At 39.1% G+C, this 46,829-nt stretch carries 41 protein-coding genes, 1 pseudogene and 1 other annotated feature; of the genes and pseudogenes, 37 read left to right on the top strand and 5 right to left on the bottom strand.

All coding sequences use genetic code 11. From position 1 onward, the window contains the following. The 4 genes and pseudogenes from rnpA to KQI94_RS09070 form a co-directional block, all read left to right on the top strand. Nucleotides 1-127: pseudogene (rnpA, locus tag KQI94_RS09085) on the top strand (ribonuclease P protein component); the annotation flags it as partial. Continuing rightward, nucleotides 127-954: a YidC/Oxa1 family membrane protein insertase gene (locus KQI94_RS09080; protein ID WP_002356010.1), complete on the top strand. Its 828-nt coding sequence runs from the start codon at nt 127-129 to the stop codon at nt 952-954. The pseudogene rnpA and the gene KQI94_RS09080, both read left to right, overlap by 1 nt. 14 nt (nt 955-968) lie before the next feature. Continuing rightward, nucleotides 969-1,745 carry an RNA-binding cell elongation regulator Jag/EloR gene (gene jag / locus KQI94_RS09075; protein WP_002368649.1) on the top strand — a complete coding sequence of 259 codons (777 nt, stop codon included), beginning with the start codon at nt 969-971 and terminating at the stop codon, nt 1,743-1,745. Between the two features lie 298 nt (nt 1,746-2,043). Next, nucleotides 2,044-2,766, top strand: a complete 723-nt coding sequence (locus KQI94_RS09070; protein WP_002368650.1) for a response regulator transcription factor — start codon at nt 2,044-2,046, stop codon at nt 2,764-2,766. 43 nt (nt 2,767-2,809) lie between these two features. Here the strand turns inward: KQI94_RS09070 and KQI94_RS09065 are convergent, their stop codons facing one another. Continuing rightward, nucleotides 2,810-3,505: a GntR family transcriptional regulator gene (locus KQI94_RS09065; protein WP_002356006.1), complete on the bottom strand. Its 696-nt coding sequence runs from the start codon at nt 3,503-3,505 to the stop codon at nt 2,810-2,812. 133 nt (nt 3,506-3,638) lie between these two features. Continuing rightward, nucleotides 3,639-5,036, bottom strand: a complete 1,398-nt coding sequence (locus KQI94_RS09060) for a citrate:proton symporter (RefSeq protein WP_002356005.1) — start codon at nt 5,034-5,036, stop codon at nt 3,639-3,641. 393 nt (nt 5,037-5,429) lie between these two features. Here KQI94_RS09060 and KQI94_RS09055 point away from each other — a divergent pair, with 393 nt between their 5' ends. The 33 genes from KQI94_RS09055 (at nt 5,430) to guaB (ending at nt 42,891) form a co-directional block, all read left to right on the top strand. Further along, nucleotides 5,430-5,792: a hypothetical protein gene (locus KQI94_RS09055; RefSeq protein ID WP_002356004.1), complete on the top strand. Its 363-nt coding sequence runs from the start codon at nt 5,430-5,432 to the stop codon at nt 5,790-5,792. Continuing rightward, nucleotides 5,776-6,177 carry an acetyl-CoA carboxylase biotin carboxyl carrier protein subunit gene (locus tag KQI94_RS09050; RefSeq protein ID WP_002368655.1) on the top strand — a complete coding sequence of 134 codons (402 nt, stop codon included), beginning with the start codon at nt 5,776-5,778 and terminating at the stop codon, nt 6,175-6,177. The genes KQI94_RS09055 and KQI94_RS09050 overlap by 17 nt, the downstream gene beginning before the upstream one ends. A gap of 29 nt (nt 6,178-6,206) precedes the next feature. After that, complete coding sequence (locus tag KQI94_RS09045; protein WP_002383526.1) at nt 6,207-7,322, top strand: sodium ion-translocating decarboxylase subunit beta; 1,116 nt, start codon at nt 6,207-6,209, stop codon at nt 7,320-7,322. Between the two features lie 21 nt (nt 7,323-7,343). Next, nucleotides 7,344-7,478 (top strand): OadG-related small transporter subunit, encoded by a 135-nt coding sequence (locus KQI94_RS16540; protein ID WP_002356001.1) that lies wholly within the window; start codon nt 7,344-7,346, stop codon nt 7,476-7,478. A gap of 32 nt (nt 7,479-7,510) precedes the next feature. Next, nucleotides 7,511-8,503, top strand: coding sequence for a [citrate (pro-3S)-lyase] ligase (citC, locus tag KQI94_RS09040; protein ID WP_002368656.1), 993 nt, complete (start codon nt 7,511-7,513; stop codon nt 8,501-8,503). Between the two features lie 5 nt (nt 8,504-8,508). Continuing rightward, complete coding sequence (citD, locus tag KQI94_RS09035) at nt 8,509-8,817, top strand: citrate lyase acyl carrier protein (RefSeq protein WP_002355999.1); 309 nt, start codon at nt 8,509-8,511, stop codon at nt 8,815-8,817. Then, on the top strand, nt 8,805-9,692 hold the full coding sequence (gene citE / locus KQI94_RS09030) for a citrate (pro-3S)-lyase subunit beta (RefSeq protein WP_002355998.1): 888 nt from the start codon (nt 8,805-8,807) through the stop codon (nt 9,690-9,692). Before citD ends, citE begins: the two co-directional genes overlap by 13 nt. A gap of 2 nt (nt 9,693-9,694) precedes the next feature. Continuing rightward, nucleotides 9,695-11,227, top strand: a complete 1,533-nt coding sequence (gene citF / locus KQI94_RS09025; protein WP_002355996.1) for a citrate lyase subunit alpha — start codon at nt 9,695-9,697, stop codon at nt 11,225-11,227. Beyond that, a complete protein-coding gene (gene citX, locus KQI94_RS09020) occupies nt 11,220-11,756 on the top strand; it encodes a citrate lyase holo-[acyl-carrier protein] synthase (RefSeq protein WP_002390266.1) in 537 nt (178 codons plus the stop codon). The genes citF and citX overlap by 8 nt, the downstream gene beginning before the upstream one ends. Further along, on the top strand, nt 11,749-13,146 hold the full coding sequence (locus KQI94_RS09015) for an oxaloacetate decarboxylase subunit alpha (RefSeq protein WP_002368659.1): 1,398 nt from the start codon (nt 11,749-11,751) through the stop codon (nt 13,144-13,146). The genes citX and KQI94_RS09015 overlap by 8 nt, the downstream gene beginning before the upstream one ends. Nucleotides 13,147-13,262: 116 nt before the next feature. Continuing rightward, nucleotides 13,263-14,435, top strand: a complete 1,173-nt coding sequence (locus tag KQI94_RS09010; RefSeq protein WP_025187629.1) for an NADP-dependent malic enzyme — start codon at nt 13,263-13,265, stop codon at nt 14,433-14,435. A 6-nt stretch (nt 14,436-14,441) separates the two neighbouring features. Beyond that, nucleotides 14,442-15,311, top strand: coding sequence for a triphosphoribosyl-dephospho-CoA synthase CitG (gene citG, locus KQI94_RS09005; RefSeq protein ID WP_002367539.1), 870 nt, complete (start codon nt 14,442-14,444; stop codon nt 15,309-15,311). A gap of 741 nt (nt 15,312-16,052) precedes the next feature. Then, nucleotides 16,053-20,477, top strand: coding sequence for an Ig-like domain-containing protein (locus KQI94_RS09000; RefSeq protein ID WP_002391085.1), 4,425 nt, complete (start codon nt 16,053-16,055; stop codon nt 20,475-20,477). A 232-nt stretch (nt 20,478-20,709) separates the two neighbouring features. Next, nucleotides 20,710-22,107: a tRNA uridine-5-carboxymethylaminomethyl(34) synthesis GTPase MnmE gene (gene mnmE, locus KQI94_RS08995; protein WP_002355989.1), complete on the top strand. Its 1,398-nt coding sequence runs from the start codon at nt 20,710-20,712 to the stop codon at nt 22,105-22,107. A gap of 19 nt (nt 22,108-22,126) precedes the next feature. After that, nucleotides 22,127-24,025: a tRNA uridine-5-carboxymethylaminomethyl(34) synthesis enzyme MnmG gene (gene mnmG / locus KQI94_RS08990; protein ID WP_002355988.1), complete on the top strand. Its 1,899-nt coding sequence runs from the start codon at nt 22,127-22,129 to the stop codon at nt 24,023-24,025. A 401-nt stretch (nt 24,026-24,426) separates the two neighbouring features. Next, nucleotides 24,427-25,071, top strand: a complete 645-nt coding sequence (locus tag KQI94_RS08985; RefSeq protein WP_002368738.1) for a hypothetical protein — start codon at nt 24,427-24,429, stop codon at nt 25,069-25,071. A gap of 253 nt (nt 25,072-25,324) precedes the next feature. Next, complete coding sequence (locus KQI94_RS08980; protein WP_002355987.1) at nt 25,325-26,125, top strand: SDR family oxidoreductase; 801 nt, start codon at nt 25,325-25,327, stop codon at nt 26,123-26,125. A gap of 15 nt (nt 26,126-26,140) precedes the next feature. Continuing rightward, nucleotides 26,141-28,003 carry an HTH domain-containing protein gene (locus KQI94_RS08975; protein WP_216454372.1) on the top strand — a complete coding sequence of 621 codons (1,863 nt, stop codon included), beginning with the start codon at nt 26,141-26,143 and terminating at the stop codon, nt 28,001-28,003. After that, on the top strand, nt 28,000-28,485 hold the full coding sequence (locus KQI94_RS08970) for a transcriptional regulator GutM (RefSeq protein ID WP_002368739.1): 486 nt from the start codon (nt 28,000-28,002) through the stop codon (nt 28,483-28,485). Before KQI94_RS08975 ends, KQI94_RS08970 begins: the two co-directional genes overlap by 4 nt. Continuing rightward, nucleotides 28,485-29,039: a PTS glucitol/sorbitol transporter subunit IIC gene (locus tag KQI94_RS08965; RefSeq protein WP_002355983.1), complete on the top strand. Its 555-nt coding sequence runs from the start codon at nt 28,485-28,487 to the stop codon at nt 29,037-29,039. Before KQI94_RS08970 ends, KQI94_RS08965 begins: the two co-directional genes overlap by 1 nt. Before the next feature lie 16 nt (nt 29,040-29,055). Beyond that, nucleotides 29,056-30,051 carry a PTS glucitol/sorbitol transporter subunit IIB gene (locus KQI94_RS08960; protein ID WP_002355982.1) on the top strand — a complete coding sequence of 332 codons (996 nt, stop codon included), beginning with the start codon at nt 29,056-29,058 and terminating at the stop codon, nt 30,049-30,051. 23 nt (nt 30,052-30,074) lie between these two features. After that, nucleotides 30,075-30,431 (top strand): PTS glucitol/sorbitol transporter subunit IIA, encoded by a 357-nt coding sequence (locus KQI94_RS08955; RefSeq protein WP_002355981.1) that lies wholly within the window; start codon nt 30,075-30,077, stop codon nt 30,429-30,431. Nucleotides 30,432-30,458: 27 nt separating this feature from the next. Continuing rightward, entirely contained in the window at nt 30,459-31,136 is a 678-nt protein-coding gene (locus KQI94_RS08950; protein WP_002368741.1) for a fructose-6-phosphate aldolase, read from the top strand. 200 nt (nt 31,137-31,336) lie between these two features. Then, a complete protein-coding gene (locus KQI94_RS08945; protein ID WP_002361446.1) occupies nt 31,337-33,109 on the top strand; it encodes an oleate hydratase in 1,773 nt (590 codons plus the stop codon). A gap of 410 nt (nt 33,110-33,519) precedes the next feature. Beyond that, the gene (locus KQI94_RS08940) at nt 33,520-34,506 is read left to right on the top strand and encodes a DUF3114 domain-containing protein (protein WP_002368742.1); all 987 of its coding nucleotides are present in this window, start codon (nt 33,520-33,522) and stop codon (nt 34,504-34,506) included. Between the two features lie 247 nt (nt 34,507-34,753). Next, the gene (gene rsmG, locus KQI94_RS08935; protein WP_002355977.1) at nt 34,754-35,470 is read left to right on the top strand and encodes a 16S rRNA (guanine(527)-N(7))-methyltransferase RsmG; all 717 of its coding nucleotides are present in this window, start codon (nt 34,754-34,756) and stop codon (nt 35,468-35,470) included. A gap of 15 nt (nt 35,471-35,485) precedes the next feature. Further along, complete coding sequence (locus KQI94_RS08930) at nt 35,486-36,247, top strand: AAA family ATPase (protein ID WP_002355976.1); 762 nt, start codon at nt 35,486-35,488, stop codon at nt 36,245-36,247. Then, a complete protein-coding gene (locus tag KQI94_RS08925; RefSeq protein WP_002355975.1) occupies nt 36,240-37,130 on the top strand; it encodes a ParB/RepB/Spo0J family partition protein in 891 nt (296 codons plus the stop codon). Before KQI94_RS08930 ends, KQI94_RS08925 begins: the two co-directional genes overlap by 8 nt. 117 nt (nt 37,131-37,247) lie before the next feature. Continuing rightward, complete coding sequence (locus tag KQI94_RS08920) at nt 37,248-37,433, top strand: DUF951 domain-containing protein (protein ID WP_002355974.1); 186 nt, start codon at nt 37,248-37,250, stop codon at nt 37,431-37,433. Between the two features lie 56 nt (nt 37,434-37,489). Then, entirely contained in the window at nt 37,490-38,605 is a 1,116-nt protein-coding gene (gene ychF, locus KQI94_RS08915) for a redox-regulated ATPase YchF (protein ID WP_002355971.1), read from the top strand. A 108-nt stretch (nt 38,606-38,713) separates the two neighbouring features. Beyond that, nucleotides 38,714-39,403 (top strand): DUF1129 domain-containing protein, encoded by a 690-nt coding sequence (locus KQI94_RS08910; RefSeq protein WP_002363563.1) that lies wholly within the window; start codon nt 38,714-38,716, stop codon nt 39,401-39,403. 166 nt (nt 39,404-39,569) lie between these two features. Next, nucleotides 39,570-41,252: a 6-pyruvoyl-tetrahydropterin synthase-related protein gene (locus KQI94_RS08905; protein ID WP_002368743.1), complete on the top strand. Its 1,683-nt coding sequence runs from the start codon at nt 39,570-39,572 to the stop codon at nt 41,250-41,252. A gap of 157 nt (nt 41,253-41,409) precedes the next feature. Next, nucleotides 41,410-42,891, top strand: coding sequence for an IMP dehydrogenase (gene guaB, locus KQI94_RS08900; RefSeq protein ID WP_002355966.1), 1,482 nt, complete (start codon nt 41,410-41,412; stop codon nt 42,889-42,891). 211 nt (nt 42,892-43,102) lie between these two features. Here guaB and serS read toward each other — a convergent pair whose 3' ends face one another. The 3 genes from serS to KQI94_RS08885 all read right to left on the bottom strand — a co-directional run bounded on the left by serS (nt 43,103) and on the right by KQI94_RS08885 (nt 46,569). Next, on the bottom strand, nt 43,103-44,374 hold the full coding sequence (serS, locus tag KQI94_RS08895; RefSeq protein ID WP_002355965.1) for a serine--tRNA ligase: 1,272 nt from the start codon (nt 44,372-44,374) through the stop codon (nt 43,103-43,105). Nucleotides 44,375-44,461: 87 nt separating this feature from the next. Then, nucleotides 44,462-44,670 (bottom strand) — a binding site (T-box leader). Nucleotides 44,671-44,708: 38 nt separating this feature from the next. After that, entirely contained in the window at nt 44,709-45,890 is a 1,182-nt protein-coding gene (locus KQI94_RS08890) for a HAMP domain-containing sensor histidine kinase (protein WP_002363566.1), read from the bottom strand. Continuing rightward, entirely contained in the window at nt 45,880-46,569 is a 690-nt protein-coding gene (locus KQI94_RS08885; protein ID WP_002355963.1) for a response regulator transcription factor, read from the bottom strand. The genes KQI94_RS08890 and KQI94_RS08885 overlap by 11 nt, the downstream gene beginning before the upstream one ends. Between the last annotated feature and the right edge of the window lie 260 nt (nt 46,570-46,829).

The raw sequence follows: 46,829 nt of genomic DNA, 5'->3' as shown, positions 1-46,829 counted from the left end.
AGAAATTGATTTTATCGTGATTGCACGTCCAGGATTGGAAAAATTATCGTCTGAAGAAGTGAAAGCTAATTTAACACATGTGTTAAATTTAGCTAAAATATTAGATGTAAGAGAGGGAATTGAGTAGTGAAGAAGTATAAGCGCTTATTATTAATGGCTGGGTTAGTGACCTTAGTCTTTGTTTTATCCGCCTGCGGAACCGCGCCCGTAAGTGAAAGTAGTACAGGAATTTGGGATCGATACATTGTTTATTATTTTGCCCAAGCGATTAAGTTCCTATCATTAGGCGGCAGTGTCGGAATTGGGATTATCCTATTTACGTTAGTCATCCGGATTATTTTATTGCCGTTGATGCATTTCCAAACGAAGAGTATGCGTAAAACACAAGAGTTGCAACCGCAATTAAAGGCCTTGCAACAAAAATATTCTTCAAAAGATCCTGAAACACAACGCTTATTCCGAGAAGAACAGCAACGTTTGTATGCAGAGAATAATGTGAATCCTTACATTGGCTGTTTACCACTGTTGGTTCAACTACCAATTATGATGGCTTTGTATCAAGCCATTTCACGCGTGCCTGAGTTAAAAGAAGGAACGTTCTTGTGGTTAAGCCTCGATAAGCCGGATCCGTATTTAATTTTACCGATTTTAGCGGCTGTCTTTACGTTTGCTAGTACGTATCTTTCAAGTATGAGCCAACTAGAAACAAATGCCTCACTGAAAATTATGAATTACGTTATGCCAGCGATGATCTTCTTTATGGGGATTTCATTAGCCAGCAGTTTATCTCTTTACTGGGTGGTCTCAAATGCCTTCCAAACAGGGCAAACATTGTTATTAAACAATCCATTCAAAATCCGTAAAGAGCGGGAGGAAGCAGCACGTCAAGCCAAAGCACGGGAGCGAGCGCTTGAACGAGCAAAAAGTCCTAAGAAAAAAGGGAAGAAAAAATAAAGGAGGTCGTTCAGATGCCGATTTATGAAGGAAATACAATCGAAGAAGCAACGCAGAAAGGCTTACAAGCACTTGGTTTAACCAAAGAGGATGTTACAATTGATGTGTTAGACGAAGGAAAAAAAGGATTTTTAGGTCTAGGAAAAAAACTTGCCCAAATTTCAATGGAACCAACGATTAGTGAGCAAGTCACAGAAGCGGTCGAAGAAACAGTGGAAGATATTGTTGTTGCCGATGAAGCAACAGCAGTGGAAGAAGCAGTTGAGGAATTAACCGAAGCAATTCCTAGTCTCTCAGAGGAATCAACACATTCTTTAGAAAATCTGGAAGACGAAGCTGCTATTACTGAATTAGCGATGTATTTAACGAATATTTCAAATGAACTGAACGCCCCTGCCATGGTTCGCATAGTGCGCGAGAATGGCAATATTATCTTCCATTTAGAAACAGAAAAACAAGGTATCTTAATTGGAAAACACGGAAAAGTGTTAAATGCGTTACAGTACTTAGCGCAAGTCTTTATTCACCGCATTGCAAGCAATAAGCTATCGATTGTTGTAAATGTCGGAAATTATCGTGAAAAACGTCATGAAATTTTGGAACGTTTAGCGAAACGCACCGCGGAAAAAGCCAAACGCACTGGGCGGCCAGTCTTCTTGGAACCAATGCCGGCTTTTGAAAGAAAACAAATTCATCACACGCTAAGTAAAGATGAGCAAATCAAAACCCATTCTGAAGGGGATGAACCTTATCGGTATTTAGTGGTTGAACCAGTTAAGAAGTATTTTTAAACAGAGGTCGGGACGGAACCGTTTAGCTCCGAGAAATAAGAAGGAATTTCCGAAAATTGCTTTTTAATTTTTGGAGAATTTCGGCTTATTTCCGAAGGAGTTGGTTCTGTTCCCGCCGTTTATCAGGTTTTGAGCATGGAACAAAAATCCAAAGTGATTTTTGTTCCATGCTCTTTCCCAGTTAAATGATTTTTTAGCCGTCTTCGTTTCTTTTTTTGTGTTATGATAATCAGTAATTACTCCAGTAGTAAATTCAAATGAAAAAGTTTTGTAAAGAGACGTAGGGGGAGCAACAGGTATGCGTACGGAGAAAATACTGGTTGTAGATGATGATGCAGCAGTTCGTCGTTTGATTTGGAAAGCGTTACAATCAACAGGTATTCTTATTTACCAAAGTGAATCAATTGAAAAAACAAAAGATATCGTGTCCAGAGTTACCTTTGATTTGTTCATTTTAGATGATAACTTGGAACATGACAGCGATGGTTATTACTTAGTCCAAATGATTAGAGAGAAATATCCACTGGTGCCAATTATCTTTTTTAGTAGCAAAAAAGAAGAAGAGGATATTATTGCAGCCTTGGAAATGGGCGTGGATAGTTATATAACGAAACCTTTTTCCTTGAATGTTTTTAAGGCTCAGGTGATTGCTTCGCTGAATCGAGCTCGAATGATTCGAAAACAATTGAATATTTATAAAAAAGAAGAACTACAGGTAGGCGATTTCCGTTTTGATTATGGTCGTTATCAACTATTTAAAAAGGATTTACCTATTTCATTGTCTTCGAAAGAAGTTCAATTAATTCAATTTTTTCTGGAGAATCCCGAGCAAGTATTCTCTAAAGAACAAATTTACAGCAGTGTTTGGGGTACTGGGGATGTCGATGCGAATACGATTATGGTTTTTATTAATCGTTTACGAAGTAAATTAGAAGAAAACCCGAAAGAACCTTGTTACCTTCGGACCGTTTGGGGCATTGGTTATACCTTTACGCCAGATGGTTGCGTACAAAAAAAATGAAAAAAGGCCCGCAGTTGAACGAGCGACTGCGGGTCTTTTTTGCTTATTCAATTTGTCGACGTTCCATTTCTTTCAAAATAAATTGAAGCGAACGATTTAGATGTTCATGGGTTAAAAGTGTGATCTGGTCAATATTCTTTGTTTTCATTCCGCGGAAAATTAACCAATGTTCTTCTAGGGCAATACTACGACGTTCTGAGGCACGAATCGCAATATCTCTGAAATAGATTAAGTAAGCATGGAGATCAGTCACAATTTTTTTTAAACGTAGCATCTGACTCTTAGTATAAATAAAGGAATTAAAATCTGAAAAGTTCTGTAGTAAGTCATCTACTTGGTTATTTTTATTGTATTGTTCTCCTTCGAGAAGTAAGGCTTCCAATTCATCAAAATCTTCTGGTGTCATGAGTTCCATGGCTTTAATGGTTGCTAAAGTGTCCAAAGATTTACGAATATCATAAATTTCATAAGCATCTTTCATACTAATCCCTTTAACCACGATACCCACCATAGGTATATGTTCCACCAATTGTTCTTTGACCAATTCTTGTAAAGCAAAGCGAATGGGCGTCCGACTAATGTTTAATTGCTCGGAAAATTCTTTTTCGTTAATCCGTTCACCTGCAGGAATATCCCCTAAAATAATGGTTTTTTTAAAGGCTTCATAGGTACAAATTTTTAGAGGTTTACTGCTGGTTAAATCTAAGTTCCGTTTTACTGCTTCAACCGTTGGATTCATATGAGGCACCTCCCTATAGGTTATTTTTATAGATAATAAATATAATATTAAAAATGAAAATATAACGCAAGAAAAGACAAAATGAAAAGAAAACCGAGGAGAAAAGGTACTCCTACGGTTTCAGCGACGACGTTTAATTTTGTGGAATAAATAAAGGCATGTGACCTAAAGCAACAATTGTTACAACGAAAATAACGAAAATTCCTAAGGCATATTTTGCCGATTCTTTTTGCCATTGACCCATATCTAAACCAGTTAAACGTAATAGCAAGTAAATAAATGCCACTAATGGACTTAATAAGTGGAACGCTTGCCCCATTAAGGAAGCTAAAGCCATAGACATATTGTCAAATCCATAAGAACGTCCAGCTTCTGCTAGGACTGGTAAGACACCGAAATAGAAACCATCGTTTGAAATAAAGAATGTTCCTGGTGCTGAAATGAACGCAATCACTAAGCCCCAAGCGCCGGCTAATTGTTTTGGAATAATATTAACAAAGCTATTTGCTAAGGCATTGGCCATACCAGAACCTTGGAATAAGCCCATGAAGACGCCAGCAGCAAAAACTAAGATAACTACTTGCACAGCATCACCAGCATTTGCACTGATACGGCTGCTTTGATCTTTTAATTTTGGATAGTTAATCATTAAAGCGATACAAGTACCAACTAGGAATAATAATAACGGTGGCATTTCAATCCACGAAGGCAAACCTAATTGACCAACGAATGAACTTAGGACTAACCAACCGATTAAGACAATCGTTAAAATACCATTGAACGCAAAATTCTTTGGACGACGAATTTCTAATAACTCAGGATCGTTAACAATAGTCATTTCTTCCAATTCTTTATCAGTAAGCGTTGTCACGCCTAAGCGAGCACGTTCTTTTTTCCCCATGCGATAAGCAACAAAGAAGATAACATACAATACAGATAAAATCATACCAGGTGCTAAATAAGAAAGAATGTCGGCATCAACTTCTAGTACGGCCATGGCACGAGCTGTTGGACCGCCCCAAGGTAATAAGTTCATAATGGTGTTTTGTAAGATAACAAGCACACCTAAATTCATCAATTTCATATTAAGTTTTTTGTAGATGGGAATAAACGCAGAACAGCAAATCAAGGTCGTAGTTGTTCCATCTCCGTTTAAGGAAACAGCAGCAGCAACTACCGCAGTAGCCATCAAGACTTTCATTGGATCGCCTTTAGCAAAGTAAATCATTTTTTTAGTGATTGGGTCAAACAAACCAGCATCCAACATAATAGAGAAGTAAAGAATGGCAAATAATAACATAATACCAGTTTTTGAAGTAGTTGAAATCCCATCTAAGACGAAATTCCCAATGTTGACTTCAGGGACAACACCGTCAGCACCAGGTGGTGGACTCGCTACTCCAGTTGCAATTGCAATCAAAGTAAAAATAAGAGGAATAATTACTAAAGATGTAAACGGTGACAATTTCTTTTTCATGATTACATACATAAAGATGATAATCATACCATAAGCTAAAATAGTGAGTAACATGTTTTTCTTCCTTTCTTTTTTTAGAACTTTTTTGTAAGCGTTAACAACCGGTGTTAATAAAAAAGAATAGCCATGAGAAATGTTTCACAGTATTCTGGTTTACAACAAAAAATATTTTTTGTGTTTGTCTATAGTGTGAGAATATACAAACTTTCGCAGAGAATAAATAGCCTAAAACAAAAAGAACATCAAAAAAACAATTCAACAATCAAATTCTTATTAATAACTTAATATAATATTAATAGAATCTTAACGGCTGATAAATGCTTATATACCAATGTTTACAGAGTTTTTTTCACAAAATAAACAATAAAAGAACAATCTGAGCTAGTGTTTTCACTAGGTTTTTTCTATAATGAACGTATACCAAGAATTAGTGAAAGGAGAGACAATATGGGCCTATTTAAGTCCTTATTCAAGAAAGAGCAACACACGCAGGATACCGAGATTAATGAAAGCGTTATCCAACGTGAAGCGGATAACTTGGAAAAGCGATGGATAGATATACCAGCATATATTCCTGCTGAGCCAAAAGAATATCAATTGGTAAGTATTGTGGCCACTGCCATCGCAGCAGGAGAGTTTCCAGAAAGTCGTTTTGTTATCAAAAAAATCGCAAAACGAAATCCAGAAGCAAAAGAAGTTGCCATTATTGCAGCCAGTATAGCTGCAGAGCTTTCAGAAGAGTCTCAGCTAGTTGTCAAAAGAATTTCAAAACAAAACCTTGAGGAGGATCATTATGTTACGCAAATTTAAAATTTCAATTGATGGGAAAGAATATTTAGTCGAGATGGAAGAAATCGGTGGCGTCCCACAACCAGCACCTGTTGCGCTACAACCAACAGCGCCAGTTGCTACGACAGAAACACCAGCCCCTGCTGTTGAAGAAGCCCCAGCCCCAGCAGCACAGCCAGCCGCCCCAGCAGGAGCAGATGCAATGCCTGCGCCAATGCCAGGAACTGTGTTAAAAGTATTAGTCAATGTTGGTGATACGGTGTCCGAGAACCAACCATTGTTAATTTTAGAAGCAATGAAGATGGAAAATGAAATCGTTGCAGGAAAAGCAGGTACGGTAACAGGAATTCATGTTACCCAAGGCCAAATTGTGAATCCAGGGGAACCATTAATAACAATTAACTAGAATTAATTTAAGAAGAGGAAGTGATTTGTGTGGAGACACTGATTCAAGGTGTTATAGGAATGGGCCAAGAACCAGGACGCATTGTGATGATGCTGATTGGTGGACTATTAATGTATTTAGGAATAAAAAAAGAGTATGAACCAACACTTTTAGTGCCGATGGGTTTAGGAACGATTTTAGTGAACTTTCCTAATTCCGGCGTATTGAGCGCTGGCGGCGAGCCTGGTCCGTTTAATGTTCTTTTTGATTTTGGAATAAAAACAGAGTTATTCCCGTTATTATTATTTATTGGGATTGGGGCAATGATTGATTTCGGTCCATTGTTACAAAATCCGTTTATGTTGATGTTTGGTGCCGCTGCACAGTTTGGGATTTTCTTTACAGTTATTATGGCTGTTTTATTAGGTTTTGATTTAAACGATGCTGCTTCGATCGGGATTATTGGTGCCGCTGATGGCCCAACGTCTATTTTCGTAGCAAATACCTTACATTCAAAATACATGGGAGCCATAATGGTTGCCGCTTACTCCTACATGGCGTTAGTTCCGATTATTCAACCAGTAGCGATTAAAGCAGTGACGACGAAAGCCGAACGTCGGATCCGTATGACTTATCGGGCCGGTGAAGTTTCTCAAACAGCGAAAATTCTTTTCCCGGTTGTTATTACGATTGTCGCAGGGTTAATTGCGCCGGTGTCATTACCATTAGTTGGTTTCTTAATGTTTGGGAACTTATTAAGAGAATGTGGCGTTTTGGATCGCTTATCCATTACAGCTCAAAATGAATTGGTGAATATTATTAGTATCTTGCTAGGACTATCTATTTCCGTTAGCATGAACTATGCAGAGTTCTTAAAAGTCGATACGTTGATGGTTATTGGCTTAGGGTTAGTCGCCTTTATTATGGACTCAGTCGGCGGCGTACTTTTTGCTAAATTCTTGAATTTATTTAGAAAAGAAAAAATTAATCCAATGATTGGTGCTGCGGGTATTTCCGCTTTCCCAATGTCTAGTCGGGTTATTCAAAAAATGGCTACGGATGAAGACCCACAAAACTTTATTTTAATGCATGCTGCTGGTGCCAACGTTTCAGGACAAATCGCTTCTGTAATTGCTGGTGGCTTACTATTAGCCTTTTTAACATAGGACGGAAAGGAGAACGAATACATGTCTGTTAACATGGAAGATTTAAAAATTGCTTTTGAACTGTTAGGTTTTGGTTGGGGCGGCGTTTTCGTTGTTTTATTTATCATTTATCTAGCATCTAAATTACTAACAAAATTATTTCCAATTAAAAAATAAAGGAGGTTATTGCTGTGAACAGCGTATATACAATGAAAAGAATCTGGTTGCAAAAAGATAAAAAAGCTTATCAAGCTTGGCGCGAATTAATGGAAAAAGCCGCATTGCAAACGACAGAAGCACTTGATTACACCGTTGGCATATATGATGACACAGCATTAATCGCCTCTGGCTCGCTTTCAGGCAAAACGATTAAGTGCGTGGCCGTTTGTAAAAAATATCAATCTGAAAATTTGTTAACCCAATTGGTAGTTCATCTACTTGAAAAACTGAGAGAAGAAAACCAATTACACAGTTTTTTGTATACAAAACCAAAAAATGAACAAATTTTTCAGTCGCTAGGCTTTCAAAAAGTGGTTGCGAATCAAGAGGTGCTATTTATGGAGCAAGGCAAACCAGATTTTGCCGATTATCTTGGTTACCTGACACAGCATAAAAAAGCAGGACCAGCCAGTAGCATTGTCATGAATGCAAATCCTTTTACGAAAGGCCATCAGTACTTAGTCGAAAAAGCAGCCAAAGAAAGTCCGCACGTTTATGTGTTTGTTTTATCTGAAGATAAATCGCTGTTTTCAAAAGAAGCACGTTTCGCAATGGTGCAAAAAGGGGTAGCCCATTTACCCAATGTGACAGTCCTATCTACAGAAGATTACTTAGTTTCGTCTGCGACTTTTCCTACCTATTTTTTGAAAGAAAAAGCGCCATTAGAGGTAGCTGCAATTCAAGCAACGCTTGATGCAACGTTATTTAAAGAAAGAATTGCGCCAATACTTGAAATTCAGCAACGTTATGTGGGAGAAGAGCCTTATTCAGAAGTGACCGATGTCTACAATCAAGCAATGCAACAAGTTTTCGGACAAACGATAACGCTAACCATTGTCCCACGATTAGCGATTGGTGGAGAGCTGATTAGTGCGACGAAAGTTCGCAAAGCGATGGCTGAAGGCGACAAAGAGACACTCAAGAAGTTTTTACCAGCAACAAGTTATCAATACTTAGTAGAACACAAGAAACTAATGAGGTGAAGAAAGTGAAGATTATCAAAAATGCTACTGCAGGAACAGTAGAATCAAGTGATATTATGATTACCGTCCAACCCATTGAATCAACAGAAAATACCATTGAATTAGAAAGTAGTGTCGAAAAACAATTTGGCAATCAAATTCGTCAGGTGATTACGACAACTTTGGAACATTTAGATGTCCAAGGCGTTGCGGTCAAGGCGATTGATAAAGGGGCATTAGATTGTACAATCAAAGCTCGGATGATTACAGTTTTACATCGAGGCGCTGAAAAAGAAACGTATGATTGGAAGGAGTTGGACTCATGGAACGTTTAAGAAGAACAATGATGTTTGTCCCTGGAGCGAACGCAGCAATGCTAAGAGATGCACCTTTGTATGGGGCAGATTCAATCATGTTTGATTTAGAAGATGCAGTTTCATTAAAAGAAAAAGACTCTGCCCGTGTTTTAGTCCATTCTGCTTTGAAAACTTTCGATTATGGCAATATTGAAATTGTTGTTCGGATCAATGCTTTAGATGCCGGTGGCGCAGAAGATATTGAAGCAATGGTCTTAGCTGGTGTCGATGTGATTCGTTTACCAAAAACAGAAACAGCCCAAGATATCATTGATGTCGAGGCAGTCATTACAGAAGTAGAACAGCAAAATGACATTCCCGTAGGAACAACGAAAATGATGGCTGCTATCGAATCGGCTGAAGGTGTTCTAAATGCGCCCGCGATTGCCAAAAGTTCAACTCGCTTGATTGGCATCGCGTTAGGCGCCGAAGACTATGTTACCAATATGAAAACACGGCGCCATCCAGATGGCCAAGAACTATTCTTTGCTCGTAGCATGATTTTACATGCCGCTCGAGCAGCTGGGATTGCAGCTATTGATACGGTCTATTCAGATGTAGACAATACGGAAGGCTTTGAAGCCGAAGTTCGTTTGATTAAACAGCTAGGTTTCGATGGGAAATCGGTGATTAACCCTCGTCAAATCCCATTAGTTAATACTATTTATGCGCCAACAGAAAAAGAAATCCAGAATGCTAAGGAAGTAATCTGGGGCATTCGGGAAGCCGAAGCTAAAGGTTCCGGTGTTATCTCCGTAAATGGAAAAATGGTTGATAAACCAATTGTTGAACGAGCTGAACGGGTCATTGCGTTAGCATTGGCGGCTAAATTAATTACCGAGGAGGAAATATAGACATGGTAGTAAATAAAGTAGGCAAAGACATTCCTCAATCTTATGCAGAGCAATACGGCATTTATGAAGGAGAATTAGCACACATTGATGCGTATCAAGAAGCGAGCCGAGCAATTAAACCAGTGAAACCTCGGGAGACAAAACTTTTAGGAAGTATTCGTGAAGCTATTGAAAAAACAGGTTTAAAAGATGGCATGACCATCTCTTTCCATCACCATTTCCGTGAAGGAGACTATGTGATGAACTTAGTTTTAGCCGAGATTGCCGCCATGGGGCTGAAAAATATTTCGATTGCACCTAGTTCAATTGCAAATGTTCATGAACCTTTGATCGAACACATTAAAAATGGAGTAGTCACCAACATTACTTCTTCAGGTTTGAGAGATAAAGTAGGCGCCGCTATTTCAGCAGGTATCATGGAAAATCCTGTGGTGATTCGTTCACATGGTGGCCGGGCACGGGCAGTAGCAGCAGGCGATATCCATATTGATGTAGCTTTCTTAGGTGCACCAAGTTCAGACGCTTATGGAAATGCGAATGGAACCAAAGGAAAAGCCACCTGTGGTTCTCTTGGATATGCGATGGTCGATGCAAAATATGCGGATCAAGTGGTCATCATTACTGACACATTAGTGCCATATCCTAATACCCCTATTAGTATTCCACAAACAGATGTTGATTATGTGGTAGAAATTGATGCAATTGGTGATCCAGATGGAATTGCCAAAGGCGCGACACGTTTTACAAAGAATCCTAAAGAATTATTGATTGCTGAATATGCCGCAAAAATAATTACACATTCTCCTTACTACAAAGAAGGCTTCTCATTCCAAACAGGAACAGGTGGCTCTTCACTAGCAGTTACGCGGTTCATGAGAGAACAAATGCTTAAAGATGGCATTAAAGCAAGTTTCGCTTTAGGCGGAATTACGAATGCAATGGTGGAACTTTTGGAAGAAGGTTTAGTAGAAAAAATTATTGACGTCCAAGACTTTGATCATCCATCAGCTATTTCTTTAGGAGAAAATGCCAATCATTATGAAATTGATGCCAATATGTATGCTTCACCGCTTAGCAAAGGGGCGGTTATTAATCAATTAGATACAGCTATTTTATCTGCTTTAGAAGTGGACACAGATTTTAATGTAAATGTCATTACTGGTTCAGATGGTGTCATCCGTGGTGCTTCTGGCGGACATTCCGATACAAGTATGGCTTGTAAAATGAGTCTAGTGATTGCACCACTTGTTCGTGGACGGATTCCAACAATCGTCGAGCAAGTAAATACAGTCGTTACACCAGGTACGAGTGTCGATGTCGTAGTAACAGAAGTCGGCATTGCAATCAATCCAAAAAGAACAGACTTAATTGATTGTTTTAAAACCTTAGATGTTCCTCAGTTTACGTTAGAAGAGTTGAAAGACAAAGCCTACAACATTGTTGGCACCCCGGAACCAATTAAATATGGAGACAAAGTTGTTGCGTTAATTGAATACCGAGATGGTAGTCTAATTGATGTGGTACGCAATGTTTAATGGGGAAAAAGTAACACTTTTAGAGATGTTGGATGCTCGCGAACAAAGAGCTGCCACACAGAAGGAGTTGTTAGAAACAGCACCAGAAGCTAGTCTCTTATCTGCCACAATGAATATTCCTGGAGAAGTAAAAAATTCGCCCACTTTAACGGCTGTTTTTTTAGAAGTAATTGACGAAGTCGAGCAACAATTGCTGGATCAAGTACCGATTGTTAATTTTTACCGGAATGAAAAAACAGGTCCTGAATATTATTTGGCGGTTTCGTTAGCCCCACAAGAATTAAAACAAAGAATGGTCAAAATTGAAGAAACACATCCTTATGGTCGTTTAGTGGACCTAGATGTTTTATGGGGAAATGAAGAACTAAAAAGCCTTCATCGAGGAGATTTAGGCTTGCCACCACGGCGCTGTTTTATTTGCCAAGAAGAGGCGAAAGTCTGTGGACGAAATCGACGTCACAGTCTTGAAGCAATGCAAGAAAAAATAACAGAAATAATTTTGACACGAAAGGAGCAGCCAAGTGAGTAAAAAAATTCGTTTTACAGAAACGGTGCTACGGGATGGACAACAAAGTTTAATTGCAACACGGATGCCAACCTCAGATATGCTGCCGATTATTAAAACAATGGACGAGGCAGGATTTCATGCATTAGAAATGTGGGGCGGGGCAACGTTTGATTCCTGTGTCCGCTATTTAAACGAGGATCCTTGGGAACGTCTTCGCCAAATTCGCAAAGAAGTTAAAAATACCAAACTTCAAATGTTATTACGAGGACAAAATTTACTAGGATATCGTCATTACGCTGATGATGTGGTGCGGGCCTTTGTCGAAAAATCAGTTGAAAATGGGATTGATATTATTCGTATTTTCGATGCCTTGAATGATGTCCGTAATTTACAAACAGCAATTCAAACAACAAAAGAAGCTGGCGGATACTGTCAAGCAGCGATTTCTTATACCACGAGTGAAATTCATACCATCGATTACTTTGTAAAATTAGCCAAAGAATTAAGTCAAACAGGAGCGGACTCCATTTGTATTAAGGATATGGCAGGCGTTTTGACGCCACAAACTGGTTTTGAATTAGTGAGCAAAATGAAAGATGCCATTGATTTACCTTTAGAGGTGCATACGCATGCGACTAGTGGTATTTCTGAGATGACCTATTTAAAAGTCGCTGAAGCAGGTGCGGATATCATCGATACAGCTATTTCTTCTTTCGCTGGCGGTACGAGTCAACCAGCCACAGAATCTGTAGCCATTGCGTTAGAAGATTTAGGCTTTGAAACAGGTTTAAATATGGAAAAAGTAACAGAGATTGCTGACTATTTCAATCCGATTCGTGATCGCTTTAGAAGTGAAGGCATTTTAAACCCTAAAGTTAAAGATACGGAACCGAAAACCTTGATTTATCAAGTGCCTGGTGGTATGTTATCAAACTTATTAAGTCAATTAACGGAGCAAGGTTTACAAGACAAATATGAAGAAGTTTTAGCTGAAGTACCTAAAGTAAGAGCGGATTTAGGGTATCCGCCACTAGTTACGCCGCTTTCACAAATGGTCGGAACACAAGCCTTAATGAATGTGATTTCTGGGGAAAGATATTCCTTAATACCGAATGAAATCAAAGATTATGTGCGCGGGGAATACGGTAAATCACCAGCACCTATCGCAGAAGAGATTAAACAAAAAATCATCGGGGATGAAGAGGTAATCACTTGTCGACCGGCGGATTTATTGAAACCAGAGTTGCATAGTTTAGAAAAGGAAATCCAACAATATGCAAAATCTGAAGAGGATGTCCTATTATATGCGATGTTCCCACAACAAGGAAAAGACTTTTTAGGACGTCGTGAAGATCCTTTTTACGATGTACCGTTACAGAAAGTGACAGTCAAACTTGACTTGCCAGAATAGAACGGGCAAGTGCTCCGCAAATGTATAAAGAAGCAAGGGTTTGAGCGACGATAACGGTTGTTCAAACCCTTGCTTCATCAAATAGAAAAAGGCAGCCCGTGAAAGGAAGTGACAATGTGTTAGAAGAAGTTCTAGCAATTCATCAAAAAAATATTGGTGTGCTAAGTCTTGAAGCAACAGAAGCGGTATTAAACCATCATGATTTAGCCAAAATGTATACACCTGGTGTCGCAGAATTGAGTTTAATGATTGCCAAAAATCATGAATTAGCGCGCGAGTGGACCATTAGTGGTAAGTTAATTGCGGTTATTACAGATGGATCAGCTGTTCTGGGTCTCGGCAATATGGGCACGCAAGCGGGCTTGCCAATTGTTGAAGGCAAAGCTTTGCTTTATAAAAATTTGGCGGGGGTCGATGCTATTCCTTTAGCGCTGGAACAAAAATCAGTGGACGAGATGGTTCAAACAATTGAAAATTTACAAAATAGTTTTGCAGGAATCCACTTAGAAGATATTTCTGCACCAAAATGTTTTGAAATTGAAGAAAAACTTCAACAACGTTTGAACATTCCTGTGTATCATGATGACCAAGAAGGCACAGCCATCGTCGTTTTAGCTGGGCTAATCAACGCAGCTAAAATTAAAGGAAAACCTTTAAATCAATTACGTGTGGTGATTAACGGAGTTGGTGCTTCTGGTGTAGCGACCGCTAAGTTATGTATTCAGGCGGGGATTACGCATCTCACCTTAGTAGATCGCCAAGGTGTTTTAAGAGAAGAAGACCCGACATTGAATCCTTACCAACGTGCTTTGCTTCGACAGGTAATAAAACCATCAGTAGAAAACAAAGATTTAGCCACCGCTGTCGTCAATCAGGATGTTTTTTTAGGCTTATCAGAAGCGGATGTGCTAACGCCAGCCCTGATTGAATCAATGAACCAAGACCCAATTATCTTTGCTTTAGCAAATCCTAAACCAGAAATTGAACCAGCCCTCGCCCAAGCCAATGGTGTCCGTTTATTAGCAACTGGTTCTTCCAAATATCCGAATCAAGTGAACAACATTTTAGCTTTTCCAGGTCTTTTTAAAGGGTTATTGGCAGCGAAAGGCAGAAAAGTCGATGTCGGTTTGCAAATGACAGTAGCACGAAGCTTGGCCGCTATGATTTCAGAACCCACAGCAGAAAAATTCATACCTAATGTATTTGATGGCGGCGTAGTTGACACGGTTTTTAATGCTGTACTAGACTATATAAAACAAGAAAAGGCCACGGCAGAAGAAGGGACGTAAAAGGCAATGACAAAGCAAGCAAGGAGTAAATTAGCGCAGCAAGCACAATTGGCACTACTCTATGAAGTGACCTGTTTAAATAAACCAGGCTTGGTGGATCCAGTCGATGCAGGCGCCCATCAAGATATGGATGTTTTCACTTTTTTAGAAAGTAGTGTGGTTTTGACTCCTTATTTTGAAACCTTCGTTCAAGCTGGGACAGAGCTACGTCATTTGCCGATTGAGGCAACCTTTCGCGCGATTCGACAAGTTGGTTTAGAAGCAGAACGAGCGATGTTTGAGGCAACAGAAGGGATCAACACACATAAAGGAGCGATTTTTTCTCTAGGTATTTTTTTAGCTATCTGTGGTCGTCTAATGATTTGGGAGACCCCTTGCACCTTACAATTGTTTCAACAAACGCTTCAAACAATGACGCAAGACTTATTGGCTGACTTTGAAAACCTCGCTACGAATGAGCTAGAAAAACTAACTTGGGGTGAACGACTATTTGTTCAGCATGGCTTGACTGGAATCCGTGGTGAGGCGCAACAAGGTTATCCCGCTGTCTTTGAACAGGGAGTGCCTTATTATCAAAAACATCAAGGCACACAACAACAAAAACTCATTGATACGCTCCTTTATTTATCGCTCTATGTTGAGGATACGAATTTGATTAAACGAAGTCAGAATGTCCAAATTTTTGAAGTATATCAACCGTTAATCCAGGAATATTTTGCTTTAGGGGGGACACAAACGTTACGGGGAACCCTTTGCTTAGAAAGATTGAATCACTTATTCAAAGAAAAAAATTGGAGTATTGGTGGCAGTGCAGATGCTTTAATTTTGGTGGTGTTTTTAGATAAACTAATGAAATTAAATTGGCTGACGCCTTAATTAAAAAGATAGTTACAACGCTGATTTTGCCAGTTATTTTGACCTTATATGCCTATGGAAAGGTCTCAAGAGAATTCAAGAAAGCGATTGACAAATACCATGAAACACAGTATATTTTATTACGAAATCATTCTTATCAGAGTATACAAATACGATGATAAACAGTTGAAGCGAATCTTGATTTGCTTTTCCTAAACCTGATTCTTTTAGAATCAGGTTTTTGTTTGTCTAAAAGGCGGCATTCGTTCAAAAACGGCTGTCGCCTTTTTTTATGAAATTTTTTTAATATAAAAAATTTCATAAAAAAAATCTTAAAAACAGAAAAAATTGTTATAGATTAGAGTCATTTTTTTGATGTAAAGTTTTTATGACTTACAGCCATAAAATTGATAAAAACAGTCAAAGAAGCAGAAAAAATAATAGTGGAATTTCTCAAAAAAATAAAAAAATTTTTCGTTATTTAATTATCGATTTATCAAACGATAAGTTATAATAAAATAATTTATTTATCTTTAATAATTGGGGAGAAATGTATAAACTTCCTCATTTTCCTCTCATTGTATAATAACTCACTAATGAATTAGTGAGTTTTTTAACATATCCAGGATGTTTGTTATCAAATGAATTTTTATATAAAAATTCACAGCATTATATTTTGAAAAGCTGAGGAAATGTACTAAACTGCAGGTGTTAAATCCATTTAAATCGCTAAAGGGGGAGATGAACAACTAGGGGAAGCTAATGATCTTGGTATTTATCGTTTATTTTAAAGAAAAGAGGGACGATCAGATGAAAAAGAAAATTGTTGAGGATTTTAATCGGAAAAGTCAGCATAAAAAATGGACAAAACGCAAGATGCTTAATTTAGCAATATCAAGTGGTTTATTATTTACGTCATTAGCAATCCCTGTAAGTATAGCTGTTACCTCTGGCACAATCAGTGCATCAGCAGCGGTCTTGGATATCGAACTATTATCAAATGTTACGTCAAATAATGACAGTGGCACTTCAACGAGTAATCGTTGGACAGCCGCAAACCAAAATCAACCAGTTAATTTCACTGTTTCTGGTGGTGCTTTAGCAGATGCTTCCGCTGTGTTTAGTGGACAAAAACAAGCGGTGTTAGTGGTTCCTCCTGAGTTAAGAGGAAATGTAGCTGCAGCAGGCAGCGCAGCAATCAATACCAACGTTACGATTGATCTTTCAAAAGTTACTTTTTTGACTGCCGTTTTGAATGCAGCCAATGATTTAACCAATGTCATTACTCAAATTACCAGTGGAGCGTTAGGGAATTTAACTGGTGTTGATATTGATTTGACGGAAGTGAATCGTCAATTGGAATTAGTGAATAACATTGAAAACTTAGGTGCTGCTTCATTTACAGCTCCGGAAACGTTAGCAGCTGACGGCTCATACATTAGTGCACCGATTAGTGATGGTTTAGGGTTAGTTTTAGCCCAAAATGTTTCAAACATCTTACAAGATTTGAATGCAGCAGTTCAAGCTTTGGAGGCAAAAGGAACCAGTATCCCAAGTAATCTTGTCGCTACAGCCATAAATGCAGCCTTGCTTCCTGTCAAAGGCACGGTAAACGTGGCTGTTTCAGGTGCTTTGCCTTTATTAGCGGTTGGTGGTTCAGGTGTGAATGAGTTAGTGGATGCTTCTTTACTAGGCGCAACTACGGTTACTTTACCAACTACCGTTTCAACACCTCAAAATTTATCCAATAATTTAGATGCTCGTTTTGTAGGAACAGTCGTTCAAACAGATCTTTTAGACGTTAATTTATTAGCAACAGCAGATGGTGTATCCAACATTTATTTTGCTGCAGGTACTACTAGTGAAGTAACCGCACCAACAATCACAGGAGTGACAGGTAATTCAACGGCAGGTTACGAAGTTAAAGGAACTGCCGATGCCAATGCCACGGTTGAAATCCGAAATGCAGGAGGCACCGTAATAGGCACAGGTACCGCTGATGGGACAGGAGCGTTTACAGTTACCATTCCCGCAGGTGAAGCAGGTGCCAATGAAACATTAACGGCTGTAGCGAAAAACGCCAGCGGCACAGAAAGTACGCCAACAACGTTCCAAACGCCAGCGGATCCTAATACGCCCGTGGCGACGCCAATTGTTGAGACTGTAACAGGTAGTACAACAAAAGGCTATGAGGTCAAAGGGACTGCTGAAGTTGGCACCACCATTGAGGTTCGCGATGCAGCTGGCACGGTCCTTGGTACTGCAACAACTGGAACTGACGGAAAATATACAGTGACTTTAGATCCAGGAACAGCAACAGCAAATCAAACGCTGAGCGTTGTAGCGAAAAACGCTAGTGGCACGGAAAGTCAACCAGCAACGGCGACAACACCAGCTGATGTCACTGCACCAACAGTTGATAACATCACAGGCAACTCTGGTTCGGGTTATGAAATTACAGGAACAGCAGACCCTAACACAACAATCGAAGTTCGTGATCCAGCTGGGGCAGTTATTGGTACAGGTACCTCTGATGCGAATGGTGAGTTTACTGTAACGCTACCAACGGGAACGACCAATCCTGGGGATACGTTAACAGTGATTGGAAAGGATAACGCGGGAAATGAAAGTCAACCGACTGAAGTCCTTGTTCCTGCTGATGCCACGGTTACAGCACCAACTGTAACAGGAGTAATAGGTAATTCAGTTGCTGGTTATCAGGTGACAGGCACCGCTGATCCGAATGCTACCATCGAGATTCGTGATGCAGATGGGAACGTGATTGCAACAGGGACTGCCGATGGAACTGGTTCCTTTGCTGTGAACCTTCCAGCTGGGACGGCAAATGCGAATGAAACTTTGACAGCGTTAGCCAAAGATCCTGCTGGCAATACAAGTACACCGACAACCTTCCAAACACCAGCAGATGAAGTAGTGGCACCGCCAAGTGTCGACAAAGTAACTGGGAATACAACACAAGGATATCAAGTGACAGGTACCGCTGAACTTGGCACCACCATTGAAGTTCGTGCAACAGACGGAACAGTTTTAGGCACCGCAACAACTGGACCGACTGGCCAATATACTGTGACGTTAGCTTCAGGAAAAGCAACAGCTAAACAAACAGTGAATGTAGTTGCTAAAAATGATACTGGACTTGAGAGTCAACCAACTACAGCTATGACACCCGCTGATGTTACCACACCAACAATTGGTGACATTACTGGTGATTCAACAACTGGTTATGAAATCACTGGGACGGCGGACCCTAATACCACCATTGAAGTACGGAACCCAGATGGAACAATTATTGGTACAACGACAACGGATGATCAAGGAAACTTTACTGTGGACCTTCCAGTGGGAGCCGCTAATCCTGGTGATATATTAACAGTTGTTGGAAAAGACGGTGACGGCAATGAAAGTCAACCAACGGAAGTGACGGTCCCTGAAGATGCAACCGTAGCAGCACCAACTGTGACGACTGTTACAGGAACAACTGCCACTGGGTATCAAGTAACCGGCACGGCAGAGCCAAATGTCACCATTGAGATTCACAATGAAGCAGGTTTAGTTATTGCTACGGGAACGACTGATGGTGCTGGCGCCTTTACAATCACTCTTCCGACGGGCACAGCAACAGCTAACGAAGCCTTAACTGCCATTGCGAAAGATGCTGCTGGGAAAGAAAGTAATCCGACTGCTTTCAAAACACCTGCTGATCCAGATGCACCAGTCGCGACACCTACTGTTGACAAAATCACTGGTAGCACGACAAAAGGCTATCAAGTAGTAGGAACAGCAGAAGTTGGTACAACAGTTGAGGTGCGTGATGCCGATGGCACAGTCCTTGGCATGGCAACTACTGGAACTGATGGCAAATACACAGTGACTTTAGAGCCAGGGAAGGCCTCAGCTAACGAAACAATAACTGTCGTAGCGAAAAATGCAACAGGAAAAGAAAGTCAGCCGGCTACAGCAACTACACCAGCCGACTTAGCCACACCAACCATTGATTCTATTACCGGAAATTCTGGTAAAGGTTACGAAATCACTGGAACGGCGGAGCCCAAAACCACTATTGATGTCCGTGACGCAGACGGAACCATCATTGCTGCTACCACTGCTAACGAAACCGGCCAATATACGGTGACTCTATCAGCTGGCGTAGTGACACCAGGAGAAACGATTACGATTATTAGCAAAGATGGCGCTGGCAATGAAAGTCAACCAGCTACAGCCGTTATTCCAGCGGATGTTGTTTTAGCGGCGCCAACTATTACGAAGGTTGAAGGAAACAAAGCCAATGGCTATACAGTCACTGGAACTGCTGATCCAAATGTCACGGTTCAATTTTACAATAGCAGTGAAAAATTATTGGCAAGTGGCAATACAACTACTGGAGGTACCTTCTCTATTCATATTGCAGCAGGATTAGCAACAGAAAAAGAAACGTTAACCGCACTAACCACAGATACACAAGGAAATGTGAGTCCTAAAACCACATTTATGACGCCGGCCGATATTACGGGAGAACCAGAGATTAAAATTGCGGCACCAACTGTTTCTTCAGTTTTAGGAACGTCTAAAGCCGGCTACCTCATCAAAGGAACAGCTGAACCAAACCGAATCATTCAAATTAGTAACCGACTATTAAGAAGTGTGATTGCTGTAGGTGCCACCGATGCTGAAGGCAACTTCGCTATCCAATTAACAGCGGGACAAGCGACTGCTCAACAAAGTTTACTTGCGACAGCTACCGATGGCGCAGGACATTACAGTACGGCTACAACCTTCATGACACCAGCCGACCCAACGAATCCTGGAGGAGGCAATGGTAACACTGGCGGAAATAACGGCAATACAGGCGGCAACACAGGAAACAATGGCGCAACTGGCGGGAATAATGGGAATGGTTCAAACACAGGTTCAAATCCAAATGGGGGTTCTGGTTTAGGCACAACAGGTTCTGGCTTAGGTTCACTAGGCAATGGCCTCGGTACAAATGGTAGTGGCTACCACCCTAAACTAAGTACCATCAGTTATGGCACTGGAAATCACGGGAAAACAGGCTACTTACCTAGTACAGGTGAAAAAGAGTCCTCAGCCGTGACAACAAGTTTGTTTGGCGCCTTTGTCGCACTCCTTGCGAGCATGGGAATCATCAAACGCAAACGTAAAAACTAGCTCTCTCCTTTAATTCCTATAGATGAGAAAACGTATTGTTGAGAATTCCCCACTCAATGATACGTTTTCTCGTTCCATTTAATGAAGAAAAATTGCCAAATAGAATAAAATGTGCTATTCTATTTTCAGAAAATCGAAGGAACAAGCAGTGAAAGTGCTAAATCCAACCTGAATTTTTTAATGCAGGAGGAGTGGGCGCTTTTTTTGTTGTTATGAAGAAAGGAAGCTAATTATGCAATCAGCTACAATGGAATTTGATACAATTGCGGCGATTTCTACGCCGCCAGGTGAAGGTGCGATTAGTATTGTTCGTTTAAGTGGCGAGCAAGCAGTTGCTATTGCAAACAAAGTTTATCGGTCAGGCACTAAAGATTTAGCTAAAGTCCCCACGCACACGATTCATTATGGTCATATTGTTGATCCGCAAAACGATCAATTGATTGATGAAGTCATGCTTTCTGTGATGCGGGCACCGAAAACATTTACACGAGAAGACGTGGTAGAAATTAACTGTCATGGCGGCATTGTCGTGGTGAACCAATTATTGCAATTACTGTTACGTGAAGGCGCACGAATGGCCGAACCTGGGGAATTTACAAAACGTGCTTTTCTAAATGGCCGAATGGATCTTTCACAAGCAGAAGCAGTGATGGACTTAATCCGTGCTAAAACAGATAAAGCGATGAATGTTGCATTGAACCAATTGGATGGTAACTTGTCGGCGTTAATTCGTTCATTAAGACAAGAAATTTTAAATACTTTAGCGCAAGTAGAAGTTAATATTGATTATCCAGAGTATGATGATGTCGAAGAATTAACCACGAAATTACTTTTAGAAAAAGCCGAATTTGTGAAAGCGCAGATTCAACAATTATTAACGACCGCTAAACAAGGAAAAATTTTGCGAGAAGGTCTAAGTACAGCAATTATTGGCCGACCAAATGTCGGGAAATCCAGTTTGTTAAACCATCTGTTACGAGAAGAAAAAGCTATCGTTACAGATATTGCTGGAACGACACGTGATGTCATTGAAGAATACGTTAACGTTCGCGGTGTTCCTTTAAAATTAATTGATACAGCGGGGATTCGCGAAACAGAAGACATTGTGGAACGAATTGGTGTCGAACGCAGCCGCAAAGCGTTAGCAGATTCGGATTTAATTTTGTTAGTCTTAAATCAAAGCGAAGAATTGACAGAGGAAGATCGTCAACTGTTGGAAGCAACGAAAGGCTTAAAACGCGTTATTCTTTTAAATAAAATGGACTTACCGACAAAACTAGATCCTAACGAATTACAAGAATTAGTCCCTGCAGAAGAAATTTTATCCGTTTCGGTGTTGTCAAACACAGGCTTAGACCAGTTAGAAGCGAAAATTGCTGATCTTTTCTTTGGCGGCCAAACAGGCGAAAAAGATGCTACCTATATTTCTAATACACGTCATATTGCTTTGCTGGATCAAGCAGCGCTTTCGTTACAAGAAGTGATTAACGGCATCGAAGCAGGTATGCCAGTCGATTTAGTTCAAATTGATATGACCCGTTGTTGGGATTATTTAGGGGAAATCGTCGGCGATAGTGTCCAAGATGAATTAATTACACAGTTATTTAGTCAATTTTGTTTAGGAAAATAAGACAAGAGAGGAATTTTTTATGAATCAATATCAAGCAGAATCATATGATGTTATTGTCGTCGGTGCTGGACATGCTGGCTCTGAAGCAGCCTTAGCAGCCGCACGAATGGGCGTTAAAACGTTACTTTTAACGATTAATTTAGATATGGTTGCTTTTATGCCATGTAACCCTTCTGTTGGTGGACCTGCCAAAGGAGTCGTTGTCCGAGAAATCGATGCATTAGGCGGCGAAATGGGTAAAAACATTGATAAAACCTACATCCAAATGCGGATGCTAAATACTGGTAAAGGTCCAGCAGTGCGTGCGTTGCGCGCGCAAGCTGACAAACATGCCTATGCGACAGAAATGAAACATACCATTGAAAAAGAAGAAAATTTAACCCTTCGTCAAGGGATTGTTGAAGAATTAATCGTGGAAGATGGCGTTTGTCGTGGTGTTGTAACTTCAACAGGTGCCGCATACCGTAGTCAAGCAGTGGTGATTACTGCCGGTACTGCCTTGCGTGGCGAAATTATTATTGGTGAATTAAAATATTCATCAGGACCAAACAATTCGCAACCTTCCGTTGGTTTAGCCAATCATTTAAAAGAATTAGGTTTAGAAATCGATCGCTTTAAAACAGGAACGCCGCCGCGAGTAAAATCAAGTACGATTGATTATTCTGTGACAGAGGAACAACCAGGCGATAAAGAACCCAACCACTTTAGTTACAGCACGCCAGATAGTGCCTACAATCAAAACCAAGAACCTTGTTGGTTAACTTATACGAATGAAACAACGCATGAAATTATTCAAAAAAATCTACACCGTGCCCCAATGTTTACTGGGATTGTTGAAGGTGTGGGCGCTCGGTATTGCCCATCCATCGAGGACAAAATTGTTCGTTTTGCAGACAAACCAAGACACCAATTGTTCTTGGAACCAGAAGGGTTGAATACCGAAGAAGTTTACGTCCAAGGCTTATCTACTTCTTTACCAGAAGATGTCCAAACAGAAATGCTTCATTCTATTGAAGGATTAGAAAAAGTAGAAATGATGCGTACAGGTTACGCCATTGAATACGATGTGGTAGTCCCTCACCAATTACGCCCAACATTAGAAACAAAGGTCATTGAAAATCTTTATACAGCAGGTCAAACGAACGGAACTAGTGGCTACGAAGAAGCTGCTGGTCAAGGCTTGATGGCAGGAATTAATGCTGCATTGAAAATTCAAGGCAAAGAGCCTCTTGTTTTAAAACGTAGTGATGGCTATATTGGCGTCATGATTGACGATTTAGTTACAAAAGGCACTAACGAACCTTATCGCTTATTAACGTCACGTGCGGAGTATCGTTTGATTTTACGACATGACAATGCGGACTTACGTTTAACAGAAATGGGTCATGAAATTGGCTTAGTCAAAGAAGAACAATATGCCGCCTATCTAGTCAAAAAAGCGGCTGTTGAAGCGGAAATTGCCCGCTTAGGCAAACATCGGATTAAACCAACCAAAGAAGTGCAAGCATTTTTGGAAACCAAAGGCGCTGCTGGCTTAAAAGATGGTATTTTAGCTAGAGATTTTCTGAAACGCCCAGAAATCAGTTATCAAGAAGTCGCTCAATTTATTCCCGCACCTGAAGAGGCGCTCGATCCAAAAGTGATTGAACAAGTAGAAATTCAAATCAAGTACGAAGGCTACATTAAAAAAGCCATGGAAAAGGTTGAGAAACTAAAACGCATGGAAGCAAAACGCATTCCAGAAAACATCGATTACCAAGCGATTAACGGCTTGGCTACAGAAGCAAAACAAAAACTACAAAAAATCCAACCAGAAACGATTGCCCAAGCAAGCCGTATCAGCGGTGTGAATCCCGCTGACATTAGCATTTTGATGGTCTACATCGAACAAGGAAAAATCGCGAAAGTGCAAGGATAATAAGTGAAAAAAGAAAGTTGCTATTTAAATGGTGTAGTTAAACTCAAAAATTAATTTTTTTTGATTTAACTTTTAAATGCACTAGCATAGCAGCTTTCTTTTTGTATGGATGAGTTTTATTGTAGTTAATTTAGTTTGAATAGAAAAAATAAACAAGCTAACTCATAGAAATAATTATATTTTTAACATATATTAGAATGTTCTTGATTTATATTAGTGGAAAAAGTAACATATAAGTGATCACAATTATCTGAACAAAAATAAAAGTCAGGGGAGAGAAGTTTTGTGTTGAGTAAAAAATGGTATATGGGGATATCTTTATTATTATTGATTAGTTTGACTGCATGTGCATCTAATAGTGAAAGTACTGGTTCAAAAAAAGTTCAGAAGAACCGATAAAAGTGACAAACAGTTCGAGTGATTCACAGAAAACAGAAGATTCATTGCCAAAAATAATGAATAAATTAGCAGCTAATGGCCAGTCGGTTGATGAAATCTATGTAACTGGAGATATAACTGTGGGGAATGATGCTACAGTAAAACCTGGTATTTATGATTTAGAAGTTACTGGTGGACGTGGTAATTTCACAGGAACTAGAAAAGATATTAACGGATTATTTTTTAATTGGGTCTTGGGTACACCTGATTCAAGTGCAGATTATGCTTCAAAAGTAAGATTAATTTTATTTGATGGTGATGTGTTAAGTTTTAGAAATATATCTAAAATCAAACTAAATGCTGTACCAGAAAAAGTTACAGAAGCTACAGAGTTAGGTATTGGCGAATATATAGTGGGAAGAGATGTACCTGCTGGAAAATACAAATTGAGTACAAACATGGAAATGGATCCACAGTTTGCTAATTTGGGTTGGGATTTAGATATATATAATGATAATGAAGGAAATTCTAGGTCGCAAAATTTTAATCCAGGGAATCAAGATGTAGCAATTGAGTTAAAAGAGGGAGAAATTATTTCTACTTCTTTCTACAACTCTAAACATGATGTACCGACCGACACAGCAAAATTAATTTTAACAGCAGTATAAAGTTGGAATATTTGGAAATAGCTACTTATAACTCAGTTTAGTCTACATCGAACAAGGAAAAATCGCGAAAGTGCAAGGATAATAAAAATTTGAAGCAGTTGCTTCTTCACGGATGATTGATTGTGAAGAAGCAACTGCTTTTTTGTTTTGAATTAGTCTACTCTTTTTTCTAAACTACAAAAAAAGACTGTCTTAAATAATTTCACAAACTGACCTATACTGAAAGCGCAAACAAATGATAGGAGTGGAACATATGACAGATTGGTTAGGAATTAAAGGAAAAGTAGTGATTGTTACAGGAGGCTCATCTGGTATTGGTCGCAGCATTGTTGAAAGCTTGTTAGCACAAGAGGTCTATGTCGCTAATTTTGATATCTCAGCATCAGAAACGCAACATGAGCATTTACTCTTTGTGAAAGTCGATGTAACTTCTCGAGCAGAAGTAGAAGCGGGTGTCGCTCAAGTGGTGGAAAAATTTGGAACCGTAGATGGCCTAGTAAACAATGCCGGCATCAATATTCCACGTCTATTGGTGGATAAAAATCATCCTCATGGGCCTTATGAATTATCGGATGAGGTATTCGACAAAATTGTAGCCATCAATCAAAAAGGGCTCTACCTAATGAGCCAAGCAGTGGGCCGGATTCTTGTACAAAAACAAGCAGGTGTCATTATTAATATGTCTTCAGAAGCTGGATTAGAAGGCTCCGAAGGGCAAAGTGCTTACGCTGCAACGAAAGCAGCGGTCAGCAGTTATACACGTTCATGGGCTAAAGAGTTAGGAAAATCAAACGTCCGTGTCGTGGGGATTGCGCCAGGCATTATGGAAGAAACGGGCTTGCGCACTTTAGCATACGAAGAAGCATTGGCTTATACACGAAACATTTCTGTTGAGCAATTGCGAGCAGGTTATTCAAAAACAAGTACGATTCCATTAGGTCGTAGCGGAAAACTCCATGAAGTCGCTGACTTAGTATGCTATTATTTATCAGACCGTTCAAGCTATATTACAGGCATCACCACAAACGTAGCTGGAGGTAAAACAAGAGGATAGAGGTGGGAAAACTAAATGACGCTAGTAAATAGATGGTACCAAGTAATAAAATTACTAGTTGATCACAAAGGAATGAGCTTACAGGAATTGCAAGAAAAATTAGCCGCAAGTCCTCAAACAGTTCGTAAAAACATTGATACATTGAATGATGAATTAATCGGTATCGCCCAAATTATTCAGAAGGAAAATCTCTTTCAGTTAGAAATCAATAACTTTGAAGGTTTTGAAGAGGTTTTGTCTGGACGGCTAAAAAGGGAATCTGATTTTAATTCTTCAAGCAAGCGTGTTTCCTACATTATCAAACGATTAATAGAAGAAGATCAATTTATTTCAACTTATGATTTATCCGAAGAACTCGCCGTTAGTCGCGGCACAGTTAATAAAGACATTAAGCGCATGAAAGAGCTGATTGCTCCTTGGCAGGTTGCGGTTGTAGGTACGCCAAACCGTGGTATTCATTTAGAAGGAAAAGAGTTTGATTTACGCTTACTTCATGTGAATTACGTCCAAGAATATTTTGAAGAACAGTTTCTTCATGAAACTACCAAACAAATGATACAAAAAATAATCAAAGAAACAAGACTAGCGAAACAAGATAGTTTTCTTTTACGAAGAGTGGTTTCAATTGTTTTGCAGCGTGTTTTAGCTGGAAAACTCATTACGGAACTACCACCAGAATATGTTGATTATGTTCGTCATAACGAGCAGATTGAAGAACTGATGTATCACTTGGAAATAACCTATAATGTAACGTTAAGCCAATGGGAACGTTCCTTTATCAGCTTTCCTTTTAACATCAACACAAACCATATTCGTAATTCTTTATTGGCTGATGAAGGACTCTTAGCTGACTATTTTCAAAAAATGATGAAAAAAATTCATCATTCAGTTGTTGTTGAATTTGATGAGGACTTCTTGTTTTCAGAAATGAAAGATCATTTAAGAAACGTGATGAATCGACTCGTTTTTCATGTGGAGTGTCACGATTTATTTTATGGAGAAATTGAACGACAATATCCTCTGGCCTATGAATTAGCCAAGATTGGCTTGCAAGAATTGGGCCGTTTGTTAAATCGTTGTGTGCCGACGGTTGAATTTGGGTATCTCGCTTTGTATTTTGAACTAGCATTGAGAGGGAACTATGAAGCGGGAGCCAAAAAAGAAATCGCCGTAATCTGCAGTACAGGTCATGGAACGGCCTTGATCATTCAGCGGCAATTGGAAAAAGTTTTGGGTCCAGACGTCCAGATTGCCCATTTTTCTGAAGAAGAGGCAGAGAGAAGAGAATTGAATCAATATTTTGCTATTTTTACAACCATTCCCTTAAAAAATATTCGACCACAAACACCGATGATCCATTTAACTAATTTATTTAACGATACTTGGCTCAGAAATGAGTGGCAGAGAGCAAAAGAAATTCGTTCCGTGGAATCTCAAAATATTCATATGACCTATCAATTATTAGAGAATACTCAAGGTTACCGAGCGAATATCCAAAAAATGATTGCTGATTTAGAAGCAGAAAAATTAGTAGATCCCCAATTTATCGAACGAATTTTTACTAGAGAAGATCAACAAACAACTATTTTTGAATCGGGGATTGCCTTTCCCCATACAATTAATCAAGCCTTACCAACGATTATTTTATCGATTGGGGTTTTTGAAGAATCACTGGTTACACCAGAAGGTAAAGTTGATGTTATTTTTCTGTTGGGTATTCCAGAAGAGCTGACGGCCACTGTTGAAGCAGAGTTACTACAACTATATGACCGCTTGTTTACAATCGCAGGAGACGAACGTTTACGTAATGAGTTACGGAAGCAACGAGATGTTTTAGCGGTTAAAGAGTGGATGCAAAGGAAGGGGATTATCATATGAGTTTTATCTACGTATTCGGGGCGCTTTTTTTAACAGCTTACTTCGTTCAGATAGCTATGGGAATGAAACAGATTAAACACTTTAATCAAAACTACCAAGAATTGCGACAATTAGGGAAAGTCGCGATTGGTCGACGTGCAGGGAAGTTAAAAGCAGGCACGATTATCTTGTTTGCTGTGGATTCACAAGGGAAAATCTTAGCCGCTAGAAAGATGCAAGGTGTCACTGTTCTAGCTAAATTTCATTCCTTACCTCAGTACGTGAACGAGGATATTCATTATATGGATCATTACCATCCGCTCGTACAAAAGGAAAATAAATTAACCCAACAAGCGATGGAAAATGCACGAGAAATTTACTTACGTGTTGAGCTTGGCAATTATCAAGAAACACAACCATTAACGCCGCTTAATGGAGCCAAAATTCAATGGCAATTATGGAAAAATAAAGTACAAACAAAATTGAAAGGAAGTGTCGAGTAATGTCTTATATTACAAAATTTGCGGAAGGATTTATGCACCTTTTCCAAACAGGAGCAGAAACATTTATTTCTTGGATGACAGGCATCGTACCTGTTGTTTTGATGTTAATGGTAGCTATGAATACTTTAATTGCTTTTCTAGGAGAAGAAAGAGTAACCAAGGTAGCCAAACTTTCTGCCAAAAATCCTGTTACGCGGTATTTAGTGTTGCCTTTTTTATCCGCTTTTATGTTAGGCAATCCAATGTCCTTTACGATGGCTCGATTTTTACCAGAATACTATAAACCTAGCTATTATGCTGCACAAGCGCAATTTTGTCATACCAGTAATGGAGTTTTTCCTCATATTAATCCTGGTGAATTGTTCGTTTGGTTAGGGATTGCGCAAGGGATTGATACGTTAGGACTAAATTCGATGGACCTAGCGATTCGCTATATGTTTGTAGGGATATTAATGAATTTTATTGGCGGTTGGGTTACCGATTTCACTACCGCCTATGTTTGCAAACAACAAGGAATTACCCTTAGTAAAACAGTAGAGATTGCTGTGGATTAGAAAGGAGCAAGGTGAGATGACGTACAATAGTATTAAGGTAGTTAAAGGAAATGGCGGTTATGGTGGGCCCTTAGTGATTACACCGACAGAAGAAAAACATAAATTTATTTACATTACAGGTGGCGGCGAGAAACCCGCAATTGTTGATAAAATCGTAGAATTGACAGGAATGGAAGCGGTCAATGGTTTTAAGACATCGATTCCAGATGATGAAATCGCATTAGCCATTATTGATTGTGGAGGCACTCTTCGTTGCGGAATTTATCCTAAAAAAGGAATTCCTACTATTAACGTTGTTCCAACTGGCAAAAGTGGTCCCTTAGCACAATACATTAATGAGACAATTTATGTTTCCGCTGTAGGCCCGAAACAGATTACATTGACATCAGAAGAAGCTGCTGCTGATACAGAAAAGCCCACCTCGAAAAAAACAGAATTTAAATATGATACAAGTAAAAAAATTACTGAACAAAAAGCGGAACAACAAAGTTTTGTTGCAAAAATTGGTATGGGTGCAGGAAAAGTTGTAGCGACATTCAACCAATCAGCCCGTGAAGGCGTACAAACGATGATCAACACAGTGATTCCGTTTATGGCATTTGTTTCTTTATTAATTGGTGTGATTCAAGGTTCAGGAATTGGTGAATTTTTTGCCAATATCATGGCGCCATTGGCAGGAAACATTGTGGGGTTAACAATTATTGGTTTTATTTGTTCTCTGCCGTTTCTTTCTCCTTTATTAGGTCCTGGAGCAGTAATCAGCCAAGTAATTGGAACGTTAATTGGTGTGGAAATTGGGAAAGGCAACATTCCGCCACAACTAGCTCTACCAGCATTGTTTGCTATTAATACACAAAACGCGTGCGACTTTATTCCCGTGGGTTTAGGCTTGGAAGAAGCTGAAGCTGAAACCGTTGAAGTCGGGGTCCCTTCTGTTTTATATTCTCGTTTCTTAAATGGTGCCCCTCGAGTACTAGTTGCTTGGTTAGCAAGTTTTGGATTGTATAGTTAAAAAATTTTTTTGGAGGATGGGAAATGTCAGTATTTACAACAAAGGTTCAGTCTATTGGACCAGAAGCCGAATTATTTAAAGAAGAAAAAATGGTCATCTTATTTGGAAAAGATGCACCAGATGCTTTAGCAGATTATTGTTATAACATTGAGGTTCAGCCAGTCACAGAAGCGATTACGGACAAGCAAACGTTAGTGATTGATGAACAAACTTACCAGATTACCGCTGTAGGCGAGGTAGTATTAACTAATTTAGACACATTGGGTCACATTACTATTAAATTTGATGGCGCAACAACACCTGAATTACCAGGTACATTATATGTTGAAGAAAAAGCTATTCCTGAAATAACTGTTGGTACAACAATCACTATTCTATAATTATCGTTTAAGGGAGGAACGTAAAAGATGGAATTTATGCTAGATACAATTAATCTTGAGGCTATTCGAAAGTATCAGAAAATTTTACCACTGGCAGGCGTGACGTCTAATCCCAGTATTGTTAAACAAGCAGGAAAAATTGACTTCTTTGCGCAGATGAAAGAAATCAAAAAAACGATTGGACAAGCGAGTTTGCACGTCCAAGTGGTCGGTCAAACGACAGAAGAGATGCTAGAAGATGCCCAAACCATTGTACAACAATTAGGCCAAGAAACATTCATTAAAATCCCAGTCAATGAAGCAGGCTTGGCAGCCATCAAACAACTAAAGCAGGCAAATTATCGGATAACAGCAACCGCTATTTATACAGAATTTCAAGGTTATCTAGCGATTGCGGCAGGTGCAGATTATTTAGCGCCTTATTATAATAGGATGGAGAATTTAACAATTGATTCTCAAAAGGTTATTGAGCATTTAGCTGCAGAAATTAAACGGACGAACGCAAAGAGTAAGATCTTAGCTGCTAGTTTTAAAAACGTGGCACAAATTAATCAAGCCTGTCAAATGGGGGCGCAAGCGGTCACTATCGCACCAGAACTCGTGACACAAGGCTTGGCAATGCCCGCCATTCAAAAAGCAGTAACTGATTTTCAGGAAGATTGGGTTGCTGTTTTTGGAGTAGAAACGGTAAACGAATTAGAATAAAAAGAACGAGAAGAAAAAGCGGCCATTTTTCTTCTCGTTCTTTTTTTGTTTCACATGAAACATCTACGATTATTCACTTGCTTAAAAATTAGACAATTTTCTTTATTTGTCAAAGAATTTCTTAAAAAAAAGGGTTATCTTTTGGGTATTTTTTTTGGTAGCAGTATGATGAGGGTATCAAATGATAGGAGGAAACGAGAATGAGATACACAAATGGAAATTATGAAGCATTTGCTCGACCAAGAAAACCAAAAGGTGTAGATGACAAGAGTGCCTATATCGTTGGTGGTGGCCTAGCAGGTTTAGCAACGGCTGTTTTCTTAATTCGTGACGGTCAAATGAAGGGCGAAAATATTCACATTTTTGAAGAACTCACGCTGTCTGGCGGTTCTTTAGATGGTAAATTTATTCCCCATGATGGCTTTGTCACTCGCGGCGGACGCGAAATGGAAAACCATTTCGAGTGTTTGTGGGATCTATTTCGTTCGGTACCATCATTAGAAGTAGAAGATGCCTCTGTCCTAGATGAGTTTTACCGGTTAGATTTAGATGATCCGAATTCTTCAAATTGCCGCATTATTCATAACCGTGGCGAACGTGTCCCCGATGATGGACAATTTACTTTATCCAAAAAAGCACAAAAAGAAATCGTTGATTTATTTATGACTTCTGAAGATCAATTAATTGGCAAAAAAATTGAAGATGTTTTCGGCGAAGAATTTTTTGAATCCAACTTTTGGATCTATTGGTGTTCAATGTTTGCTTTTGAAAAATGGCACTCTGCCATTGAAATGCGCCGCTACATCATGCGCTTTATCCACCACATCAAAGGTTTGCCTGACTTTACAGCCTTGAAGTTTACCAAATACAATCAATACGAATCGTTAGTGAAACCATTACTAAGCTTTTTAACCAATCAAGGGGTAGACTTTCAATATGAAACAACGATCAATGATATCCAAGTCGACATCAAAGGAGCTACTAAAGTTGCTCGGCGATTATTGCTGACACAAGCGGGCAAAACCAAAGAAATTCCTTTAACTGAAAATGATTTAGTCTTCGTAACGAATGGCTCAATTACTGAAAGTTCGACGCAAGGAGATCATCATACACCAGCACCAATTACTCATGAACTAGGGGGAAGTTGGAATCTCTGGAAAAACTTAGCAAAACAATCCCCAGAATTTGGGCACCCAGAAGTTTTCTGTGAAAATTTACCAGATGAAAGTTGGTTTGTCTCAGCAACGATTACGTGGGAAAATTTCGATATTGAACCGTATCTTTCTCGGTTAACACATCGTAAATTACGCACAGGAAAAATTGTCACAGGTGGTATTATTACTATCAAAGACTCTAATTGGATGATGAGTTTTGCTATGCATAGACAACCGCATTTTAAAGAACAAAATGATCAACAATCTATAACTTGGGTATATGGATTACTTTCTAATAAACCAGGAAATTATATCAAAAAACCAATCGAACAATGTACAGGCCAAGAAATTACGCAAGAGTTACTTTATCATTTAGGGGTCCCAGAAGGGGAAATTGAACGTATTTCAGAAGAATCGGCTACCACTATTCCGGTTTATATGCCGTTTATCACTTCTTACTTTATGTTAAGAGAACCAGGCGATCGACCATTAGTTGTACCAAACGGCTCTAAAAATCTTGCTTTCATTGGGAACTTCGCAGATACTGAACGAGATACGGTGTTTACAACAGAGTATTCTGTACGGACAGCGATGGAAGCTGTTTATCAATTGCTAGAGGTTGAACGCGGAGTACCAGAAGTGTTTGCTTCTGCATACGACTTGCGCGTCTTAGCAAACTCTGTTTATTATTTATCTGACAAGAAAAAATTAACAGAAATGGATATGCCGTTCGTGGAACGCAAAATGGTTGAACACTTTGTGAAGAAATTTGAGGATACGTATATTGGTGATATTTTAAGAGAAAATCATTTAATTTAGTTGAAAAAGCGAGTGTAAATCACTCGCTTTTTTGGTTGTTTTATTAACCGTTGAATAAATATTCATAATTGTGTATATTTATTTTATGATTTTATGGATATTAAATATATAATATATCGAATAGAGGTAGCAAGTAAACAACTTCGCAAAAAAATCTTAATTTCTGAAGAGACTTTTTCAAAATTTTGTTGAAAAGAAGGCGCATTTTTACCATAGTTTCTTCACATTTAACGGCTATTATTTAAACATACCCGATAAACAAAACCCTAACAAAACACTTTTTCATTTTTTAACTCCTCCGCCCGCCCTTCCCCAAAGGGCGGGTTGTTTTTTTGCGTTAAAGCAGTTGGCATTTTGCGGGGAAAGGATTATCATTATAGAAGAAGTATATAGAAAAAGGCGGCGAGAAGATGGGACGTTGGCAAGAATTACAACAAGCAATGAGTGCTGGTGTAGAGGCGGCGATTGACGCTGGCTGGGACCGCCAAGCTGTTTATGGATTAGTGGAAAGCGCCATAAAAGACACGCGTTTCTTGCCACTTGAGCAAGCGAAAACAGCAGTCGCGGAACTGTTTTCTGAAGTGGAAGAAGTGGGCTCTTCAGCGTATGAGCGATTATTTCGCTTTTCGGCTTATCGTCCGCAAGAAAAGCTCTCGTTACTGTTATGGCAATTAGGTGCAGTGTTGGATCAGCATGGCATGTTGCAATTAGTAGGACCTTATCGTTTCTCGAAGACGATTGCACCGCATGCGACGTTTTGGGATTTGTTGGCAAAAACAGTTCAAAAAGCCTATCCGTTAGGTCTTCTTGGGAGCTTTAACCAAGAGAAAGCGAAAAAGATACATCAATTAAGAATGTATATTGATCGTCAAAATATCATGTATATCCGCGATTTTTTTAAACAAGAAGGGGACACCGATGAACAGGCATTAAAACGCTATGTTTTTGCGGCCAAGCCGCAAGGGATGGGCGGGCGGAAGCTGAAAAAAAGCTCTGCTCGTTTGCACAACAAATACCCTGAGGGGGCATCTTATTCTTTAATTAATAAGAAACGATTGACACCTAATTTTCACAGTGAGTTTATTTTGAATGAAGAAGGAACCTTTGTAACCCAGTGGGATGTGTTAGTTGAAGACTGGCGAGGCAGATTAATTAGTAATCCAGCTTATTATCAAGCGGCCAAAAACAATGAATACCAGGAAAAAGTCTTGAATGGTGAATCGTTTAATTATGCAAATCGGAATAATCGTACCCATGAATTACTAGATAGTTCACCACCAGGGAGATTTGATCATGAATTACGAAAAACAGCCAAAAAAGGTTGGTTAAGTCCCCGTATCCAAGAATACGACTACCGCAGAGAACGACAAATAAAGTGCGATGATTATAGTAAGTAAAACAAGCCAATGTTTCACATGAAACATTGGCTTGTTTTATTCTTAGAGAAAGGCGGTTTTCGTTGCCGCCAATTGAATATTTTGGCCCGTGACTAGAGACTTTTTACTACATAAAAAGGCGGATTTTTCTTTTATCATTCAGGCAAAAATCTTCCGAAAAGCATTGCAAGAAATTGCTATTTGCGTTAAAGTAGGAAAAGATGATTGTGAAACATTTTTCTGTTTCACAAAAAAGGAAGGAGTCTTTATGCTACCCGAAGAATTTAGACAACTATTAGCCGCAAAAGGCATTGAATTGACAGACCAACAGATGACACAATTTGACCAATATTTCCATTTACTAGTAGAATGGAATGAAAAAATGAATTTAACAGCCATTACAGAAGAAAAAGAAGTTTATTTGAAACATTTCTATGATTCTGTTTCGTTGGCATTCTTTGAAGACTTTGCCAGCGATAAAGCCATTTGTGATGTTGGCGCAGGCGCAGGATTTCCAAGTATTCCTTTGAAAATTGTTTTTCCTTCATTAAATGTCACAATTGTTGACTCTTTAAATAAACGAATTACTTTCCTAACAGAGTTGGTGAATCAACTAGGTTTGGCTAATGTTTCTTTGTATCATGATCGTGCAGAAACATTTGGTCAAAAAGCAGAATTTCGTGGCGCGTTTGATTACGTTACAGCGCGAGCAGTTGCACGATTAAATGTTTTAAGTGAACTGTGTTTACCCTTAGTTAAAAAAGAAGGCTATTTTTTAGCCTTAAAAGCATCGAAAAGTGAAGAAGAAATTAATGAAGCAAAACCTGCAATCGCTACATTAGGCGGTCAATTTCAAAAAGAAGTTGGTTTTACTTTGCCGATTACGGCAGACGAACGCCACATTGTCGTGATTCAAAAGAAAAAAGAAACCCCTAAAAAATATCCCAGAAAACCTGGATTACCAAATAAACAACCGATTAAATAAGATGGAGGCACACACATGACACGAATTATTTCTGTAGCGAACCAAAAAGGCGGCGTTGGTAAAACAACGACCACTGTAAATTTAGGCGCATGTTTAGCAAACTTAGGCAAAAAAGTCTTACTGATCGACATTGATGCACAAGGAAATGCTACCAGTGGCATGGGTGTCCCTAAACCAGATGTCGCACACGATGTGTATGATGTCCTTGTAAATGAAGAACCAATCACTAGCGTGGTTCAACATACCAGCCGTGAAAATTTAGATATTGTCCCTGCAACTATTCAATTAGCAGGCGCTGAAATTGAATTAACTTCAATGATGGCTCGAGAATCGCGCTTGAAATTAGCAATTGATGAAGTAAGAGACATGTATGATTTCGTTTTAATTGATTGCCCGCCTTCTCTAGGGCATTTAACAATCAATGCTTTTACAGCAAGTGATTCGATTCTAATTCCTGTTCAATGTGAATATTACGCATTAGAAGGCTTGAGTCAATTGCTAAATACGATTCGCTTGGTTCAAAAACATTTTAACCCTGAATTGAAAATTGAAGGGGTCTTGTTAACCATGTACGATGCTCGGACCAATTTAGGTGCCGAAGTCGTGGAAGAAGTCCGTAAATATTTCCGTGAAAAAGTCTATGACACGATTATTCCAAGAAATGTCCGTTTATCCGAAGCACCAAGTCATGGTTTACCAATCATTGACTATGATATTCGCTCAAAAGGTGCCGAAGTGTATCAAGCACTAGCAAAGGAAGTGTTGGAGAATGAATAAAGGCAAAGGTTTAGGCAGAGGCATCGATGCCTTGTTTCAAGATATCGCAAAGCTAGAAGATGTCGACGTTAAGAACGAACAAGTGACAGAAATTCTATTAAACGAACTTCGTCCCAATCCTTACCAACCGCGGAAAACATTTGATGAAACCTCTTTACAAGAACTTGCAAACTCGATTCTACATTCCGGTGTGTTTCAACCGATTATTGTTCGTAAATCGGCAGTTAAAGGCTATGAAATTATTGCAGGTGAGCGTCGGTTCCGGGCTTCTAAATTAGCCGGCAAAGAAAAAATTCCCGCAATTATTCGCGAATTTGATGAAGAATCCATGATGCAAGTTGCTGTTTTGGAAAACTTACAAAGGGAAGATTTAAATCCGCTAGAAGAAGCAGAAGCCTATGAAATGTTAATGAAAAATTTGAAATTAACACAAGCGGAAGTCGCAGAACGTTTGGGAAAAAGTCGCCCGTATATTGCCAATTATTTACGGTTGCTAACCTTACCAGATGCGGTCAAAGCAATGGTTCAAAAACAAAGCATGTCAATGGGTCAAGCACGGACGTTATTAGGCTTGAAGAACAAAGAACAGCTATTGCCATTAGCTAATCGTTGTATTAAAGACAATTTAACGGTTCGACAATTAGAACAACTTGTCGCTGAATTAAACGAAACACAAGGCAAAAAGGGCAAAAAAGCGAAAAAAGCCATCAAGGAAAAACCCATTTATATTCGAGAAAGTGAAGACCGCTTAATGGATAAATTTGGGACAACCGTAGCGATTCAAGAAAAAGAAGGCAAAGGAAAAATTGAAATTGAGTACTTGTCCTCTTCGGATTTGGCTAGAATTTTAGATATTTTAGATATTCATTTTGACGAGGAATAAAAAGCAAAGTGAGAAAGTAAGACAGAAAGTCACAAATCCTTTTGCTAGTTTCGTTAAAAAATGGTATTGTAATCATGGTATTTTTATATAAGTAAGAGAAGAAAGAAGGCTTGGAACATGTATGATTTAGGCGATATTGTCGAAATGAAAAAGCCGCATGCTTGCCAAGCAAATCGTTGGCAAATCATTCGCATGGGCGCTGATATCAAAATCAAGTGCACGAATTGCGGGCATATTGTCATGATGCCGCGTCGTGATTTTACTAAAAAATTAAAAAAAGTAATCGAGAAAAAAGCAGACTAATGCTTTGATGCCTCTAATAGAAAAGAGAATAGACTGAGAGAAAGAGTGGAAAACAAATGGCACTAACAGCTGGAATTGTCGGCTTACCAAACGTTGGTAAATCGACCCTATTTAACGCAATTACAAAAGCAGGAGCAGAAGCTGCAAATTATCCCTTTGCAACGATTGATCCGAACGTCGGCATGGTTGAAGTACCAGATGCCCGTTTACAACGCTTGACAGAACTAGTAAAACCGAAAAAAACAGTTCCCACAACGTTTGAATTTACAGACATCGCCGGAATTGTTAAAGGTGCCAGCAAAGGAGAAGGGCTGGGAAATCAGTTTTTAAGTCACATTCGTCAAGTAGATGCAATCTGTCACGTGGTTCGTTGTTTTGATGACGAAAATATCATGCGTGAACAAAATCGGGATGCGGATTTCGTTGATCCTTTAGCAGACATTGATACAATTAATTTAGAGCTAATTTTAGCAGATTTAGATTCAATCAATAAACGCTATACTCGCGTGGCAAAAATGGCGAAAGCAAAAGATAAAGAAGCGGTGGAAGAATTAGCTGTTTTAGACAAAATTAAACCAGTTTTAGAAGAAGGTTTATCTGCTCGTACGATTGAATTTACGCCAGAAGAAGAGAAAATTGTTAAATCTCTTTTCTTATTAACCACAAAGCCGGTCCTTTATGTAGCAAATGTTTCAGAAGATGAAGTGGCGGATCCAGACAACAACGAGTATGTACAACAAGTTCGTAATTTTGCAACCAGTGAAAATGCGGAAGTAATCGTAGTTAGTGCGCGAGCAGAAGAAGAAATTGCTGAATTGGATTCTGAAGAAGACAAGGCTGAATTTTTAGAAGCAATGGGCATTGAACAATCTGGCTTAGATCAATTGATTCGTGCGGCGTACGATTTGTTAGGCTTAGCTACCTACTTTACAGCTGGTGAACAAGAAGTTCGTGCATGGACGTTCCGTAAGGGAATCAAGGCACCTCAAGCAGCTGGGATTATCCACAGTGACTTTGAACGAGGCTTCATTCGTGCGGAAACAGTTTCTTATGAAGACCTAGATAAATATGGCAATATGCAAGCTGCCAAAGAAGCGGGCCGTGTTCGTTTAGAAGGAAAAGACTACGTCGTTCAAGATGGCGATGTTATGTTGTTCCGTTTTAACGTTTAAAAAAATGTGCCCAACAAGCAATTTGTTTTGGGATAAGCCCACATATTTAAGGCCATTCAGCCGTTTAGAAAGAGGTTCCCTCTACATGAGGGTGAGGAGGATACAACTATGGAAGCAGAAGCATTACGAGCAATCGTGGCTGAGAATCGTCAATTAGAACAGAATTTGACTAAAAGAAATGAACAATACATTTTTGACTTAAAAAAATCATTAAAAGCGGCTAATTTATCTGAAGAAGAGCTAGCATTGGCTCTACACGGTATTTTACCAGAATTAGTAGCCGGTCAAAAAACAGGTAAAACAGCCCGTCAGTTATTTGGCACTGTTTCAGAACGGACGGAAGCAATTTTAAATAAACCAGCAGAAGTCAAAGAACCAGCGGGCTGGATGATTTGGCTCGACAATACCTTACTATTACTTGGTTTATTAACAATCATGTTAGCGGCGATGTCTCTATTTTCAAAAGGAACCGCACAACCTCTCGGATTAACCACATATATCTTAGGTGCGATGGCTGGGGGTTATGTTTTCTATCTAATGCACAAATATGTTTATCGTTTTGATCGTCAAGGTGGCGACAAAAGCAAACGTCCTGGTTGGTTAAAAACGACCGCCATTCTATTTGGTGGGATGTTCTTGTGGATTGCAGTTTTCGCTGGTTCAGCGATGCTGCCACCAGTGATCAATCCCATTTTAGATCCGATGATTGCTTTAGTAATCGGTGCGTTAGCCTTTGTAGCACGCTATTTCTTCAAGAAAAAATACAATATTCAAGGTAGTTTCATGACACGTCAATAAACGGCGCGCGCTCAATTGTGAATGCGCTCGGCTGACGCAGAAACTGCAACAAGCAAAGTCGCTCTCTCAATAGAGCGTTTTAACAGTTAAAGCCTGGGGGATTAGTCGAAAAAGCTAGTGTCCCAGGCTTCTGTTTTCAGAAGTTTGCTAAAGAAAGGAGCCTCTTATGGGACAACAAGTGAAGTCTTGGTGCCGTCAACACGAGCGGCTACTCATTTTTATTAGTTTTCTCTTATTAAGTGGACTTTCTCTTTATTTTGTCTATTTTCAAGAGAATTTTTTACGAGCAAGTGATTTCCGCTTTCATCAAAATCGGGTGGAAGGCCTCGCATTAGCAATTAAAAACAACGACTGGTTTCCTAAAATCAATTATTTTTTCTTGGGAGGCTATGGCTATGCCTCTAGTTTGTTTTATCCAGATGCGTATCTTTATTTGCCTGCGCTTTTGCGTGTTCTGGGGCTTTCCTTTGTCGCTAGTATGGCGGTTTTTGTGTTTGCGGTAAACTTGGCAACATTTAGTCTTACTTATTATGCAGGCCGATTAATGGCGCTCTCTAAAAAAAGAAGCTATCTCTTTGCCATTTTGTATGGCTTATCTATTTACCGCATGCAAGACTTGTTTAATCGCCAAGCGTTAGGAGAATTTTTGGCGCTAAGTTTTTTTCCGTTGGTCTTAGCGAGCCTGTTTTTATTACGAAAGGGAACCACGAAATGTTGGCCGTTGTTAACGCTGGCGATGACTGGGATTGGGTTGGCTCACTTTATTTCTATTGAAATGGTTTCTATTTGGATTGGGTTATACATTCTGTTTTATTGGCAGCAGTTTTTTAAAAAGGAGGTCCTGTGGGCATTAACGAAGGCTGCAGGTCTGACGCTGCTTTGGCTGGCCTTTTATCTTTTACCAGTTGCTGAACAAATGAAAAATCAAGTGTTTAAAGTTACATCCAATCCACTCACTTATATTTCCGAAAGAAGTTATCCCATTGATTCTCTTTTCATTAATAGTTTAAAGAGCAGTGTTTTTCACGCGAAAACAGCGAATCTAGGAACCCTTTTGTTTGTGGGACTTGTTGTAGCAGTGGTTTCGCTTGCCAGCAAAAAAATTCAGAACAAACGGTTTATTGGTTTGACGCTGGTACTCTTATTGATGGTTACCACGCTTTTTCCTTGGCACTGGCTGAACCACACGCCTTTAAATACGATTCAGTTTCCTTGGCGGTTTTTAGGGATTCTTTCCGTAATGCTCGCTTTTTTCATTGCACAAGACGAATGGGGCGTTTTCCGTAAATCTTGGACCGTGGCTTTGTTGGTTTTCCTTGCCATCAGCAATTTAGGCATTTATCAATATCAAAGTATTCAGTCACAACAAGGTCGCCTGTTAACAAAAGCTGAGTATGAGCAACCAACACCTTTTTATATCGGTGCGGGCCATGAATATTTGCCAGATGAAATCAATTATCAGGAATTATTGAAACAGAAAAAACGACAACTTGATTATTCGGCAGAACAAGTAACCATTACAAATGTTAGAATGCCTTATGGGAAAATTTCATTTGATTACCAAGTGGTGAAGCAATCAGCGAAGGTGACCGTTCCTTTTATTTATTACTTAGGCTATCAAGCCACGATTCAAATGAAAAACCAAACGGGCGCTAAAAAAATGAACCTAACCAATCAAGGAGGCTTAGCCGCTCTTTCTTTATCTGGTACAGGACATGTCGACATCCGTTACCAAAGAACAAAAGTGCAAAAAATAGGGACAATGATTACCTTGCTTTCTGTCGGCGGTTTTGGATTTAGCCGATTTTTACAACAAAAAAAGAAACACAAGATAAAAGAACAACGATGAAAGTAGGACCTTAATTAGGAAGAGTTGAATAGAGGACAAACCGATTTTGGTGTTTTGTCCTTTATTCCTCATTGATTATTTAAACAAATCTAGTTGACTTCCTTAGTATTATCTGTTATTTTCATATATAAAATTAAGTCGAGGAGTGGACAAAAAAATGTCAAATTGGGAAACAAAATTTGCGAAAAAAGGTCTTACATTTGATGATGTGCTATTAATCCCTGCAGAAAGCCATGTCTTACCAAATGATGTAGACATGAGTGTACAATTAGCTAAAAATATCAAGTTAAATATTCCATTGATGAGTGCCAGTATGGATACTGTTACAGATAGTAATATGGCAATTGCGATGGCTCGTCAAGGTGGACTAGGTGTCGTACATAAAAATATGACTGTCGCCCAACAAGCAGACGAAGTACGTAAAGTCAAACGTTCTGAAAGCGGCGTTATCATTGATCCATTCTTTCTAACACCAACAAACTTAGTAGCGGATGCAGAAGAATTAATGAGTCGTTACCGTATTAGCGGTGTGCCAATTGTAGAAACAATGGAAAACCGTAAATTAGTCGGAATTATTACAAACCGTGATATGCGTTTTGTAACCGACTACCAAATCAAAATTGAAGAAGTCATGACAAAAGATCATTTAGTCACTGCGCCAGTTGGCACATCTTTAAAAGATGCAGAAAAAATCTTACAAAAACATAAAATCGAAAAATTACCAATCGTTGATGAAGCAGGTCGCTTAAGTGGCTTAATTACAATTAAAGACATTGAAAAAGTGATTGAATTCCCAAATGCTGCCAAAGACGAACACGGTCGTTTACTTGTGGCGGCAGCAGTCGGTGTCACTAGTGATACGTTCGAACGTGCGGAAGCATTATTAGAAGCAGGTGCCGATGCGATTGTTATCGATACTGCACATGGCCATAGTGCCGGCGTTATTCGCAAAATTAAAGAAATTCGTGAAACGTTCCCTGAAGCAACATTAATTGCTGGTAATGTTGCCACTGCTGAAGCAACCAAAGCATTGTATGATGTCGGCGTGGACGTTGTCAAAGTTGGTATTGGACCTGGTTCAATTTGTACAACACGTGTCGTTGCCGGTGTTGGTGTTCCTCAATTAACAGCGATTTATGATGCTGCTTCTGTAGCTAGAGAATATGGTAAAGCAATTATCGCTGATGGCGGTATTAAATATTCTGGTGATATCGTGAAAGCCTTAGCTGCTGGTGGCCATGCTGTAATGCTAGGAAGTATGTTAGCAGGTACAGATGAATCTCCAGGCGAATTTGAAATTTATCAAGGCCGTCGTTTCAAAACTTACCGTGGCATGGGCTCATTGGGTGCAATGGAAAAAGGATCAAGTGATCGTTACTTCCAAGGAAGTGTCAATGAAGCAAACAAATTAGTGCCAGAAGGAATCGAAGGACGTGTCGCCTACAAAGGAAGCGTTTCTGATATTGTCTTCCAATTAATCGGTGGCTTGAAATCAGGGATGGGTTACGTCGGTGCAGCAGACCTGAAAGCGTTGCGTGAAGAAGCACAATTTGTTCAAATGAGTGGTAACGGATTGAAAGAATCACATCCACATGACGTTCAAATCACAAAAGAAGCACCAAACTATTCTGTTCAATAAAATAAAAGCTGATTTTTTTGAAATTTAAAAGAGGCAGACGTCATTTCGACGTCTGCCTCTTTTTCTGTAGAATGAAGGATTTGCTTCTGTTTCCGCCGTTTATCAATTTTTAAGCCTGTAACAAAAATCCAAAGTGATTTTTGTTACAGGCTCCTTTTCCTATAGAATAAAAGCCGTTATCTGATATCAGACAACGACCTTCATCTTCCCTTTATTTAATAACTGTTAGGTTACCCATGTAAGGAACTAGGACTTCTGGTACAGTCACAGAGCCATCTTCGTTTTGGTAGTTTTCTAAAATAGCAGCGACTGTCCGTCCCACGGCTAAACCAGAACCATTGAGTGTATGCGCATATTGGACTTTATCATTTTCATCACGGTAACGAATCATCGCACGGCGCGCTTGGAAATCTTCACAGTTTGAGCATGAACTGATTTCACGGTATGTCTCTTGAGCGGGAATCCAAACTTCCAAGTCATAAGTTTTCGCAGCTGAGAAGCCCATGTCACCTGTTGAAAGAGCCATGACACGGTAAGGTAATCCCAGTTTTTGCAGAATTTCTTCGGCATTATTCGTCATTTTTTCTAATTCCTCATAAGAATGCTCTGCATCACTAAATTTAACCATTTCGACTTTATTAAATTGGTGTAAACGAATTAACCCACGTGTGTCACGACCAGCGCTACCAGCTTCAGAACGGAAAGAAGGGCTCAAGGCCGTAAAGTAAATCGGTAAATCCTTGCCATCTAAAATTTCATTGTTGTAGTAATTAGTTAACGGGACTTCTGCCGTTGGGATTAACGTTAAATCCGTATCTTGTAATTGGAAGACATCTTCTTTAAATTTAGGAAATTGGCCAGTTCCGAACATGGCGGTGTCATTAACGATATAAGGCGTAATCATTTCTGTATAGCCATGTTCATAAACATGTAAATCTAACATGAAGTTGTATAACGCACGTTCTAAGCGAGCACCTAAGCCTTTGTAATAAACAAAACGGCTACCAGCTACTTTGGCACCACGTTCAAAATCTAGAATGCCTAAGTTTTCAGCGACTTCCCAGTGTGGTTTTGGTTCAAAAGCAAAAGTTCTTGGTTCACTCCAACGACGTACTTCTACATTTTCTTCTTCACCAGCACCAACAGGCACAGAATCATCTGGCAAGTTCGGTAAAGTAGTTGTGATCCCACGTAGCTCTTCGTCAATAGCATTAATTTCTGCATCTAACGCTTTAATATTACCGCCGACTTCTTTCATTTCCGCGATTTTGGCCGTTGCATCTTCTTTGTTTCGTTTTAATTGAGCAATTTCAGCAGACACATCATTCCGGTATTTTTTCATTTCTTCGACTTTGACTAATAAATCACGGCGACTTTCATCTAAACGCAGAAATTCCACTAAGATTTCTTCTTTCACACCACGGGTTTGTAGCTTTGCTTTTACTTCGTCAAAATTTTGACGCATCATTTTTACATCTAACATATTTTTTCCTCCTTAAAATTAGTACATAATCAATAATAACTGTTGTAGAAAACAACAAAAAAGCCATCTCACCCCAAAAATAAATATTCTTGGGACGAAATGACTGGAAATCTCGCGGTACCACCCAAGTTCAGTAATGTTACTGCCCTTGATTTGCAGATAACGGCTGCAGACCGTTCCAACTTATTTCGCTGGACACCTGGAAGAGACGGACTTCTTTATGGATGAATGTTTGCTCGCACCCCCGCAAACTCTCTGAAATTCAGTGCCATAAATACTTTTTCTCTTAGTTTTCTCTTTTCTATAGAATACCGAAAAAGTTCAGGGATGTCAATTAACTCTCTGATTTCTTGTTGGTACGCTGTAAGGGTAGATGAATAATAAAGGAAGTCCACTTTTGATCAGACTTCGCATAAATATATCCACCATGTAAAGCAACAATACTTTGTGCAATAGCCAGACCTAAACCAGTACCACCCGTTTCTTGTGATCGGGATTCTTCGACACGATAGAAGCGGTCAAATAACTGATCTAAAGAATGTTTAGGGATAGCTGGTCCATCATTGCGAACAGCGATAATTGCTTCGGTGCCGACTTTGTCTACTTCCATTACAATATGATGGCCGCCTTTGCCATATTTCAAAGCGTTTGAAAGAAGGTTGTTAAAGACTCGGACTAGTTTTTCCGTATCGCCTTCCATCATTAAAGAAGCTGGATTGGCTTTTACTTGGATTTGCATATTAATCTTTTTCGCTTCCAATTCAAAATCGGCAGCAAGCTGTTCAATTAATTGTGCCATATCAAAAGTCGTCGTATGAATCGGTACACTTGGTTGACGGACTTTTGTATATTCAAAAAGATCATCAACTAATAATTTCATTTGTTTCGCTTTGACGTAAGCGGTATGCGTATATTTCAGTAAATCTTCTTGGCTATGAAATTGACGATCTTCAATCAATCCCAGATAACCAATAATAGAAGTTAACGGTGTCCGAATATCATGACTGACATTCGTAATTAATTCATCTTTTGATTTTTCAATTCGCCGTTCATCTTCAATGGCTGCGACAGTACTATCCACTAGACCGTTAATACTCGTCACGACTTTTGCTAAATCACCACTTAATTCAAACGGAATGCGGTGATTGTAATTACCATCAGCGATGTAATGTAACTCACTGATAATATGACGCAATTGCATTTGGTGGTAGCGACGAATTAAGCGCCAATAGAGAACAGCTGCATCTACTAAAAAGAAAATGGGTAAGACAAATTTATTCCAGCTCCAAAACAAATCAGTATTTAATTCTTTAGCGACCGCATCCTTAGTGGCCCAGATGACACCAGCTAAGGGCGAGTTTTCACTAAGTAGTTGTCCTAAAAGGAACATAATTGAGACATTTAATAGTAGTAATAAAACAATTGTCACAATTGCTTCTGCTAATAACTCGCTGATTTCTTTAGAAGTTAAGGTAATTCGTTTTTGTTTTTCAATCTTTTTAGGTTTAACGAGCATCGATCTTATATCCAACTCCCCACACTGTTTGAATGACTTTTTCTCCACCAGTTGCTTCTTCAATCTTATCTCTTAAATGACTGACGTGAACCATCACGGTTTTAGCAGAAACAATACTTTCTTGTTGCCACACACGCTCAAAAATTTCATCCGCACTAAACACACGATTTGGATGACTAGCTAATAGATAGAGGATACCAAACTCAAGAGCGGTTAATTGAATTTCTTTTCCTTCTATTGTTTTGACTTCGTGAGAGTCCTTATTAATCATTAATGGGCCGACTTCTAATTCATCGGGTTCTTCTTTGGTTAATTGCATTTGGCTTCTACGTAAAATAGACTTCACCCGAGCCATTACTTCTAAAGGATTAAAAGGCTTGGTGACATAATCGTCTGCACCAGCAACTAAGCCTTTGATTTTATCCATATCGGTTGTTTTTGCTGTTAACATAATAATTGGAATTTGCGATTCTTTTCGAAGTTCTTTCACTACTTCCATTCCATCCATGATTGGCATCATAATGTCCAAGATTAATAAATCGATATCTGGTGTTGTGTGCAATTTGGATAATGCTTCTTTTCCATCATAAGCTTTCACGACTTCGTATCCTTCATTATGAATATAAATACTCAATAGTTCTACAATTTCTTTATCATCATCTGCAACTAAAATTTTCATAAGCGTTCATTTCCTCCATATATAAAAAATCTCTTTTCCATATTTTAACAAATAATTGCTAAAAAGGACAAAATCCTTGATATATTACGATAAATTTAGAAGATTTTGCTAAAAGTTAATAAACTATAGCCAAAAAATGATGAAAGGGGGTAAAAAGCGAACGAAAATACCTATACCAATCATAATAATCGGTATTGAAAAAAAGTTTAAAAAAAGTGAAAATAATGATTGACCAATGCTTGAAATCTTGGTATATTATT

Source organism: Enterococcus sp. S183_ASV_20 (assembly GCF_018919685.1).
Lineage (GTDB): Bacteria > Bacillota > Bacilli > Lactobacillales > Enterococcaceae > Enterococcus > Enterococcus faecalis.
The sequence above is the reverse complement of the archived record's forward strand: the minus strand, read 5'-3'. Positions and strand labels throughout refer to the sequence as shown.

Excerpts from the sequence above, each read along its gene's own strand:
- jag (WP_002368649.1), top strand. The coding sequence starts at position 969 with ATGCCGATTTATGAAGGAAATACAATCGAAGAAGCAACGCAGAAAGGC.
- KQI94_RS09070 (WP_002368650.1), top strand. The coding sequence starts at position 2,044 with ATGCGTACGGAGAAAATACTGGTTGTAGATGATGATGCAGCAGTTCGT.
- KQI94_RS09065 (WP_002356006.1), bottom strand. The coding sequence starts at position 3,505 with ATGAATCCAACGGTTGAAGCAGTAAAACGGAACTTAGATTTAACCAGC.
- KQI94_RS09060 (WP_002356005.1), bottom strand. The coding sequence starts at position 5,036 with ATGTTACTCACTATTTTAGCTTATGGTATGATTATCATCTTTATGTAT.
- KQI94_RS09055 (WP_002356004.1), top strand. The coding sequence starts at position 5,430 with ATGGGCCTATTTAAGTCCTTATTCAAGAAAGAGCAACACACGCAGGAT.
- KQI94_RS09050 (WP_002368655.1), top strand. The coding sequence starts at position 5,776 with ATGTTACGCAAATTTAAAATTTCAATTGATGGGAAAGAATATTTAGTC.
- KQI94_RS16540 (WP_002356001.1), top strand. The coding sequence starts at position 7,344 with ATGTCTGTTAACATGGAAGATTTAAAAATTGCTTTTGAACTGTTAGGT.
- citC (WP_002368656.1), top strand. The coding sequence starts at position 7,511 with ATGAAAAGAATCTGGTTGCAAAAAGATAAAAAAGCTTATCAAGCTTGG.
- citE (WP_002355998.1), top strand. The coding sequence starts at position 8,805 with ATGGAACGTTTAAGAAGAACAATGATGTTTGTCCCTGGAGCGAACGCA.
- citF (WP_002355996.1), top strand. The coding sequence starts at position 9,695 with ATGGTAGTAAATAAAGTAGGCAAAGACATTCCTCAATCTTATGCAGAG.
- citX (WP_002390266.1), top strand. The coding sequence starts at position 11,220 with ATGTTTAATGGGGAAAAAGTAACACTTTTAGAGATGTTGGATGCTCGC.
- citG (WP_002367539.1), top strand. The coding sequence starts at position 14,442 with ATGACAAAGCAAGCAAGGAGTAAATTAGCGCAGCAAGCACAATTGGCA.
- KQI94_RS09000 (WP_002391085.1), top strand. The coding sequence starts at position 16,053 with ATGATCTTGGTATTTATCGTTTATTTTAAAGAAAAGAGGGACGATCAG.
- mnmE (WP_002355989.1), top strand. The coding sequence starts at position 20,710 with ATGCAATCAGCTACAATGGAATTTGATACAATTGCGGCGATTTCTACG.
- mnmG (WP_002355988.1), top strand. The coding sequence starts at position 22,127 with ATGAATCAATATCAAGCAGAATCATATGATGTTATTGTCGTCGGTGCT.
- KQI94_RS08980 (WP_002355987.1), top strand. The coding sequence starts at position 25,325 with ATGACAGATTGGTTAGGAATTAAAGGAAAAGTAGTGATTGTTACAGGA.
- KQI94_RS08975 (WP_216454372.1), top strand. The coding sequence starts at position 26,141 with ATGACGCTAGTAAATAGATGGTACCAAGTAATAAAATTACTAGTTGAT.
- KQI94_RS08970 (WP_002368739.1), top strand. The coding sequence starts at position 28,000 with ATGAGTTTTATCTACGTATTCGGGGCGCTTTTTTTAACAGCTTACTTC.
- KQI94_RS08965 (WP_002355983.1), top strand. The coding sequence starts at position 28,485 with ATGTCTTATATTACAAAATTTGCGGAAGGATTTATGCACCTTTTCCAA.
- KQI94_RS08960 (WP_002355982.1), top strand. The coding sequence starts at position 29,056 with ATGACGTACAATAGTATTAAGGTAGTTAAAGGAAATGGCGGTTATGGT.
- KQI94_RS08955 (WP_002355981.1), top strand. The coding sequence starts at position 30,075 with ATGTCAGTATTTACAACAAAGGTTCAGTCTATTGGACCAGAAGCCGAA.
- KQI94_RS08950 (WP_002368741.1), top strand. The coding sequence starts at position 30,459 with ATGGAATTTATGCTAGATACAATTAATCTTGAGGCTATTCGAAAGTAT.
- KQI94_RS08945 (WP_002361446.1), top strand. The coding sequence starts at position 31,337 with ATGAGATACACAAATGGAAATTATGAAGCATTTGCTCGACCAAGAAAA.
- KQI94_RS08940 (WP_002368742.1), top strand. The coding sequence starts at position 33,520 with ATGGGACGTTGGCAAGAATTACAACAAGCAATGAGTGCTGGTGTAGAG.
- rsmG (WP_002355977.1), top strand. The coding sequence starts at position 34,754 with ATGCTACCCGAAGAATTTAGACAACTATTAGCCGCAAAAGGCATTGAA.
- KQI94_RS08930 (WP_002355976.1), top strand. The coding sequence starts at position 35,486 with ATGACACGAATTATTTCTGTAGCGAACCAAAAAGGCGGCGTTGGTAAA.
- KQI94_RS08925 (WP_002355975.1), top strand. The coding sequence starts at position 36,240 with ATGAATAAAGGCAAAGGTTTAGGCAGAGGCATCGATGCCTTGTTTCAA.
- KQI94_RS08920 (WP_002355974.1), top strand. The coding sequence starts at position 37,248 with ATGTATGATTTAGGCGATATTGTCGAAATGAAAAAGCCGCATGCTTGC.
- ychF (WP_002355971.1), top strand. The coding sequence starts at position 37,490 with ATGGCACTAACAGCTGGAATTGTCGGCTTACCAAACGTTGGTAAATCG.
- KQI94_RS08910 (WP_002363563.1), top strand. The coding sequence starts at position 38,714 with ATGGAAGCAGAAGCATTACGAGCAATCGTGGCTGAGAATCGTCAATTA.
- KQI94_RS08905 (WP_002368743.1), top strand. The coding sequence starts at position 39,570 with ATGGGACAACAAGTGAAGTCTTGGTGCCGTCAACACGAGCGGCTACTC.
- guaB (WP_002355966.1), top strand. The coding sequence starts at position 41,410 with ATGTCAAATTGGGAAACAAAATTTGCGAAAAAAGGTCTTACATTTGAT.
- serS (WP_002355965.1), bottom strand. The coding sequence starts at position 44,374 with ATGTTAGATGTAAAAATGATGCGTCAAAATTTTGACGAAGTAAAAGCA.
- KQI94_RS08890 (WP_002363566.1), bottom strand. The coding sequence starts at position 45,890 with ATGCTCGTTAAACCTAAAAAGATTGAAAAACAAAAACGAATTACCTTA.
- KQI94_RS08885 (WP_002355963.1), bottom strand. The coding sequence starts at position 46,569 with ATGAAAATTTTAGTTGCAGATGATGATAAAGAAATTGTAGAACTATTG.